Annotated in this window: 52 protein-coding genes and 3 pseudogenes (1 of these 55 only partly in view); 36 read left to right on the top strand and 19 right to left on the bottom strand. The window is 62.0% G+C overall.

Annotated features, from left to right (window positions below; translation table 11 throughout):
- Positions 1–736 carry the 5' portion of a class II aldolase/adducin family protein gene (locus tag KHO33_RS28040; protein ID WP_200566235.1) on the bottom strand. It extends 32 nt beyond the left edge of the window, so the window shows 736 of its 768 coding nt (coding positions 1–736); the start codon lies at positions 734–736; its stop codon lies off the left edge, out of view.
- 192 nt (positions 737–928) lie between these two features.
- Between KHO33_RS28040 and KHO33_RS28035 the strand changes: the two genes are divergently transcribed.
- Positions 929–1,633, top strand: a complete 705-nt coding sequence (locus KHO33_RS28035; RefSeq protein WP_200566234.1) for a Crp/Fnr family transcriptional regulator — start codon at positions 929–931, stop codon at positions 1,631–1,633.
- A 75-nt stretch (positions 1,634–1,708) separates the two neighbouring features.
- On the opposite strand, the gene KHO33_RS28030 is transcribed toward KHO33_RS28035, so the two are convergent.
- Positions 1,709–2,620: a LysR family transcriptional regulator gene (locus tag KHO33_RS28030; protein WP_200566233.1), complete on the bottom strand. Its 912-nt coding sequence runs from the start codon at positions 2,618–2,620 to the stop codon at positions 1,709–1,711.
- Between the two features lie 102 nt (positions 2,621–2,722).
- Here KHO33_RS28030 and KHO33_RS28025 point away from each other — a divergent pair, with 102 nt between their 5' ends.
- From KHO33_RS28025 to KHO33_RS28015, 4 genes are all read left to right on the top strand, one after another.
- Entirely contained in the window at positions 2,723–3,775 is a 1,053-nt protein-coding gene (locus tag KHO33_RS28025) for an agmatine deiminase family protein (RefSeq protein ID WP_200566231.1), read from the top strand.
- A gap of 99 nt (positions 3,776–3,874) precedes the next feature.
- The gene (locus KHO33_RS42210; protein WP_234480668.1) at positions 3,875–4,069 is read left to right on the top strand and encodes an extracellular solute-binding protein; all 195 of its coding nucleotides are present in this window, start codon (positions 3,875–3,877) and stop codon (positions 4,067–4,069) included.
- 5 nt (positions 4,070–4,074) lie between these two features.
- Entirely contained in the window at positions 4,075–4,218 is a 144-nt protein-coding gene (locus KHO33_RS42205) for a hypothetical protein (RefSeq protein WP_234480667.1), read from the top strand.
- Between the two features lie 48 nt (positions 4,219–4,266).
- The gene (locus KHO33_RS28015; protein ID WP_200566322.1) at positions 4,267–5,376 is read left to right on the top strand and encodes an agmatine deiminase family protein; all 1,110 of its coding nucleotides are present in this window, start codon (positions 4,267–4,269) and stop codon (positions 5,374–5,376) included.
- Positions 5,377–5,409: 33 nt separating this feature from the next.
- Here the strand turns inward: KHO33_RS28015 and KHO33_RS28010 are convergent.
- A pseudogene (locus tag KHO33_RS28010) lies at positions 5,410–5,760 on the bottom strand (FMN-dependent NADH-azoreductase); the annotation flags it as partial.
- Positions 5,761–5,773: 13 nt separating this feature from the next.
- Here KHO33_RS28010 and KHO33_RS28005 point away from each other — a divergent pair.
- From KHO33_RS28005 to KHO33_RS27980, 6 genes are all read left to right on the top strand, one after another.
- Complete coding sequence (locus KHO33_RS28005) at positions 5,774–6,511, top strand: porin (protein WP_200566230.1); 738 nt, start codon at positions 5,774–5,776, stop codon at positions 6,509–6,511.
- A gap of 192 nt (positions 6,512–6,703) precedes the next feature.
- On the top strand, positions 6,704–7,603 hold the full coding sequence (locus KHO33_RS28000) for a LysR family transcriptional regulator (protein ID WP_054035287.1): 900 nt from the start codon (positions 6,704–6,706) through the stop codon (positions 7,601–7,603).
- Between the two features lie 123 nt (positions 7,604–7,726).
- The gene (locus tag KHO33_RS27995) at positions 7,727–8,401 is read left to right on the top strand and encodes a histidine phosphatase family protein (protein WP_200566229.1); all 675 of its coding nucleotides are present in this window, start codon (positions 7,727–7,729) and stop codon (positions 8,399–8,401) included.
- 22 nt (positions 8,402–8,423) lie between these two features.
- On the top strand, positions 8,424–9,443 hold the full coding sequence (locus KHO33_RS27990) for a phosphotransferase (protein WP_200566228.1): 1,020 nt from the start codon (positions 8,424–8,426) through the stop codon (positions 9,441–9,443).
- A gap of 43 nt (positions 9,444–9,486) precedes the next feature.
- Entirely contained in the window at positions 9,487–10,251 is a 765-nt protein-coding gene (locus KHO33_RS27985) for an SDR family oxidoreductase (protein WP_200566222.1), read from the top strand.
- An 80-nt stretch (positions 10,252–10,331) separates the two neighbouring features.
- Positions 10,332–11,576 (top strand): acyl-CoA dehydrogenase family protein, encoded by a 1,245-nt coding sequence (locus KHO33_RS27980; protein WP_054035290.1) that lies wholly within the window; start codon positions 10,332–10,334, stop codon positions 11,574–11,576.
- A 173-nt stretch (positions 11,577–11,749) separates the two neighbouring features.
- On the opposite strand, the gene KHO33_RS27975 is transcribed toward KHO33_RS27980, so the two are convergent.
- Positions 11,750–12,523, bottom strand: coding sequence for a ParA family protein (locus KHO33_RS27975; RefSeq protein WP_054035291.1), 774 nt, complete (start codon positions 12,521–12,523; stop codon positions 11,750–11,752).
- Positions 12,524–12,787: 264 nt separating this feature from the next.
- Between KHO33_RS27975 and KHO33_RS27970 the strand changes: the two genes are divergently transcribed.
- The 6 genes from KHO33_RS27970 (at position 12,788) to KHO33_RS27945 (ending at position 19,409) form a co-directional block, all read left to right on the top strand.
- Positions 12,788–14,431 carry a fatty acid--CoA ligase gene (locus KHO33_RS27970; protein ID WP_200566220.1) on the top strand — a complete coding sequence of 548 codons (1,644 nt, stop codon included), beginning with the start codon at positions 12,788–12,790 and terminating at the stop codon, positions 14,429–14,431.
- A gap of 22 nt (positions 14,432–14,453) precedes the next feature.
- Entirely contained in the window at positions 14,454–14,924 is a 471-nt protein-coding gene (locus KHO33_RS27965) for a MaoC family dehydratase (RefSeq protein ID WP_200566218.1), read from the top strand.
- A gap of 46 nt (positions 14,925–14,970) precedes the next feature.
- A complete protein-coding gene (locus tag KHO33_RS27960; RefSeq protein WP_200566217.1) occupies positions 14,971–16,677 on the top strand; it encodes an alpha/beta fold hydrolase in 1,707 nt (568 codons plus the stop codon).
- Positions 16,678–16,779: 102 nt separating this feature from the next.
- A complete protein-coding gene (locus tag KHO33_RS27955; protein WP_093640219.1) occupies positions 16,780–17,202 on the top strand; it encodes a phasin family protein in 423 nt (140 codons plus the stop codon).
- An 87-nt stretch (positions 17,203–17,289) separates the two neighbouring features.
- On the top strand, positions 17,290–18,123 hold the full coding sequence (gene phaZ / locus KHO33_RS27950; protein ID WP_200566215.1) for a poly(3-hydroxyalkanoate) depolymerase: 834 nt from the start codon (positions 17,290–17,292) through the stop codon (positions 18,121–18,123).
- Positions 18,120–19,409, top strand: a complete 1,290-nt coding sequence (locus KHO33_RS27945) for a DUF445 domain-containing protein (protein WP_200566213.1) — start codon at positions 18,120–18,122, stop codon at positions 19,407–19,409. The genes phaZ and KHO33_RS27945 overlap by 4 nt, the downstream gene beginning before the upstream one ends.
- A gap of 8 nt (positions 19,410–19,417) precedes the next feature.
- On the opposite strand, the gene KHO33_RS27940 is transcribed toward KHO33_RS27945, so the two are convergent.
- The gene (locus tag KHO33_RS27940) at positions 19,418–22,147 is read right to left on the bottom strand and encodes a LuxR C-terminal-related transcriptional regulator (protein WP_200566320.1); all 2,730 of its coding nucleotides are present in this window, start codon (positions 22,145–22,147) and stop codon (positions 19,418–19,420) included.
- A 387-nt stretch (positions 22,148–22,534) separates the two neighbouring features.
- Between KHO33_RS27940 and KHO33_RS27935 the strand changes: the two genes are divergently transcribed.
- The 5 genes and pseudogenes from KHO33_RS27935 to KHO33_RS42200 form a co-directional block, all read left to right on the top strand.
- On the top strand, positions 22,535–23,284 hold the full coding sequence (locus tag KHO33_RS27935; protein WP_200566210.1) for an electron transfer flavoprotein subunit beta/FixA family protein: 750 nt from the start codon (positions 22,535–22,537) through the stop codon (positions 23,282–23,284).
- Between the two features lie 15 nt (positions 23,285–23,299).
- Positions 23,300–24,247, top strand: a complete 948-nt coding sequence (locus KHO33_RS27930) for an electron transfer flavoprotein subunit alpha/FixB family protein (RefSeq protein ID WP_200566208.1) — start codon at positions 23,300–23,302, stop codon at positions 24,245–24,247.
- Between the two features lie 14 nt (positions 24,248–24,261).
- Positions 24,262–26,052, top strand: coding sequence for an acyl-CoA dehydrogenase C-terminal domain-containing protein (locus KHO33_RS27925; protein ID WP_200566318.1), 1,791 nt, complete (start codon positions 24,262–24,264; stop codon positions 26,050–26,052).
- Positions 26,053–26,156: 104 nt separating this feature from the next.
- Positions 26,157–26,918, top strand: coding sequence for an OmpW/AlkL family protein (locus tag KHO33_RS27920; RefSeq protein ID WP_200566206.1), 762 nt, complete (start codon positions 26,157–26,159; stop codon positions 26,916–26,918).
- Between the two features lie 40 nt (positions 26,919–26,958).
- Positions 26,959–27,066, top strand: a pseudogene (locus tag KHO33_RS42200) (LuxR family transcriptional regulator); the annotation flags it as partial.
- 156 nt (positions 27,067–27,222) lie between these two features.
- Here the strand turns inward: KHO33_RS42200 and KHO33_RS42985 are convergent.
- Positions 27,223–27,435, bottom strand: a pseudogene (locus tag KHO33_RS42985) (hypothetical protein); the annotation flags it as partial.
- Between the two features lie 608 nt (positions 27,436–28,043).
- Between KHO33_RS42985 and KHO33_RS27910 the strand changes: the two are divergent.
- Both KHO33_RS27910 and KHO33_RS27905 read left to right on the top strand, forming a co-directional pair.
- Positions 28,044–31,271, top strand: a complete 3,228-nt coding sequence (locus KHO33_RS27910; RefSeq protein ID WP_200566204.1) for an autotransporter — start codon at positions 28,044–28,046, stop codon at positions 31,269–31,271.
- A 512-nt stretch (positions 31,272–31,783) separates the two neighbouring features.
- Positions 31,784–32,248 carry a lytic transglycosylase domain-containing protein gene (locus KHO33_RS27905; RefSeq protein WP_200566203.1) on the top strand — a complete coding sequence of 155 codons (465 nt, stop codon included), beginning with the start codon at positions 31,784–31,786 and terminating at the stop codon, positions 32,246–32,248.
- 82 nt (positions 32,249–32,330) lie between these two features.
- Here the strand turns inward: KHO33_RS27905 and KHO33_RS27900 are convergent, their stop codons facing one another.
- Positions 32,331–32,645 (bottom strand): hypothetical protein, encoded by a 315-nt coding sequence (locus tag KHO33_RS27900; protein WP_200566201.1) that lies wholly within the window; start codon positions 32,643–32,645, stop codon positions 32,331–32,333.
- Positions 32,646–34,156: 1,511 nt separating this feature from the next.
- Here KHO33_RS27900 and KHO33_RS27895 point away from each other — a divergent pair.
- A complete protein-coding gene (locus tag KHO33_RS27895) occupies positions 34,157–36,244 on the top strand; it encodes a winged helix-turn-helix domain-containing protein (RefSeq protein ID WP_200566199.1) in 2,088 nt (695 codons plus the stop codon).
- Positions 36,245–37,521: 1,277 nt separating this feature from the next.
- Here KHO33_RS27895 and KHO33_RS27890 read toward each other — a convergent pair.
- The gene (locus KHO33_RS27890) at positions 37,522–38,136 is read right to left on the bottom strand and encodes a GNAT family N-acetyltransferase (RefSeq protein WP_200566189.1); all 615 of its coding nucleotides are present in this window, start codon (positions 38,134–38,136) and stop codon (positions 37,522–37,524) included.
- Between the two features lie 337 nt (positions 38,137–38,473).
- Between KHO33_RS27890 and KHO33_RS27885 the strand changes: the two genes are divergently transcribed.
- Positions 38,474–38,863, top strand: a complete 390-nt coding sequence (locus KHO33_RS27885) for a hypothetical protein (protein WP_211629237.1) — start codon at positions 38,474–38,476, stop codon at positions 38,861–38,863.
- A gap of 80 nt (positions 38,864–38,943) precedes the next feature.
- On the opposite strand, the gene KHO33_RS27880 is transcribed toward KHO33_RS27885, so the two are convergent.
- The 11 genes from KHO33_RS27880 to sctU form a co-directional block, all read right to left on the bottom strand.
- On the bottom strand, positions 38,944–39,411 hold the full coding sequence (locus KHO33_RS27880) for a CesT family type III secretion system chaperone (protein ID WP_200566185.1): 468 nt from the start codon (positions 39,409–39,411) through the stop codon (positions 38,944–38,946).
- A gap of 140 nt (positions 39,412–39,551) precedes the next feature.
- Positions 39,552–39,743: a hypothetical protein gene (locus KHO33_RS27875; protein ID WP_200566179.1), complete on the bottom strand. Its 192-nt coding sequence runs from the start codon at positions 39,741–39,743 to the stop codon at positions 39,552–39,554.
- Positions 39,744–39,850: 107 nt separating this feature from the next.
- Positions 39,851–40,051 carry a type III secretion protein gene (locus tag KHO33_RS27870; RefSeq protein ID WP_234480665.1) on the bottom strand — a complete coding sequence of 67 codons (201 nt, stop codon included), beginning with the start codon at positions 40,049–40,051 and terminating at the stop codon, positions 39,851–39,853.
- 61 nt (positions 40,052–40,112) lie between these two features.
- Positions 40,113–41,333: a secretion protein gene (locus KHO33_RS27865; protein WP_200566175.1), complete on the bottom strand. Its 1,221-nt coding sequence runs from the start codon at positions 41,331–41,333 to the stop codon at positions 40,113–40,115.
- Between the two features lie 152 nt (positions 41,334–41,485).
- Positions 41,486–42,298, bottom strand: coding sequence for a hypothetical protein (locus KHO33_RS27860; protein WP_200566174.1), 813 nt, complete (start codon positions 42,296–42,298; stop codon positions 41,486–41,488).
- Positions 42,295–42,558: a type III secretion system export apparatus subunit SctS gene (gene sctS / locus KHO33_RS27855; protein WP_200566172.1), complete on the bottom strand. Its 264-nt coding sequence runs from the start codon at positions 42,556–42,558 to the stop codon at positions 42,295–42,297. Before sctS ends, KHO33_RS27860 begins: the two co-directional genes overlap by 4 nt.
- 30 nt (positions 42,559–42,588) lie before the next feature.
- Complete coding sequence (sctR, locus tag KHO33_RS27850) at positions 42,589–43,239, bottom strand: type III secretion system export apparatus subunit SctR (protein ID WP_200566163.1); 651 nt, start codon at positions 43,237–43,239, stop codon at positions 42,589–42,591.
- Entirely contained in the window at positions 43,223–44,497 is a 1,275-nt protein-coding gene (gene sctQ / locus KHO33_RS27845; protein WP_200566155.1) for a type III secretion system cytoplasmic ring protein SctQ, read from the bottom strand. Before sctQ ends, sctR begins: the two co-directional genes overlap by 17 nt.
- A gap of 57 nt (positions 44,498–44,554) precedes the next feature.
- Positions 44,555–45,196 carry a type III secretion system protein SctP gene (sctP, locus tag KHO33_RS27840; protein ID WP_200566148.1) on the bottom strand — a complete coding sequence of 214 codons (642 nt, stop codon included), beginning with the start codon at positions 45,194–45,196 and terminating at the stop codon, positions 44,555–44,557.
- Between the two features lie 31 nt (positions 45,197–45,227).
- Entirely contained in the window at positions 45,228–47,312 is a 2,085-nt protein-coding gene (gene sctV / locus KHO33_RS27835; protein WP_200566141.1) for a type III secretion system export apparatus subunit SctV, read from the bottom strand.
- Positions 47,313–47,322: 10 nt separating this feature from the next.
- On the bottom strand, positions 47,323–48,426 hold the full coding sequence (sctU, locus tag KHO33_RS27830; protein ID WP_200566133.1) for a type III secretion system export apparatus subunit SctU: 1,104 nt from the start codon (positions 48,424–48,426) through the stop codon (positions 47,323–47,325).
- A 374-nt stretch (positions 48,427–48,800) separates the two neighbouring features.
- Here sctU and KHO33_RS27825 point away from each other — a divergent pair, with 374 nt between their 5' ends.
- From KHO33_RS27825 to KHO33_RS27780, 10 genes are all read left to right on the top strand, one after another.
- Complete coding sequence (locus tag KHO33_RS27825) at positions 48,801–49,385, top strand: HrpB1 family type III secretion system apparatus protein (RefSeq protein WP_200566125.1); 585 nt, start codon at positions 48,801–48,803, stop codon at positions 49,383–49,385.
- Between the two features lie 33 nt (positions 49,386–49,418).
- The gene (locus KHO33_RS27820; protein ID WP_200566123.1) at positions 49,419–49,802 is read left to right on the top strand and encodes a type III secretion protein HrpB2; all 384 of its coding nucleotides are present in this window, start codon (positions 49,419–49,421) and stop codon (positions 49,800–49,802) included.
- Positions 49,803–49,820: 18 nt separating this feature from the next.
- On the top strand, positions 49,821–50,621 hold the full coding sequence (sctJ, locus tag KHO33_RS27815; protein ID WP_200566316.1) for a type III secretion system inner membrane ring lipoprotein SctJ: 801 nt from the start codon (positions 49,821–49,823) through the stop codon (positions 50,619–50,621).
- Positions 50,621–51,334, top strand: coding sequence for a type III secretion protein HrpB4 (locus KHO33_RS27810; RefSeq protein ID WP_200566121.1), 714 nt, complete (start codon positions 50,621–50,623; stop codon positions 51,332–51,334). Before sctJ ends, KHO33_RS27810 begins: the two co-directional genes overlap by 1 nt.
- Positions 51,319–52,068, top strand: a complete 750-nt coding sequence (gene sctL / locus KHO33_RS27805; RefSeq protein ID WP_200566119.1) for a type III secretion system stator protein SctL — start codon at positions 51,319–51,321, stop codon at positions 52,066–52,068. Before KHO33_RS27810 ends, sctL begins: the two co-directional genes overlap by 16 nt.
- A gap of 75 nt (positions 52,069–52,143) precedes the next feature.
- A complete protein-coding gene (sctN, locus tag KHO33_RS27800) occupies positions 52,144–53,475 on the top strand; it encodes a type III secretion system ATPase SctN (protein ID WP_200566308.1) in 1,332 nt (443 codons plus the stop codon).
- A gap of 2 nt (positions 53,476–53,477) precedes the next feature.
- Entirely contained in the window at positions 53,478–53,990 is a 513-nt protein-coding gene (locus tag KHO33_RS27795) for a type III secretion protein SctO (protein WP_200566111.1), read from the top strand.
- Positions 53,991–54,009: 19 nt separating this feature from the next.
- Positions 54,010–54,825 carry a type III secretion system export apparatus subunit SctT gene (gene sctT, locus KHO33_RS27790; protein ID WP_200566110.1) on the top strand — a complete coding sequence of 272 codons (816 nt, stop codon included), beginning with the start codon at positions 54,010–54,012 and terminating at the stop codon, positions 54,823–54,825.
- 177 nt (positions 54,826–55,002) lie between these two features.
- Positions 55,003–56,958, top strand: a complete 1,956-nt coding sequence (locus KHO33_RS27785) for a hypothetical protein (RefSeq protein ID WP_200566109.1) — start codon at positions 55,003–55,005, stop codon at positions 56,956–56,958.
- 34 nt (positions 56,959–56,992) lie between these two features.
- On the top strand, positions 56,993–57,292 hold the full coding sequence (locus KHO33_RS27780) for a hypothetical protein (protein WP_200566108.1): 300 nt from the start codon (positions 56,993–56,995) through the stop codon (positions 57,290–57,292).
- The last annotated feature ends 379 nt before the right edge of the window (positions 57,293–57,671 follow it).

The raw sequence follows: 57,671 nt of genomic DNA, 5'->3' as shown, positions 1-57,671 counted from the left end.
GCCGACGCAGCAGCCCAGGCCACACCAGCGCCCCGGGCGTGAGGCCTCGCGTCGCCATCCGGATCTGCTCCTTGATGCCGGCGAGAATTTGCTGCGGGATGGGCGTGAGCTTGCCGCCACCTGACTGGGCGCGCACCTGAATCATGCAGGCTGCTTCAAAGAAGTACATGGCGACGAAGGCGTCCGCCGGCGCCGCGCCAACCGTCAGCAGGCCGTGGTTGCGCAGCATCAGGTAGGTGTTGCTTCCGAGGTCTTGAACGAGACGGGGCTTCTCGGCTTCATTGAGCGCGATGCCCTCGTAGTCGTGATAGCCGAGCGACGCCAGCACACCAAGTGATTGCTGCGAGAGCGGCAGCAATCCCGCCTCCTGCGCCGACACGGCAACGCCGTTGACCGAGTGAGTGTGCATCACGCAATGGGCATCCTCGCGTGCCGCATGCACGGCGCTGTGGATCGTGAAGCCGGCCGGGTTGACGTCGTACGGCGATTCGACGACCTTGCGGCCGTCGAGGTCGATCTTGACCAGCGAAGACGCGGTGATCTCGTCGAACATCATCCCGTACGGGTTGATCAGAAAATGGTGTTCGGGGCCTGGCACGCGCGCCGAGATGTGGGTAAACACCAGATCGTCCCAACCAAACAGCGCCGTGAGACGGTACGCGGCCGCGAGATTGACTCGCGCTTCCCATTCGGCAGGTGAAACGTCGTTCTTCAGACTGATAGCAGATGAGGCCACGTCGACACTCCTTTATTCGATGGTTCAATCAATGGAACAACCTGGAATAGCGCCCTGCGAGTTCGCTCATTTTGCGCCTGCGACGCAGCAGGTGCTGCAGAGGCCAAAGTCATTGCGTCGTCAGATGCGAATCCACATGATGTTCGCGAACCCGCCTAAAATCTGTCGGATACCCGACAGGTCGACGCGCCCATGGAATCCAGCCTGCACCGCTACCGGTCACAACTCGAAACGACCCCATGGTTCCGGGGTCTGCCTGTCGAGTTGCGGGACTATCTGATCAGCCATGCCAGCCTGCTCACGCTGGAAAAGGGCCAATCCCTGTATCGGCGTGGCGAACAGTCTTATGGCCTGTACGCCGTGCTGGGCGGCGCACTCGCTATCGGCACAGTTGGGCTGGATGGGAAAGAGGCGTTGCTTGCGGTGCTCGGACCGACTGCATGGGTGGGGGAGATCTCGATGTTCGATGGGCTGCCGCGGCCGAACGACGCCACGGCCGTCAGCAGGACGTTGTTGCTGCACGTGCCCGGACCCGCGCTGCAGGATCTGCTCGATTCTACGCCGCGTTATTGGCGCGATTTTGCGTTGTTGATGGCGCAAAGACTTCGGGTTTCGTTCGAGAACGCCGAAGCGATGACCCTGTTGCCCGCGGCGCAGCGCGTGGCGAACCGCTTGCTGATGATCGCCAGCGGTTATGGCGGTCTCAACGCCTCGCAGAACAGGATAAGGGTCTCGCAAGACAGCCTGGCTTCAATGGTGTCGCTGTCGCGGCAGACCACGAATCAACTGCTCAGGAACCTCGAAAGTCAACGCATAGTGAGCTTGAAATCCGGGGAAATCACGATTCTCGATTTCGACCGTTTGCGGGCAGCCAGTCTCGGCGATCTCAATCCGTAACTGTCACGCCAGTTCGTCGCGGCGTGGGTGAATCCGTCAAGATCATGAAAATAGATAGGAATAGAAAGTAAATAGCTATCTGGTTCCGTTGCGAAAGCCTGCATCGGCCTCTTTGCCCTGCGCCAGCAGCCATTCGAACATCTGCTCGACGACGGGTGAGCGCGACACTCCGGCCACTCGCGATATCCACCATGTCATGCCCGGCAAACGCGGGTAATCGGCCAGGATGGTCAACGCGCCCTGATCGATACTGCCTTGCGCTACCAGCCGGGACAGGCAGGCAATGCCACGCCCACGCAATACGGCATCCAGCACCAGACGCTGATCGTCGTAGATCGCGTTCATGCGATAGGCCGAGAGCTGCCCACGGAAAATCGGCGCGGTGCTCTCGCTGGTCAGATTCTCTTCCAGGCAGATGAGGCCCGTATGCAAATGATGTTTGGCGCGCGGCACGCGGTCTAATTTCGCCGCCAGCTCCGTTGCGCAAACGGTCACCCATTCGTCCTGCAGAAACGGCATTTCCAACAGGCCGGCCTGTTGCATCGGCCGCGCGCCGATCGTCATATCGACGTCGATCTCATCGACATAACGCGCGCTCTCGTCGGTGGAGAGCAGTGGGCATAGATCAGGAAGCACCTGTTGCAATTGATCGAGACGCGGTTGCAGCCAGCCGTGCAGCAGCGGCGCGGGACACACCAGCACGGCGAGCCCGGGGTCCAGATAGGTGGCGATCCGGCCGAGCCCGCTGCGCAGCGTTTCCATCGAGCGCTGCACGCTTCGCTGCAGCACCTCGCCCGCGACCGTCAATTCGACGCCACGGCCGATTCTGCGAAACAGCGGTTGCCCCAGTTGCTCCTCGAGTTGCTGGATCTGGTGGCTGATCGCCGATTGCGAGAGGTGGAGTTCGTCGGCCGCGCGGGAGAAATTGCCCAGTCTGGCGGCTGCTTCGAAGCCCATCAGCAACTTCAGGGAAGGGACACGTTGCATGGAGATATGAGAAAAGTTGATTGATCAAGCCAATAAACATCATTTTTCATCAAGTTTAACCCGTATCACAATGGCTCACCACCTAACGACGGAGATAGAGGAATGAGTCGCTTTGACGCTCGCCAATACGGCTACCGGATGCCCGCTGAATGGGAAACGATGGACACCACCTGGTTGGGATGGCCGATTCTGGAAGGCCGCGAAGATCTATGGGGGAGTCACTATCTGCGGGTCTGCCGGGAGTTTGCACTGGTCGCGCAGACGATCGCCCGCTATCAGCGTTGCGTGGTGACCGCTCATCACAGCCAGGCGGACGCCGCGCGCGAGTTGCTCGGCAACGGGGTCGAAGTGCTCGGCGTTGCCGCGGAAGACAACTGGCTGCGCGACTGCGGGCCGATTTTTCTGCTGGGCGAGCGTGGCCAATTGGGCGCTGCTGCGTTCCGCTTCAATTGCTGGGGCGAGAAATACCAGCCTTACGACGGTTGCCAGCAGGTGGGGCAAGACATCGCCCGCGCGGCCGGGGCCCAGATCTTCAACTCCCACATGGTGCTGGAAGGCGGCGCTTTCTACGTGGACGGGCAGGGCACGCTGGTCACCACGGAAAGCTGCCTGCTGCATCCGAACCGCAATCCGCACATGAACCGCGCTGAAATCGAAGCCGAACTCAGGCGCATGCTTGGGGTGGAGAAGATCATCTGGTTGCCTGGTAATCCGGATGAAGTGGAAACCAATGGGCATGTGGACGGCATTGCATCATTCATCGCGCCGGGCAGGATGCTGTGCCAGACCGCGAGTCCAGTGCAGGGCGAGTACTTTCATGTGATGCGTGAGAATCGGCGCGCACTGGAATTAGCCACCGACGCTGCCGGCCGGCGCTTCGAACTTCTCGACCTGCCGTCGCCGATTATCAGCGAACGCTTTGGCTCCGAGCGCTACTGCGATTGCTACGCGAACTACATTCTGGTCAACGGTGCGGTGATCTCGACCGCGTTTGGCGTAGAGCAGGACCAGGCCGCACGCGAGGTCTTCGCTCAGGCGTTCCCGGAGCGGCGCGTGGAGTTGCTGCCGATTCCCACTTTGTCGATTGGCGGCGGCAGCATTCATTGCTCGACGCAGCAGCAGCCCGCTGTTGCCACTCGCGTCACCGCTAACTGATCCAGAACGAATCCGCTTGAAGGAACCTTCACATGTCGTCGCGAAACATCACCGTAGCGTCGGTGCAAATGGCATCCGGCCTCGCAGAAAGCGCGGGAGTTGGACCGCAAGCGTGACATCGTCTACGACATCCCGAGCGTGGGCAGTCTGATGTGGTTCGACGGCATGGTAATTCCAAAAACCGCGAAGCACCCGGACAACGCGCATGCGTTTATCAACTACATCCTGCGGCCGGATGTCGTGGCGAAAATCTCCATGCCACGCGATACGCTAATGCCAATCTGGGCGCACTGAAGCTGATGGACCCCGCGCTGGTCAATAATCCGAACATCTATCCGAATGAGCAAAAGAAACGGACTCTGTTTACGCCGGTGGCCGAGGCGCCCGCTACCGCCCGTCTGGAGGGGCGAATCTGGCTCGGACTCAAGGCGAGCAAACCCTGAATGGCTCGCTATGCATCAGGCTTTACCGATATGGTCGAGGTGTTTTCCATGACGACAAGACGTCATTTTCTGAAACGGGGACTGCTGGCCTCCGGCGGCGCGCTGTTTTCGGGCGCGTGGGGCGGCGGCTTCAGCACGACGGCGCTCGCGCAGAGCGACAACTGGCAGATGCCGGACGAAGGCGGCGCCCACGCCGCGACCTGGATGGCATTCGGCCCCAGCGAGGAAATCTGGGGCGGCAAACTGCTGCCCGTGGTCAGGGAGAATCTGGCTGGGATTGCGAAGGCCATTGCGGCGCACGAGCCGGTGAAAATGCTGGTGCGCGAAGAGGACCACGACATCGCCGCTCGCCTGTGCGGTGCCGGGGTCGAGCTCGTGCCTCAACCCGTTGACGACTTGTGGATGCGCGATACCGGACCCGTGTTTGTCAAAGGATCCTCGGGCCGGCTCGGCGCCGTGGGCTTTAACTTCAACGGCTGGGGTAACAAGCAGGAACACGAACAGGACGCGGAAGTCGCGGCCTTCATCGCGCATCGAGCCGGGGCGGCATTGCTTGAAACGCGTCTGGTGCTGGAAGGCGGCGGCATTGAAGTGGACGGCGAAGGCACGGCCATCATCACGCAGAGCTGTGTGCTGAACGCCAATCGCAATCCGGGTCTCAGCAAGGCGCAGTGCGAAGCGGAATTATCGCGCCTGCTCGGGCTGCGGAAAATCATCTGGCTGCCGGGCATTGCAGGCAAGGATATTACCGACGGCCATACCGACTTCTATGCACGCTTTACGAGCCCGGGTGTCGTGGTTGCCGGACTCGATCCGGATCCGGCGTCCTACGATCACGCGGTGACGAAGCGTCATCTGGAGATCCTGCGCAAGTCTACCGACGCGAAGGGCCGTCCATTGAAGGTGGTGGTGTTGCAAGGCCCGACGACCGTGCGCCGGAAGTATGAAAACGACCAGTTCGCGGCTGGATACATCAACTTCTATGTATGCAACCACGCGGTGATCGCCCCCGAGTTCGGCGACAGCAAAGCAGACCGCTATACGCGCGATGTTCTCGTGGATCTGTTTCCCGGCCGGGACGTGATTCAACTGAATATCGACGGCGTTGCCGCAGGCGGCGGTGGGATTCACTGCACGACCCAGCAGCAACCTGACTGATCTGATATGCAATCCGTTGATGGCGGTGCTATCTCACGCGGCGAGTGCGGCGGTCTCTTTCTTCGCCGAGGCGATGGCCCCACTGCGTGCGTCCTCACCCATCGCCACGCCTTCTGCGCGAATGAAGGTGATATCCGTGATGCCCAGAAAGCCGAACGCCGCTTTCAGATAGGTTTCCTGATGATCGAAGAACGCGGCGGGCGAGCCTGCGCTGTAAACGCCGCCGCGCGACGAGGCGATGACCAGCTTCTTGCCGCCGCACAGTCCGACCGGGCCGTGCTCGCCGTAGCTGAACGTCTTGCCAGCAACCGAGATGCGGTCGATCCAGGCCTTCAGTTGAGAGGGCACGCCCAGGTTGTACATCGGCGAGCCGATGATGGAGATGAAGAGATTGTCCTTGGCCGCCGCGCTTTTTTGTGTCACGCCTGCGGTGGTATATGCGCAAAGTTCAGTGACACTGTACGGTCTGCTGGATGAAGGCTTGACCTACGCAAGCAATCAGAACGGACATTCAGCGTGGTTGGTTCAGAGCGGAGGTGGATCACTGTCCAGATGGGGGCTGCGTGGGGCTGAAGATCTGGGTGGCGGTTACAAAGCGGTCTTCACATTGGAAAACGGCTTCGACGTGTCTAGCGGAAACCTGTCGAACAATGGGCGTCTGTTCGGCCGCCAGGCGTACGTTGGAATCTCAAGCCCGTATGGGACGTTCACGCTTGGGCGTCAATACGAGGAAGTCGCCGAAATGCTTTCCCCCGTCGCTGCCGGTTTGAACTGGGCGGTCTACTTCGCCCACGCCGGTGACGTCGACAACGTTGGCGGAAGCATACGCATTAACAACTCGGTCAAATATGCCAGCCCGAAAATTGCAGGCTTCACATTGGGTGCGCTCTATAGTTTTGGTGGGCAGCCCGGACAATTCTCCACGAATAGCGTGACGTCGGTGGGACTGAGTTACAACGGAATCAGCTTCCCGCTGTATGTTGCGGCTGCCTATACGATCATCAAGAATCCGTTCGCTGCCGCATTCGATAGCATCGCACCGCGAAACATAATTTATGCCCCGTATGTGCAGAGTGCGGAAAGCGAGTCCATCGCAGGGGTAGGTGACCTCCCGCTGGGTGATATCGACCAGTAAGGAGTCGATGCAAGATAAGTGAATAAGTGAATCCTCCCGCGGTTTGGCCCCTGTTTGGCTGTCTCGCACTGGCAGGAGTAGACTCGCCGGGGTTGCTCCGTGATACCACGCCGATCGTCGCCTTGCGCCGACTAGTGCGCGTGAACAGGAGGAATCGAAAACACAGTTCGAGTGGCGTCGGGGAATTTGAAAATGCGTCTGTCAAAGGTTGATCTGAATCTCTTCGTTGTCTTCGAAGCCGTCTACAGAACACGCAACCTGACGCGCGCAGCGGAACTGCTGTTCATCACTCAGCCTGCTGTCAGCAATGCGTTGGCGCGGATGCGCAAAACATTCGACGACCAGCTCTTTGTGAGTACGTCGGCCGGCATGATGCCGACGCCCGTTTCGGAAAACATCATCGGCCAGGTTCGTGAGGCGCTGCAACTGCTCGACTCGAGTACTCATGTCGGTGGACGCTTCGACCCCGCCTCGTCCGAGCGTACGTTCCGGCTCAGCATGACCGACCTCACGGAAGCGCTCCTTCTGCCCGCGTTAGAGGAGGTGCTGCAGCGCCTCGCGCCCGGCATCCGTATCGAGAGCTACTTCACGACGCGTAAAGAGGTTCCGGAAGCGCTGGCCAGCGGTGCGGTCAATCTCGCGATCGACGCGCCGCTGATTGACGATCCCTCCCTCGAGCAGGAGCCGCTCGGCCGCGACCGGTATGCCTGCATGCTGCGTCGCGACCATCCGTTTACAAAGAAGAAGCTGACGATCGACGATTACCTCAGCTTCGGTCATATCCACGTATCCAGCCGCCCTCAGGGATCGGGTCTCGTCGATGCGGAATTGACCAAGCTAGGCGTCAGGCGATCGATTCAGACGCGGGTCCAACACTACCTGGTTGCCCCGCTGATTGCGATGCGAACCGATCTCGTCCTGACGGCCCCCCTCGTGCTCCTCAAGCGCTATGACGCGCGAATCCTGGAGGTGCCGTTCGATCTTCCGGATCTTCAGTCGCATGGCTACTGGCATCGGAGCGTGACTGGGGATCCGGCTCATCGTTGGCTGCGGGAACAGGTTGGCCGTCTCATGCTGGAGATGAACCAGTAGCTCGCGCCTACGGGACACACATGCCTCGGTGTCACCAAAAATTATAGCCGACTATCACAACAATCAATTTCCTGAATGATTCGGCGCTGGGTATTCTGCTAGCCATGTTGAAGCGAGGCTGGCATGGCAGAACTCTATCTTGTACGGCATGGTCAGGCGTCTTTCGGCGCTGACAACTATGACGAGCTATCACCCTCCGGTCGTACCCAATCAGGTTGGCTCGGCGAGTACTTCGCGCAGGCGAACTTGCGGTTCGATCGCGTTGTCATCGGCACGATGCAGCGCCATCGGCAAACCGCCGACGCCATTCTCGCGGCCATGGGCGGGCCGCCAATCGAGCTCGCGCAAGACGCGGGTCTGAACGAATACGATTTCGAAGCGTTGTTCGCGGCCGTCGGTGATGAGGGCTTGCCGTCAGCTCTGTCCGCCACCAGTTCAAAGAAGGACTTCTTCAAAGGGCTCCGGCACGTGCTGCAACTCTGGGCCGATGACCGCTTGCCGGGCGCTGTTCCAGAGACATGGCAGCAATTCCAGACGCGTGTCCAGCGTGCGCGTAGCGCTATCCAGCGGGCCGGCGGCAGGCGCGTTCTGGTGGTGAGTTCGGGTGGCCCGATCGCGGTCACTGCCCAGCAGGTTCTGCAGGCGCCCGCTGCGAGCGCGATTGCACTGAACCTGCAGATTCGAAACAGCAGCGTTTGCCAGTATGTCTTTAACGACGACGCGATGTCGCTCGTCAGCTTCAATTCAGTGCCTCATCTCGAACATGCCGAGAGGCGTGAATTTGTCACCTACGGCTGACCTCAATCCGGATTCCTGCTAGATGAACTACCCCAGTCTCCAATTCGACATCGAAGATCTCACGCGTTATCTAACGGCGCACGTACCCGGCTTCCAGGGGCCGATGTCCGTCGAGAAATTTCCCGGCGGCCAATCCAATCCGACGTTTCTTTTGAAGGCACAAAGCGGAAGCTACGTGCTGAGGCGTCAACCTCCCGGCGACCTGCTCAAGGCGGCGCATGCGGTTGATCGTGAGTTTCGCGTGATATCGGCGCTTGGCCGGACACCGGTTCCTGTCGCCCGTGCTTATCACCTCTGCGAGGACCGCGATGTTATCGGTAGCCTGTTTTACGTCATGAGCTACGAAGACGGGCAAATTTTCTGGAATCCGGCGCTGCCCGAATTACCTGTCGAGGAACGTGGCGCCAGCTACGACGCACTGCTTGGCACCATGGCCGCTCTCCACGACGTGGATATCGACGAAGCCGGATTGTCCGACTACGGCCGCCCGGGCAACTATTTCGAGCGTCAGATCGACGTCTGGACCAGGCAATATCGCGCTGCGCAGACCGATACATTGGAGGCAATGGAGTCGCTGATCGAATGGCTGCCTGTCCACTGTCCGGCAGAAACAGGAAAGCCTTCGCTCGTGCACGGCGATTTCCGTATCGACAACATCATCTTCATGCGCGATGCGCCGCAAGTCCGTGCCGTTCTCGATTGGGAGCTATCCACGCTCGGCAATCCTCTGGCCGACATTGCGTACTTCTGCATGTGTTTGCGGCTTCCGCCCGGCAGCCATATCACCGGACTCGCAGGCTTGGACCGAGGCGCGTTGGGCGTGCCGGACGAGGCGTCGATTGTCGAGCGATATTGCGCGCTCCGGGGAATTTCGTCGATTGAGAACTGGAACTTCTACCTGGCGTTCAGCTTCTTCCGACTCGCCGCTATCGCACAGGGCGTGAAGAAGCGTGCCTTGGGCGGCAACGCATCGAATGAAAAAGCGCGGCAGGTGGGGGAGATGGCCGGAGCGCTTGCGAAGATGGGCATTGACCTGATCTGAAGACAGGCAGGAAACACGGAACGTAGAAATAGGGAGACTGATTGTGGCTACGAATTTGTTTGACCTGAAAGGAAAGATTGCTCTGGTGACGGGCGCGAGCCGGGGCATCGGTGAGGAGATCGCGAAACTGCTCGCCGAGCAGGGCGCCCACGTGATTGTGTCGAGCCGCAAGCTGGAAGATTGTGAATCCGTTGCAAGCGAGATCAAAGAAGCGGGCGGGAGCGCCGAAGCGTACCCGTGCCACGTGGGGCGTCTCGAGGACATCCACGCGATCTTCCAGCATATTCGGGCACGGCATGGCCGTCTGGACATTCTCGTCAACAACGCGGCGACCAATCCGTATTTTGGCCACATTCTCGATACCGATCTGTCGTCCTTCGAAAAGACGGTGGAAGTCAATCTGCGCGGTTACTTCTTCATGTCCGTCGAGGCGGGCAAGTTGATGCGGGAGAACGGCGGCGGCGCGATCGTCAACACGGCTTCGGTCAATGCACTGCAGCCTGGCGACAGACAGGGCATCTATTCGATCACCAAGGCCGCCGTTGTCAACATGACGCGGGCCTTCGCGAAGGAGTGCGGGCCGTTGGGGATTCGCGTGAACGCGCTGCTCCCCGGACTGACCAAAACCCGCTTTGCAGGGGCGCTGTTCGCAGATCAGGCCACGTACGAAAGCTGGGTGTCGCAGATTCCGCTGCGACGTCATGCGGAACCTCGCGAGATGGCGGGTACCGTGCTGTATCTGGTGTCAGACGCTGCGAGCTATACCAACGGAGAGTGTGTCGTCGTCGACGGTGGACTGACGATCTAGTCACGTGGTCGAGGCACGGTATTGATCGCGCGGTTGACTGACGCCTCGACGACACTAATCAGATTATGGAAGAGTAAAAAATGGACTTTGCATACAGCCCGAAAGTCGAAGCGCTGCGCACCCAGGTGCGAGCGTTCATGGACACGCATATCGTTCCGCGCATCCGGCAATGGCACGATGAAGTGAGCGCCGGTCAATATCCGGTTTCCTTTATGGAGACCTTGAAGGATAAGGCGCGTGAAGAGGGTCTCTGGAACCTGTTCCTGCCGCATCTGCGCGATGACGAGCCGGGTACCCGCCTGACCAATCTCGAGTACGCGCCCCTGGCTGAAATCATGGGCCGGGTGTCGTGGGCGTCGGAGGTGTTCAACTGCAATGCGCCGGACACGGGCAATATGGAATTGCTCCATATGTTTGCCACGCCCGCTCAGCGCGAGAAGTGGCTCAAGCCCCTTCTCGACGGCAAGATCCGTTCGGCGTTTGCGATGACTGAGCCGGCGGTGGCCTCTTCGGACGCAACCAATATCACCACGTCGATTCGTCTCGACGGTGACGACTATGTGATCGACGGCCGGAAGTGGTTCATCACGAATGCAGCCCATCCGAATTGCCAGATCTTCATCGTGATGGGCAAAACGGATCCGGACGCACCGAGCCACAGTCAGCAGAGCATGATTCTCGTGCCTCGCGACACACCTGGCGTCAAGGTGATCCGCAATATCCCGGTGGTCAATCACGTGGCGCCGGAAGGCCACTGCGAGATCGAGTTCAAAGGCGTGCGCGTGCCGCGATCGAATCTCCTCGGTGAAGAGGGCAGCGGCTTTGCACTGGCGCAGGCGCGTCTCGGGCCGGGACGGATTCACCACTGCATGCGCTCGATCGGCGCCGCGGAACTGGCGCTCGAGTTGATGGTGGAGCGGGCCCAGGCGCGCACGGCATTCGGCAAGACGCTGTTCGAACACGGGACGGTCGCCGAGTGGATCGCGAAGTCCAGAATCGAAATCGATCAGGCGAGGCTGTTCGTTCTCAAGGCCGCGTGGATGATCGATAACGTGGGTGCGAAGGACGCGCGCAAGGAGATCTCGATGATCAAGGCGCTCGTGCCGACTGTTCACACCGCCGTTTGCGAGCGGGCGATGCAGGTGTTCGGCGCGATGGGCCTGAGCCCTGACACGCCGTTGGCCGATAGCTGGACGTGGGGCCGTGCATTGCGCTTCGCCGATGGCCCGGACGAGGTTCACCTGCAGAGCATTGCACGGATGGAGCTCAAGTCGCAGCCCTATGCGCCGGGCAAGGTTAATCCTTACCTGATGGCGTCGGTGTAAGACATCGCGAGCGTTTCAAAGCATGACTGGCGGGGCGCGCCTTAGGTTTTCAGCGCGTCCTGCCAAGACGGCTAGCTCAAACATTGAAAAGAGCCGCACACCTCATACCGCCTGCGCGCTTATCCCTTCCTCCGCCTTCAGTCAGTCGAGCCGCGCCTCACGGTCTTCGTCTATCAGGCCTCCCCAACCAGCTCGCGATGCAATGCCATGAACTCCAGAGCAAGCTTATGCCGGGGATCGAGGTGAACCATCGGTTTGGCGTGCTGATGCGATTCGCGAATCCTCACGGAAGAAGACAGTCGGGACTCGAGCACCGGCAAGCCCTCGCTCACCAGTTCCTCAACCAGCTGGACGGGCAGGCTCGCGCGAGGCTGAAACTGGTTGATCACAATCCCTTCGACTTCCAGATCGGAATTATGGTCCTGCTGAATTTCCTTAACGTTGTCGAGCAGCGTATAGAGCGCGCGACGGGAAAAGTCGTCACAGTCGAACGGGATCAGGCAGCGTTCGACCGCAATCAGTGCGGAGCGGGTGTAGAAATTCAGGGCTGGCGGCGTGTCGATATAAATCGCGTCGTACGCATCATCCAGTTCATTCAGGGCATCGCGTAGCTTGTAGATTTTGTAGCGGGATTCGAGCTTGCCGTGCAAAGCGTCGAGCTCCGGGTGAGAGGGCATCACGTCGAGGTTCTCGAACGGCGTGGGATGGATGAAGGTCGAGACCGGTGTCGGCTTGAAGCTGAAACTCAGGGCCGTTTCGAAGAAGTCCGCCACGCTCGGCTTGAGCCCGCTCGCCTGCTCGCCGAGAAGGTATTGACTGGAGTTGCCCTGAGGATCGAGATCGATGACCAGGGTGCGCAGACCCTCGCTGGCGCTGATCGCCGCCAGGTTGCATACGATGGTCGATTTACCCACGCCACCCTTCTGATTGAAGACGACACGCCGCATCTGGTTTGCCCCTTTTTGCGAGAACTAGCGAAAACTTGCGAAAGGCACAGCTTACCCTGGCGGAACCCCCTTAGCCCGGCCTCAACGGCCGGCCCCGCGCCGCGGCCCTTGCTCCGCGGCCGCTTCCTGACTGTTCCCCTGTTCGGGGGATGGCTCCCCCTTGGCAAACACCCGATGATGGCTTCACTCGGGATGCCACCGTGCGCGACAAGCACCGACTGACTTGTGTCAGCCCGATCCATTTCTCGACTTGAGGAGACGTAGATGCAGGACGCCGTGCAGGGATCGACGCCATCCCCTTATGCCTATCCGCTGCTGATCAAGCAACTGCTGCACACGCCGTTCGTTCAGGCGCCGGATCAGGAAATCGTGTACCGCGGCCAGCTGCGGATGACCTATACCACGCTGAGAGAACGCATTGCGCGGCTCGCCAATGGCCTTCACGAGCTCGGCGTGCGGCACGGCAGCACCGTGGCCGTCATGGACTGGGACAGCCACCGCTATTTGGAATCGTATTTTGCGGTGCCGATGATGGGCGCCGTGCTTCAGACGGCCAACGTGAGGTTGTCGGAGGCGGAGATCGCCTACACGATCAACCACGCCGGCGCAGAGGTGCTGTTCGTCCACACCGATTTCCTGCCCGTGGTCGAAGCGATCAAGGATCAGCTCGAAACGGTCCGCACCTTCGTGTGGATCGACGAGCCGGGCAGTGAGGCGAGCGCGCACACCATTGCTTTCGCCACGGAATACGAGGCGATGCTCGCCGCGAGCGCGACGAGCTACGATTTCCCAGACTTCGACGAGAACACCCGGGCCACCACGTTCTACACGACGGGAACCACCGGTCTGCCCAAGGGCGTGTACTTCTCGCACCGACAACTGGTTCTGCACACCATCACCCTGATGGGGGCGCTGTCGAGCCCGGTATCGGGACAGCGCTTTCATCGCGGCGACGTCTATATGCCGCTCACGCCGATGTTCCATGTGCACGCATGGGGCATGCCCTACATCGCGACGGTGATGGGCGTGAAGCAGGTCTATCCGGGCCGCTATGTACCCGACCGTCTCGTGCAACTGATCCGCGAAGAAGGCGTCACGTTTTCGCACTGCGTCAGCACGATCCTGCACATGCTGCTCTCCTGCGATGACGCGAAGCACGCGGACTTCAGCAAATGGAAGGTGATCATCGGCGGCGGCGCATTGCCGCACGGTCTCGCGCGCGCCGCGCTCGACCGCGGCATCGACGTCTTTACCGGCTATGGCATGTCCGAGACCGGTCCCGTGTTGAGCCTCGCGCAACTTCCGCCTAACAGCGGGCCGCTCGATCTTGAAGAAGAGGTGCGCCTGCGTTGCAAGACCGGTTTCCCCGTTCCGCTCGTCGACCTGCGCATCGTCAACGAGGACATGGAAGACATCGTGCACGACGGCCGGGCCTACGGCGAGATCGTCGTGCGTGCGCCGTGGCTGACGCAGGGCTATCTGAACAATCCGGATGCGTCCGTGCAACTCTGGACAGGCGGATACCTGCATACGCAGGACATTGCGAACATCGACGCGACCGGCAACATCCAGATCACGGACCGTATCAAGGACGTCATCAAATCGGGCGGCGAGTGGATATCTTCGCTCGAAATCGAAAGCCTGATTTCGCTGCACCCGGATGTCTCGGAAGTCGCGGTGATCGGGATCAAGGACGAGAAATGGGGCGAACGGCCGGTTGCGCTTGTGGTTCTGAAGGCGGGCGCTGCAGTTACCGAAGACGACGTAAAAGCGCACGTCATGGGCTTCACCAAAACCGGACGGATCTCGAAGTACGCGGTGCCGCAGATCGTCAAATTCGTCGACGCGCTGCAGAAGACGAGCGTCGGCAAGATGAACAAGAAGTGGTTGCGCGAGCAATTCGCCTGACCCATCGCGAGGAGCAAACACGATGAGCATCAAAGGATATAGCGTCGTCACGATCGACGACTTCGTTGGCCGCGAACTGGGCGTGTCGGACTGGGTTGTCGTCGATCAGACACGTATCGACGCCTTCGCGGCCTGCACGGGCGACAGGCAGTGGATTCACGTGGACCCCGAGCGCGCGAAACGCGAAAGCCCATTCGGCGGCACGATTGCGCACGGCTATCTGACGCTGTCGCTACTGGCGTCGCTCGCAATCGAGATCGGACTCATTCCTGAGGACGCATCGGCTGGACTGAACTACGGGCTGGACAAGGTGCGCTTCATGACACCGGTGAAAGCGGGCGCGCGGGTGCGAAACCGCGTGACGCTGATTTCGGTGGAACGGAAGGGCGGCGGCCGGATCATCGTAAAGACGATGAACGAACTGCAGATCGAGGGCGAGGAGAAGCCGGCGCTCATCGCCGAGACATTGGCGATGCTGGTCTCGCAAGCGTAAGCAGCGCTGTTGACGAAACGGATAGAGATGTTTGAGGAGCAGCAAGATGGCGGCAAATGACGAAAGCAAGGCACGCAGTGAGCAGACGAACGACCTTGCGGCGTCTGCCGCGGAAGGCATGCTCGGACCGAATCCGTTCGTGGGATTGCGGCCGCAAGACATTATGGCAACCGCGCAGCAGATCGGCACCCAGGCGCTGCGGCAACCCACCTTGCTCATGGAGCAGGAGGCGGCGCTCGTCCGCGACCTGATCGCCGTGCTTGGCGGCAGCGCGGAGAGTACGCCGCCGCAGGGCGACAAGCGCTTCACCGACCCGGCGTGGCAGACCAATTCGCTTTACCGCATGACGCTGCAAGCCTACGTGGCGTGGCGCAGCGCGTTGACAGGCTTTGTCGACCGCTCCACGCTCGACGCGAAGAGCAAGGAACGCGCGCAGTTCGTGCTGTCGCTCTTCACCGACGCGCTGTCGCCGACGAATACGTTGCTCGGCAATCCGGCTGCGCTGAAGAAAATCATCGATTCGGGCGGCGCCAGCCTGCTTGGCGGCATGCGCAATCTCGTGACGGACATGCTGCAGAACCAGGGGATGCCCGCGCAAGTCGACCGGTCGGCGTTCAAGGTGGGCGAAAATCTCGGCACGTCGCAGGGCGCGGTGGTCTTTCGCAATGAGGTGCTCGAGCTGATCCAGTACGCGCCGGCCACCGACCATGTGTATGCCCGCCCGCAATTGATTGTGCCGCCGCAGATCAACAAGTTCTACGTGTTCGACCTCTCCGAAGGCAAGAGCATCGTCGACTACCTGGTGAAGAGCGAATTCCAGGTCTTCATGGTGAGCTGGCGCAATCCCACCGCCGCGCAGAGTCACTGGGACCTCGATACCTATGTGACGGCGCTGCTCGAAGCAATCACGGCCGTGCGCGACATTACCGGCAGTGGCGACGTCAACCTGCACGGCGCCTGCTCGGGTGCGATGACGATTTCGGCGCTCCTCGGCCACCTCGCAAGCCGCGGCGACAAGAGTGTCAATGCCGCCACGCTGATGGTCGCGGTGCTGGACAACACGGCTGATTCGCAGCTCGGTCTCTTTGCAACGCCGGAAGCTATCGCGGCCGCGAAGCAGAACAGCACATCGAAGGGTGTGCTCGCCGGCGAAGAAATGGGCCGCGTGTTCGCGTGGATGCGACCCAACGATCTCGTCTGGAATTACTGGGTCAATAACTATCTGCTCGGCAAAGCGCCGCCCGCTTTTGACATTCTGTATTGGAACAACGACGCGACCCGGCTGCCCGCGGCGATGCATGGGCAACTGCTCGATATCTTCACGGGCAATCTGTTCAGCAAGCCTCGCGCGTTGACGGTTCTGGGTACGCCGATCGATCTGTCCGAAGTGACGTGCGACAAGTACGTCGTCGCCGGCATGACGGATCACATCACGCCGTGGAAGGGCGTGTACAACACGGCGCGCACGTTCGGCGGCAAGACGCGCTTCGTGCTGAGTTCGAGCGGTCATATCCAGAGCCTGATCAATCCGCCGGGCAATCCGAAAGCGAAGTTCTTCCTCAATACCGATTTGCCCGCTACTGCCGACGCATGGCTTGCCAATGCCCAGGCTGAAAAGGAATCGTGGTGGGCCGACTGGCGCACATGGCTCGCCGATCATTCCGGCGAGCGGCGTGCCGCCCCGGCGACAGTAGGCAACAAGCAGCACCCCGCGGGCGTGAAGGCGCCGGGAACGTATGTCATGGAAGCATAGGGGAAGCCTAAGGCACCAAAGCACCAAGGCACACGACCGGCGCACTCGCTGACAGCACCGTAGTCAACTTTTTCTTAACGTAGTTTCAATGGAGTATTGATGATGGATTCAACCAATTTCAACAGCATTTTCGCCGAGTATAAAAAGGTCGTTGGCCAGTTCAAGCTGCCCGGCATCGACGTGGGCGCACTCCTCGAGTCGCGCCGCAAGGACGTCGAGGCGATCGTCGAAGCCAACACGACCGCGCTGGCAGGTGTGCAGTCGCTCGCTCAGAAGCAGTCGGAGATTCTCCGCACGACGCTGACCGAAGTGCAGTCGCTTGTCAGCCGCGTGGCCCAGTCGGGCGGCCAGCCGGCGGCCAACACGGGTGAAGTGGTGCAGCAGGCCTTGAACAAGGCGCTGGTGGACATGCAGGAACTCGCTGACACCGCATACCGTGCGCAGGCTGACAGCGTCGCCGTGGTCACCAAGCGCGTCGCCGAGCACGTCGAGGAACTGAAAACGCTCCTTCAGCCGAAGAAGTAATGCCGAAGAAGTCATACGACACTGCCCATGCGGCATGCCGACGCGTCGAATGAAGCGTCCTTTCAGAAGATGATCCGGAAACAAAAAATGCACACGAACCCCGAGTCTCTTTGCAGCATGGAAATCCAGATGATCGATCTGGACGGTCAGACACTGCGTGTCGCAACCTGGCGCGGCAGCGATGCTTCGCCGCCGCTCCTTATCTTCAACGGCATCGGCGCCAACCTCGAACTGGTGGAGCCGTTTGTCACGGCGCTCGAAGACGTGAGCGTCATCATCTTCGACGTTCCCGGCGTCGGCGGTTCGCCCGCGCCGGTCGTGCCGTATCGCTTTTCGACCTTGTCCGTGTTGACGGACAAGCTGCTGACGCGGCTAGGCTATGAGGGTGCCGTCGACGTGCTCGGCGTTTCGTGGGGCGGCGCGCTGGCGCAGCAGTTCGCGCATCTGTACCCGGAGCGTTGCCGCAGGCTGATTCTCGCGGCAACCTCACCCGGCGTCATCATGGTGCCGGGCAAACTGTCGGTATTGTCGAAGCTGATCGGGCCGCGCCGCTATACCGATCCCACCTACCTGCAACAGGTGGGCGCGGATATCTACGGAGGTGCTTACCGGCGCGATCCGTCCTTGCTGAAGGCGCACAGCCGGCATATTCAGCCGCCGCGCGGCCGCGGCTACCTCTATCAGCTACTGGCGGCGACCGGCTGGAGCAGTCTGCTGTGGCTCGGTGCGTTGCGCCAGACGACGCTGGTCATGCACGGCAACGACGACCCGATCGTGCCGCTCACCAACGCGAAGATTCTCGCCGCCCGTATCCCCGATGCGGCGCTCTATGTGATCGATGACGGTCACCTGTTTCTCATCTCGCGCGCGACTGAAGTCGCGCCGGTGGTGCGCAGGTTTCTCCGGCAGGGGGCGAGTTGAGTTTCTCTGCGCGCGGTAGCGATGGCGAGCGGGCGGCCATTGCGAATGCGCACGAAGACCGCAACGCAAGCGGCTTGACGCGCATGCGGCGAACGGCGACCTGTCTGCTCGTCTGCATGATTGCGTTACTGCTCGTGTGCGTTGCCTGGCAGGCTGACCATGCATGGCTTGCGTGGCCGCGCGCGTTTGCGGAGGCGGGCACCGTTGGCGCGATCGCGGACTGGTACGCTGTTGTCGCGTTGTTCCGTCGTCCTTTGGGTCTGTCGATTCCGCATACGGCCATCATTCCGCAAAACCAGCAACGCATCGCTGAAAGCCTCGGCAAGTTCGTCGAGGAAAATTTTCTGACGCCGGAACTCATCGTCGACAGGCTTAGCGGCCACGATGCCGCGCAGGCGCTCGCCCGTTGGCTGGAGCAGCCGGCCAACAGCCGCGGGGTGGCCGATATCGTTGCGGACGCCGTGGCCGGATTGCTTGACGGCATTGACGATGCGGATGCGGAGTGGTTTTTCGACCGTTTGGTGATACCGCAGTTGCGTACGCTCGATGTATCGCGCGTGGCTGGCGACGTCATCAAAGTATTGACTGAAAGCGAGCGGCATCAGCCGTGGCTGGTTCGCGGACTCGAAGTGCTGGAGAAATGGCTCACGGCGAACGTCGGCATGATCAAGGCTAAATTCAGCGAGGCCTCGAGATATACGCCCGCGCAGCTTGACACGTATATCGTCAGCAAATTTGCCGAAGGCATCGTTGCGCTCCTGCGTGAAGTGGCAGCGAATCCGGATCATGAGCTGCGCCACCAATTCGATGAGGCCCTGGAGGGCCTGAGCGTGCAATTGCAAACATCGGCCGTGCATCGACGTTTCGGCAAGTCGCTGATGCGTGACTGCATCCGTTATTTCAGGCATGCAGACCACCATCGCGTGCTGCTGGAGCGTTTGCGCATGCGTGTGATCACCGATCTCAGTGGAGAGCAATCGGCCGTGCGCGAGGCCATGGCGAGCATGCTGGCTTCGCTCGGCAAGCGGATCAGCCGTGAACCCGCGGTTCAGCACAAACTGAATGCCTGGTGGCTCGCGCTCGCGCGCGAACTCGTCGTGCGCTATGGGCGCCAGCTCTCCGCGCTGATCACCGAGGTCGTCAAAGGCTGGAATGCAGATGAAGTGAGCCGGAAGATCGAGGCGGAAATCGGCCGTGACCTTCAGTACGTGCGGATCAACGGCACGTTCGTGGGCGGCATGGTCGGCGTGCTGATTCACGCCGCCACGCTCGTCGTCATGCGTTAAGACGTGCGCTAGCCGGTCGCGACCAGACCCAGTGCCTGCGCGCGCGAAACCGCGTGTGCGCGCTTGTCGACATCCAGTTTCACGAAGACGTTCTTGACATGAGTCTTGACGGTTTCAGGCGCAATCCCCAAGGTGCGCGCGATCTCCTTGTTCGACTGCCCTTGCGCAATCAGCTCGACGATGCTGCGCTCCCGCGCGCTCAACGGCTCGCGCTCCATGTCGCGCCTGGGCGTGACGGGCTCGTACAGCGCTCGCCAGCCGTCCAGCAGGCGATCGATGTAAGCGACGATCTCTTTCGTCTGCGGGGTGGAACGCGTGTCGTCGCGAACCGCCTGCAGAAGCGGTCCGATTTCGGGCCCCTGATCGAGAATCGAGCGGTAGATGCCGCTATTGGCGCTCAGCACCTCGCGAAAGATTTCGACGGCGCGGGGCTGGTTGTTCGCACGCAACCAGACGAGCGCGATCACGGTGCGTAGGCGCAGCGCGAGATAGTCGCCGTGCCGGCTTTCGACGCTTTGCAAAGCGGAGGTCAACGCCCCGAGGGCTTCCTCGGTCCGGTTCTGGGCCATCGCCACCCAGGCGACGGCGATCGCGCGGTAGGTTTCGATCTCCGGCGAGGCAGCATGCTCCGCGCGGCAATGGGCGTCTGCCAGTTGATCCAGTTGCACGACAGAGGCCGACGCTTCCGTCACCCTGCCTTCAGCGAGATAGAGCCGCCCGCGCTCGACGAGAACGCCGGCAATCAGGCGGTCCCAGCGGCGTGCGTAACCGAGAGCCTGCGCCTGATCGAGCAGCGCATAGGCCCGCTCGGCGTCGGCGCGCGCGATAGCGATCCGGACCAGCACGCGGTAGGCGATCAAGGTGCTATCGAGCAGGACCGCCAGGTCGATCACCGGCATGAGATCGACCAGTAAGGCTTCGGCCTCGTCGAGCCGTCCCTGCTCGTACCAGATCTGCGCAATCATGGGCGCGCACAACGCGGCCGAGATGGATTTCGGACCGGCATGGCGCTCGGCGAGCTGGATCGACTCGGTGAAATAGCGCTCGGCGAGCGTGAAGTGCATCTGCTGCATCTCCGCATGGCCGAGCAGGCAGAGCCGGTAGACCGAGGCGAACACGTTGCGCTGGTCTTCCTCGAGCGAATAGGGGATCCACGGTGTCGCGTACAGCGCTCGCAGATTGCCTGCTTTCCAGTGCGCGAAACGCACGACGTTGGAGACGACGTTGGTGGTCCAACTGTCTGTCGACGACCGTTCAAGGCAGGCCTGTGCGATCGCCAGCGCGCGCGGCGCGTCGTCCTGCAGCGCGGCCACCACCGAGCGGATCGCCTGGCACTCCCAGCGGATGTTGCCGGCGGCGTCGCTCGAACCCGGTCCCGTGTCGCGCTCGATCTCATCGAGTATCGCGAGCGCTTCGTCAAAACGCATCGCTAGCGCCATCCCCCACGCGATTGCGAGCGTGATCGTGACCTGCCCGCGCATCAGATGCGCCGGGAACTGCCGTTGCCAGCCGAGCAGCGTGAGCAGGTCGCCCTTCGTGACGAGCGCCATCGCGCAGTGAGCCATCAGGGAGACCGCGTCTTCCGTATCGCCCGCGGCGATCGCGTGCTTGACTGCGTCTGTCCAGCGCGACTCTTTGGCGTACCACTGGCACGCGCGACGATGCAGGTTCACCACCTGATCGGGATGCTGGGTTTCGAGCCGCCGATGCAGGTACTCGCCCATGAGGTGGTGATAGCGGAACCAGCGTCCGTCGATATCGAGCGGTTCGAGCAGCAACTGGCGTGCGGAGATCGCATCCAGCATGCCTTGTGCCGCCGCCATGCCGGTTACCGCTTCGCACAGCGGTGCGGTCAGACGGTCGAGTATCGACGTGCGCTGCATGAACTCGACCATCTCGGCCGGCAAACGCTTGAGCATTTCTTCAAGGTAAGCGGCGAACGGCCGGGAGGCGCCGGACGGCGCGCTCACGTCCCAATCCGCTTTGCCTTCGTCACGCGATAGCACCGAGGCGGAAATGCGCAGCGCCGCCGCCCAGCCTTCCGTGCTCGCGAACAGCGACTTGACGCGGGCAGCGCGCAACTCGCCGGGGCATTCGTGTTCGACAAAGCTGCGCGTTTCGTCGAAGTTGAAACGCAGGGTCGACGCGTCGATTTCCAGCAGGTCGTTGCCCGCTCTCAGGTTGGCGAGCGGCAGCGGGGGATCGGTGCGCGTGCAGACCACGACATGCACGTTCGACGGTGCATTCACGATGAAGTACGACATGGCGTCGTGAATGGCCGGCAGGCTGATCAGGTGATAGTCGTCGACGAACAGATAGACCTCGTCGTCGACGTCGACGAGTTCGTTGATCAGCGTCGACACGACTGAATGCGCCGGCACGAGTGACGCCTCGGTAGTCAGGCTGACCGCAGACACGCCGACGCTTGTGCAGGCGTTGCGCAATGCCTGCGCCAGGTGATGGAAGAAGCGCGCGGGTTCGTCGTCCTCAGTGTCGAGCGAGAGCCACGCGACATAGGCGCCGCTTGCATTCAACCCGTTGAGCCACGTGAGCGCGAGCGATGTCTTGCCAAAACCGGCCGGCGCCTTGATGACCGTGAGCCGTTTGTATTCCGCCTTCCCGGCAAGGGAGACGAGGCGCGGCCGATCTATCAATCCGGCGGGCAGGCGCGGCGGAAACACCTTGGTTGCGAGAAAGAGAGGCGGCCTGATCGGGGACGGCGCTTCTATCACGTGCATTAGTTGCTCCGGGCGTTCGGGTTGACCCTGGCTGCCATTCCCGTCCATGCAAATGCGCTCCCCTGTACGGGGGATTTTGCGCGCCGCCGCACTCGGACACTATGGATTCCAGCGAGGAGATCGAACTTCCAGAGCCGGACCACAGTGCTGCACGCAGGCTGGTCGCGGGGAAATAACCCCTCGGCGGGCGCGGCCTGAACAGGTGTTTTGTTCAGGAAATGATACGCCCAACCACCTTGAGAAAGGGGGCATGTCTGCAGCATCAAATCGTTTTGCAGCGCACAAACCTGGGCCGGCAGCGCGTATCCCGGACGAACGACACGAAACCTTAAGCGATCGGTTCGCATGGCCGGCGTGGCGAAGTCCTTTATCGAAATGGAGTAGGCAATGAAAGTACTTGTTCCTGTCAAACGCGTCGTCGACGCGAATGTGAGGGTCCGCGTTAAGGCCGACGGCAGCGCTGTCGACATCGCCAACGTGAAGCTCTCGATGAACCCATTCGACGAAATCAGTGTGGAAGAGGCCGTGCGCCTCAAGGAAGCGGGCGTGGTGAGCGAGGTGATCGCGGTTTCGTGTGGCGTACAGGCGAGCCAGGAAACGCTGCGCACCGCGCTGGCGACGGGGGCCGACCGCGCCATCCTCGTCGACACGGACGTGGAGTTGCAGCCGCTCGCGGTCGCGAAGTTGCTGAAGGCGCTAGTGGATAAAGAGCAGCCGCAACTCGTGCTGCTCGGCAAGCAGGCGATCGACGACGACTCGAACCAGGTCGGCCAGATGCTCGCGGCGCTGCTCGGCTGGCCGCAGGCGACCTTCGCCTCGAAGGTCGCGATCGAAGCGGGCAAGGCCACGGTCACGCGCGAGATCGACGGCGGCCTCGAAACGATCGAAGTCGATCTGCCGGCGGTCATTACCGCCGATCTCCGCTTGAACACGCCGCGCTACGCCACGCTGCCCAACATCATGAAGGCGAAGAAGAGGCCGCTCGATGTGGTGACGCCGGACGCGCTCGGTGTCGACGTCAAGCCGCGGCTCACCACGCTCGGGCTCGCGGAGCCCGCCAAACGCGAGGCAGGCATCCGCGTCGCCGATGCAGCCGAACTGATCGACAAGCTGCACAACGTCGCCCACGTCATCTAATACAAGGGGAGAAAAATGCCCATACTCGTTATTGCTGAGCACGACAATCAGACGCTCAAGACAGCGACCCTGAACGCCGTCACCGCCGCCGCCCGACTCGGCGACGACATTCATGTTCTCGTGGCCGGCTCGCAAAGCGCGGCAGTCGCCGAACAGGCGGCCCGCATTGCCGGCGTCACGCGAGTTCGTTCTGCCGACGCGACGCACTACGGCCATGCGCTGGCCGAGAATCTGGCGGCGCTCGTCGTGAAGATCGCGCCTGACTATAGCCACGTGATCGCACCTGCTACCACGACCGCGAAGAACGTGATGCCGCGCGTCGCTGCGTTGCTCGACGTCGCGCAGATCTCCGAGATCAGTGCCGTCGAATCCGCCGATACGTTCGTACGCCCCATCTACGCGGGCAACGTGCTGGCAAAGGTGCGAAGCGCCGATCCGATCAAGGTGATTACCGTTCGCACGACGGCCTTCGCGGCCGCGCCCGCCGAAGGGGGCACGGCCGCGATCGACGCGTTGGAGCCCGCCGCCGAGGTGCCAGGTTCGCGCTTCGTGAGCCACCAGCTCACCCGCTCGGAACGCCCGGAATTGACGTCCGCGCAACGCGTGATCTCCGGCGGCCGCGGCATGGGTTCCGGCGAAAACTTCGCGTTGATCGATGACATTGCCAACAAGCTCAACGCGGCGGTCGGGGCATCGCGCGCCGCGGTCGATGCCGGTTTTGCGCCCAACGATTATCAGGTGGGTCAGACCGGCAAGGTCATCGCCCCGCAGTTGTATATCGCGGTCGGCATCTCCGGCGCGATCCAGCATCTGGCCGGCATGAAGGACTCGAAGGTGATCGTCGCGATCAATAAGGACGAGGAGGCGCCGATTTTTCAGGTCGCCGATTACTGGATCGTGGGCGACCTCTTCAAGGTGTTGCCGGAGTTGTCCCGCGAACTGGACAAATTACAACAGGCTTAATGCGGGAGCACATGATGAGCACTTATATTGCGCCGCTGCGCGACATGCGTTTCGTGATGACGGAACTGGCGGAACTCGGCGAGTTGTCTTCGCTGCCGGGCTACGAGGAGGCGACCCCGGAACTCGCCGAGGCCGTACTCGAGGAGGCCGCAAGGCTTGCGACTGAAGTGCTTGCGCCGCTCAACAAGTCGGGCGACGAACAGGGCGCGCGGCTCGCGCCTGATGGCGTGGTAGCCGCCGACGGTTTCTCGGCTGCCTACGGGCAGTTCGTTGCAGGAGGTTGGAGCGGCCTGAGCGGCGACCCCGAGTTCGGTGGCCAGGGCCTGCCCGAACTCCTGCAGGCGGCAACCGTGGAGATGTGGAACTCCTCCAACATGGCGTTCGCGCTGTGTCCTTTGTTGACCGCCGGCGCCACCGAGGCGTTGCGGCAACATGGTTCTGATGAGTTGAAAGCACGCTATCTGCCAAAGATGGTCAGCGGCGAGTGGACCGGCACGATGAACCTGACCGAGCCGCAAGCCGGTTCGGACCTCGCCGCCGTGCGCACCAAGGCCGTACCTGACGGCGATCACTATCGCCTCTCCGGCCAGAAGATCTTCATCACGTGGGGCGATCACGACATGACGGATAACGTGATTCACCTCGTGCTGGCGCGCACGCCCGACGCGCCCGAAGGCGTGCGCGGCATCTCGCTGTTCCTCGTGCCGAAGTTTCTCCTCAACGCCGATGGATCGCCGGGCGCGCGCAACGACGTGCACTGCGTGTCTCTCGAACACAAACTCGGCATTCACGCGAGTCCGACCTGCGTGATGAGCTTCGGCGATCAGGGCGGGGCGATCGGTTATCTGGTGGGGCAGGAGAACAAAGGCCTCGCGCATATGTTCACGATGATGAACGAGGCGCGCCAGAAGGTGGGTATCCAGGGGCTCGCGATCGCGGAACGCGCTTATCAGCAGGCCCGTGAATACGCGAAGGAACGCGTCCAAGGACGGCTCGCATCGAGCAAATCGGGTGGCGCTGTGGCCATCATCCATCACCCGGATGTGCGGCGCATGTTGATGACGATGAAGTCCCAGATCGAAGCGATGCGTGCCTTCGCATATGTGATGGCCGCCGACATGGACCGCGCGCACCGCGACCCGGACGCCGTTGAACGCGCACGTCGCCAGGTGCGTGTCGATCTTCTGATCCCCGTGTTGAAGGCATGGTGCACGGAGCTGGGCGTCGAGATCGCGTCGACGGGCGTGCAGGTGCATGGCGGCATGGGTTACATCGAAGAGACGGGCGCGTGCCAATTCCTGCGCGACGCACGGATCGCGCCGATCTACGAAGGCACCACAGGCATTCAGGCGGCTGACCTTGCCGGTCGCAAGCTCGCATCAGATCAGGGCGCGGGGATGGCCGACCTGGTTGCGGAGATACGTGAGGCCGCGCTGGAGCTCACGCGCAGCACGGATACGGAAGTGGCGTCCGTAGGCACGGCGCTCGCGGCCGGTGTGCAGGCGCTTGAAGACGCCACCGCCTGGATGCTGCAAGCCCTCGCGACCCAGCCCGATGCGGCACTTGCCAGTTCCGTCGACTACCTGATGCTTACCGGCTACGTGTGCGGCGGCTGGCAGATGGGGCGCGCAGCGCTGGTTGCGTCAGCGAAAAGCGCAGCGAATGAGGACCCTGACTTTCATCGCACCAAGCTCGCCACTGCGCGCTTCTACGCCGACAAGATCCTGCCCAAAGCGAATGCGCTTCTGGAAGCGATCCGCAGCGGGGCGTCGGGTGGGTCGAGCCTCCCAATCGAGCAGTTCTGAGCGGCGCTACAAGAGGCGCTACAAGAGGCGCTGCGAGAGGTGCTGCAAGAACCGGTGCCGATGCAAAACTATTGATAGGTAATACGAAATAAAGTGGAGGGGATATGTTCAAAAAACTCGCATGCCTTGCGTTAATACCAGGCGCGATATGTACCAGCAGCGCGATGGCGCAGAGCGCCGGCAGTCTCATAACCAGCGCGGGTGGTGTCTGGCTCGACTTTGCCCCGTCGTCCGCCACCTCGTTGCAGAGCAGTTCGGCTTTGGGCACCTTCACGTCAACGGGCACGGGTGGTCAGATACATAACACGTTCACCCTGGAGCTCTCGAACACGTATTTCGTCACGGACAATATCGCCGTTGACCTGGCGGCGGGCATACCACCCAAGCTCCAGCTCTTTGCACAGGGCAACGCCGCACCATTCGGTGCAAGCGGGCCAAAGCTCAATCTGGGGAATCTGCAGCCGCTCGCTACCACCCGGTCGTGGTCGCCCATTCTGTTCCTGAAGTATTTCTTCTTCGACGCGCAGGCGAAGCTGCGTCCGTTCGTCGGTGTCGGCGTGAACTACACCTGGTTCTCGCATACCAATCTCAACTCGACATTCGGCGGCGCGTTGCAGCAGATTGCAGGGCCGGGCGGACAGGTGACGGCATCGCTCAGTCCGTCATGGAATCCCGCGTTCGTCGCGGGCGCGTCTTACAACATCAGCAAGAACTGGTACGCGACCGCGTCGGTGACCTATCTGTCTCTCAAGACAAATGCGACGGGCAATGCCGTGGCTGCCAATGGTCAGACGGTGTTGTCCAACAAGACGCACATCACGGCGGATCCGGTGATTGTCTTTCTTGGGCTGGGATACCGGTTTTAGCGGCGTGATGTTCTGGTTATGGCTGCCCTGCGCGGCTCCCGAGACGAGCGTGCACAACGTCGATTTCCAAACGCGCAAACTTTGCAGGCGATTTGGCGTGGCGGACCGGATCGAGCTGTCTTATCTGACGTCGGAGACGGAGCTGATTGGGTGCTTTGCCGCGGTGAGGGATTGCGCGAGGTACGTATGCGTGTGCGGACGGGCGCGCTTTGCCAGCGCCGGATTCGCCCACCGCAATTGTGCCGTCGGCTGCGAGTGTGTCGTGGTCCCAGACGAGGGGCCCGTTGTGGCGACACGCGAAAGCCATGCGCGGGTCGAGGTCGAAGTAGCGCTGATCGACATAGCGCTGCGCGCAGCCTGGCGGAGAGCACAGATCGAAGTAGCGCGCGCGGTGGGTGATGGCTCGAACGATGTACCGATGCTGGGCGAAGCGGATGTGGGCATTGCATTTCTTGCTAAAAACGGGGTGGCTGAAGCGGCTAGAAAACGAGGTGGCGTGATTTACGAGGTGAAGCACTCCGGACTGGACGCGCTACCCTATTTGTTTCTTTCGAGGGTAGGTTCGTAGATTGCACGGCGATGCCGGGGCAAGGAGCTTGCTTGGAGCAGACTGGCCGATCAGTCGAGGTTCGACTGGGCTTGCCGATCGCGATCTTGGGGCTGAGCGCACAGCCATGTCGTTGCGATCCATTTGTGGCCGGCCGATACCGGCGTGGAGCCGTGCAGAAAGCGTCGGTCTGGGTTGCTAGCTAAAGGGGCGTATCTTTCGGCGCTCTTCGGAAGGGCAAGGATCGTAGTTATGGGGGTGACAAGACCGGAAGGCGACGAGAACAGCGCTAGCCGCACTTCGTTCCTCAGTCCACCGCTTCGCACAGCGAGACGGCTGATGAAGCAGCCTGTCACATTCGGCCCGCATAGTGCGACCCGGTTCCACTACGCCATGCCGTCATGCCCGATTTCAACTGGCGCAAAGTCTCGTCGCGGAGAAGTGTCGGAGAAGAGCCGCCTGATGTGCAATCGGTCGGTGTATCCGGGGGCACAACGCCCGGATCATCGAACGCGAGTTCGCAGCCTTGCGCGCCGGGCGCGCCGCAGCCGGTGATCCCTCATGGAGCGCTTGGAAAAATGAAGGGGACGCTATCGCGCGCGAGGCACGCGCTGGGCGCGCACAGGGTCGACTTCAGCACGGCGTTTTATCAGCACACCAAGCACGGTCACAGGTCGGGGTCGACGCGTTTTGTTGAAAGCGGCAAGCGCAGCGAGGCGGGCGCCCCCATCACGGAGACGGCCGGGAACACGCCGCCGATCGACACGGCTCAGCTCGTATCGCAGGTTATCGGACGCCAGAGTGCCTGGAAGGTATCGGATGGGTACCCGGAAGCATTGTTCGTGGGCACGCCGCTCGATACGATCACGAGTCCGGAAGCGCTGCGCGCCTATGTGCAGCAGCTATTCGAGGACCGGTCCCATTACGGCGCGCAAGCGAGCGTGTTGGCTCGCAGAGCATACGAGGTGGCCGCCGGCAGCAACCTGCCGCCCAGGACCGAAGCTGCAGCAGCCATGCGCGGCGCGCTTCTCGCGTTGGCTCTGCGGCAGGCGGGCGTAACGCAAGTCGCCGGAGCGCAGAGAGCGCTTGAGCGGATTGCCTCGCTCGATTTCGACGCACCTCACACTCGCGTGTCTTCGAATGAAGCCGACCGCGAGGCGTGGTTGACCGCGCGCTTGCTCGCGCGTTCGACAGAAGGCTTCGGGATACTCGATGCATTGCGCACATCGACATGGGCGCCATTCAAGGACGATGCGCACCGGACGGCATTCAGGACGCTGCTCGAGAGCGCTGACGTGCTTGATCCGTTGCCACGGCAGTTGCCCGCGGCTGGCGTGCATGATGGTGCGCCTGGCGCGGTTTTGTTGCGAGCCAAGCTCGGCGGCGGCCCGCTTACGTTTAATGAACGTGGGCCGCACGCGTTGGCCAGGCGCGCCTTCGACGCCGCTTCTACCCGACTGGAACGGGGGCGCGATGCGCTGACACCGGACCAAAAGGGAGCGCTCTTTGCATGGCAGCAGTCGTTCACTGAAGACGGACGCAACACCGATTTGTCGAAGGTTCGCGAGCGTCTGAACAAGTTCGTGCTGAAGACCGTTCCGCGCGTTGGCGAAAGCCGATGGAAAACGCTGCTGCCGCGACTATTCCGTGGCCGGGAAGGATCGCCGCTGTCTGCATTGCGACTCGGAACGCAAGGTGCGACGAGAAAGACGGCGAAGCAGGAGCAGGAGCTTTATCGGCAGGGGCTGCGCGACAGCCTCTCGACGTTGACGCTGAACCCCGAGCTGCAGAGCGCAGCGGTGCTCACGCATGCGCGACCAAAACATTCGCTGGTCGAGCTGGCCGCGTTGCATACCTGGCTGGAGCTCGGCGGCTTTGCGCACGGACGTATGGACGAAGAGGCTATCGTCGCCGTTGCACGGCGTGCGCAACAGATGTGTGAGGAACTGGACAAAATGAAAGGGGCCCCCCCCGCCGTCTTGGCCGACTTGCGACGAGCCACGGCGCGCTGGGCCACGATGACGCCGCAGCAACTGGCCAAGGCCAAGCCGTTCAGGTCGGTCGCCAAGCGGGCCTATACGCCAGAGCGGCTCGCTCTCTGGGGCAAGGTCGCCCGCGTGCCCGACGACTCGCCGTTCTGGGCGTCGCTCGATCAGTTGCGCTCGCTGGCTCGGCCGAGCGGCCCGACGCTTCCGGCCAGGTCCTTCGTGCGCGCGGCTGCCGAAGAGTTGTTTGGAGAATTCGGCGGCCCGATCGGTGCGACGCTCGAAACCGAGCGCCTCGATGAGGTGCGCGCGATGCTCAAAGAGCTGGTAGAAAATTTGCCGTCCAGCGCGCGTTTGCGACTGGCGGACGGCGGTAGTCAGCGCTTCAGCACGAGCGGTCTGAATGCGATGACGCACGCTCACGTTTTTCCCATTTCACCTCGGCTCACTTTGCGCGCATCGCGCGCACGCGAAACCGTAGTCGAGTTCAACCATGGCACGCATGGTTTCGAAATGTTCGTCGGCAGGGCAAAGACGTCGCAAAGGCAAGCGGGCGCCGGCGTGCTTGTCGGCTATGACGTCGAAATGGCGTTGACCAATCTGCGCGTTGGGCTTGCCACTAACGTTACGCTTCACTCTCAGGAGTTGACGGAGGCCTCGGGCGTCACGGTGCGCGTCCCTCATCGCCTCAAATCCGATGGCAGCGGATTCGACGACAAGGCGACGCGAGCGATTTTTTGGGCTGTCGTAGAGCATTTCCTGGACGAAGCCGTGCAGCCGCACGACGACGGGGCTAACGGCTCGTTCAATCGGCTTGCGGAGCTTGGCCTCGATCATCCCGACGTGTCGATCAGTTGGACCGACACTCGCGCTAGCACCTCGAAGCGCGGCGTAACGGTTGATGCGACTGCGAGCGCCAAGCTCTTCAGCTTCGGCCCGCGATCCGCCCGCGATCCGAAATCCGGCAAAACTGCGAAGCTCTTTGGCGTCAGCGCGGGACCCTCCATTGGCATGGGGTGGGAAAAGTCGCGGCAGGAGGGCGGCACCACCGAGCGAAGCGGTCGTTATCGGATCGAGCAGCGTTATGTCGGGGCAGGAAACCTCGTGCAGTGGCGCGGCGGCATTGCGCCGGGGTTCTCGCATCCGCTCGATGCGAACGGGCGCAGCAGCGTGGGACTGCTTTCTCTGGACGCCCTGGTTGCGACGGTCGGACTTGCCGACAATGGCGGCACCGCCAAACTGACGTTGTCGATCGAAAACGACAAGCTGAACTATCGAGCATGCACGCTCGAGCGCGAAGAGCTCAGCGGCAGGCGCTACGCGGACACGATCGACGGTGCGCGTGCTCATCTGGTGCGCACGTTGGTAGCAAATCATGGATCCGATGCGCGCGGCGCTGCGAGCCCATCCGAAGCATTGGCCGATCCGGTGCCGCTTGCCCGCGCGCGCGTGCAGGAATACGTGGCGACAGTGCGCCATAATCGCCAGTTCAATCACGCGTACAAATACGGCCTGAGATTGCTTCGTGACCCGGCCGCTTCAATCGATATGCTGACGGCGCTCGCGCAGCAAAGCGGCAATGATCCGGACGTGGATGCATTTGTCGAAGCGCGGCACGGCAAGATTTTTGGCAATCCGAGGGCGTGGGTGCCGCGCAAGCTGTCAATCAGAGAGCGCAACAGCGCGACGCGCAGCCCCGGGCTGAACATCGGCGTTTCGCTCAATACCCGAACGAGCGCGACCGGAGATCACGATTTCGCGAACTTGAGTGTGCCGTTCCCTGTACTGGAGGCGATCGACGAACAGGGGCATTGGACATAGTCCGACGCACTTTCGTAGGCCATGGGCCGCAGACTGCGCCGGTGTCGATAACGCTCAGCGAGCGGGCAGGGGGAGTGTCTTGCCGGACAACGAGACGCTTTCCACTGCGCCAGCGTCCGTACTGGACCCGGATCGGGCCGCTTCGTCAAGATGGCCAATCTTACGGGGTGTTTATGCGCTTCGAAGCCGCTTCGTCGCGCGCGCACCCAACGCTTCGCTATCACATGGAAGTCAGCGAGCAATGCCTCAAGACTACGAAGGATGGCGAGGTCATGCATCGCCTTCGTTTCTGTCGTTCGCGCTTCGCTCATGAAGGCTTGAAGCTCAAGCGATAGACGCACAATGCGTCATCAAAACAATGACGGCCTCATGTGCCTATTCAGACTTCAATGAGCGTCTCATCTCTACGTTCAGCGCGCAACGCCTCTCGCTGCAGAGGCTCAGCCGCCCCCACGCATCGTGCGCCTTCTATCTCGCGCGCCGGCTTCGCCTGCCTAATCGGGATCTGGGGCATGGGCGCCGCATCGCTCGCGTATGGCAACTGCTTTGACGATGCCGCTGCGTATCAGCATGTCAATCCGCTGATACTGCGTGCGATCGCATGGCAGGAGTCGCGTAATCGTCCTGACGCCAGGCATGTCAATGCGAACGGTTCGATCGATTACGGAGTGATGCAGATCAACACCATTCATTTGGCTACGCTGGCGCAATACGGCGTCGACAGAGAGGCTTTGATGTCGCCCTGCAAGAACATCTATATCGCGGCTTGGCAACTGCGCCGGCAAGTCAACAAATACGGCAACACCTGGGCGGCGGTCGGTGCCTACCATTCAGCGACGCCCGCGCTGCGCGACGAATACGCGCGCCAGATCGCCGCGATCCCGCGGCGGTGGGGGATGCTGCAGCAAGAGCGAGCCGGGGCGGTGCGCGAGGCGCGCGCACCTGCACGGACGACGAGCGAGATTGCCTCTGAGTAGCCGCGCTGTTTCGCGCGGCTTTAGGGCCGAGCGGCTTTAGACGAAAATTGGCCGGGGCCACAACCGGGCTCCGGCTAGCGGCTTAAACAGTCTTTGGCGCAGGGAAGTCGGCATCTTTGTTGTCACGCAAGAATGCGGCTTGCGCCCCGGCTGTCAGCGAACCGAATACTTCGCGCAACGCAGCATGAAGCGCATTTGCACCGCGGATGGACAAGTTTTTCTTTTCGGCGTAGAGCGCCCGGAAAGCGACAAGCTTTTCATCGACACGACCACCCGGCGTTCGAGCGTCGTCCGACAGCAAGGGAATCGCTTGCGCTAGATTCGCAAATCCTGGCGCGCGTTCCCGCACGACAGGATAATTCTGTAGCCCCTGAAGCATCTTGTTGAAGACGTTCATTCTCTCTTCCGGCGCGAACCTTTGTAGGGCTTGCGCAGCGGTCTGCGCGCCCGATGTATCGTTGGGGAACGCACGTTGAGCGGTAGGCGCAGGTTGTTGGGCGGGGCCGTTGTATTGCTGCGGCGGCACAGGGGGCGATGACACATGGCCCGCTTGCTGCGCCTGTGCCCGCGGCGCAGGCGCGCCGTAGGCTACCGGCGGCGGTCCGAAGGTGCCGGTTGGGGGTTGCGCTGCCGGATGCTGCGCAGGCGCGTTATAGCTGGGATGCGCCGGACCGAACGTCCCCAAAGGCTGTCCGGGCATGGGCGGTTGCGGCGAAGCAGGCCTACCGTTTTGCGGCGGCCACGATTGTGGCTGGCTAAGGGGCCATTGTTGGGGGGCGCCCGCATTGCCAGGATAGGCTTGCGGATAACCGCCGGGCTGTTGAGGCGCTGGGGCGTAGCCCGGCCGGGGCATGCTGCCGGGTCGCTGCATCGGGTACATTTGCGGCCCCGATTGCTGCCCTTGCCAAGCAAGTTGCTGTCGCTCGCGTCTTTCTCGCGCGCGTTGCCGAACTGCTCTCACGGCCGCACCAACGCCGGCGCCAATCATGAACGATCGCAGGATGATCGGGATGCCGTATCCGAGAAGCGTACCCGGTCCGAGGCCGCCACCGCCGCTCGGTAGAGCAGCAAACAACTGCAGCGTCGGCAACGCTGCGGAGATTGCTCCTCCGATCAGCGCCGGTCGCACGTAGCTGCGCGCACGACTGGGCTGCGTCGTCGGCTGGTAGGGCTGCGCGTAAGGTTGCGCCGCGCCCGGTCCGCCGTTGGGATACGGTTGGGAGTAGCTAACCGGCGCTTGCCCGAGAGGTTGGCCGGGCACCACGTTTTCCCGCTGGGAAGGATTCGCTGAACGCTGCTTCGAGTTGTTCAAAAAATGCAAGAGTTGCCGAAGCTTGCCCGGTTGCGCCTGTCTCACGCCTACGGTCGGCGCGTGTTGTGGTCGCAGCGGCACGGCCGGCCCGAATTGCCCCGATGTCTGGGTGGTGGGTTGGCCGGCCGCCGGCTGCGCAGCTCGCCCCGGCGATTGCCCTGCATGCTCGGGCGGCACGCCCTGCGGCGCCCCACGGGAAACTCTAAAGTCGGACATAGCGATCCTTCGGTGCGACATGAGCGCAACGGTTGATTCTGAATCTCGAATGCTGAACGACATCGCCCCGTCATATGGCGACGCTCGTTCAATGCACGCGACGATACAGTGCCGCCAGCGCGGCTCATGCCTCTGAGCACGAAGGCGTCGTTGGCACAGCGAAGCTCGCGCAATTGAGCCCATCGACGTCCTGTCGCACGCGGCTCCTCTACGTGGGGGCCGATCCAGTCGGACCTTGCCGTCGCTTTCGCCCCGGTACTTCTCCGGGGCGTAGACGAGCCCAATCGAAGCCTTTCGAAAGTTCGCAAAACTACGAATATCTACGCATTTCACGACGCAGTTCGCGCCGAGAATGTATACCTGTCCATCGGAGATTTCAGGTGACGTTGCTGCGACCTACACGACCCGTCATTGTTTTCGGCCGGTATCGTCTGACACAAGACCCGCTCCGGCTCACCGCGGATGGCGCGCCGGTTGCCGTCGGCGCTCGCGCGCTAGCGCTCTTGTCCGCGCTCGTCGAAGCCGATGGCCGACCGGTTTCGTTTGCCGCACTAGCGAACCGGATCTGGGGACGCCCGAACGTCGAAATCAATTCCGTGCAGGTACAGGTGTCGGCGTTGCGCCGTGCGCTGGGTGAAGATCGAGATTTGATTGCGACGATGGCAGGATTTGGCTATCGCTTCGTCGGCTCCGCCAAAAACCTGGAGTCGCAAAGCGGGGCGCCTGCCGCAAGCGAGCCGGCGCCCACCTATCCGCTCAGTGCTGCACTCGGGATTCCCAACCCTTCGACGGCATGCGTGCCGCTGCGTTGCACGCCGTTTATCGGCCGATATGCGGAGCTCTCCGAACTGCTCGGCCTGATGTCGACGGCCCGCGCCATTACGTTGGTCGGCGCACCCGGACTAGGGAAGACGCGTCTCGCACATGAGGTCGCGCGGCGCGTGGTCACGCATTTCCCCGACGGGATCGGGTCGGTTGCGCTATCGCCGCAGATGCCGCCAGACGGCCTCATTCGTACACTTGCGCTGGCGATGCGGATCGAGCTGGCACACGATTGGAGCACGCCGGAACAATTGGCCGCGGCGATCGGTGCGCGCCGCTTGCTGCTGATCATCGATTGCTGCGGACCGTTGAGGGCGTCGCTCGGCGGCTTGATTGAAAGGCTCGTGAGCGTTGCACCCGCGCTGCAGGTGATCGTCACCGCGACGGCGCCACTGTCGATCAGGCGGGAGCAAGTCGTGGCTGTCGGTCCGCTTGGCGCGCCCGATTATCGCGATATCAGGATTGAAGAAGCCCTGGCATTCGACGCGTGTCGACTGCTGCTCACCCGTCTCGCTGTCCTGCGCGATACGTATCAGCACAAGCTGGGCCAACGCTCGCTAGCCGATGCCACGCTGTTTGCTGCGTTCGATCTCGGTGGTCTCGCGCCAGATGCCGTCTCGATGGCCGCGCTGATCACCCGCCGGCTCAGCGGCGCACCGCTAGCGCTCGAACTTGCCGCATCGGCGATTGCTCGTCGCATGGACGATCGGGCGCCGCTCGAGGCCGCGTTGCTTGCGTTTGCAAACAAGCTGGAGGAGCGCATGGCGCGCCGCGCGGGAAGGGCCGACACTGCGCTGTCGCCCGAGGCCGCGATCGCGACGGTAGTCGAACTGCTCCACGACGAATTCGATAACGACACGCGGGCGCAACTACGGTGGCTCGGCATTTTCAGCGGCGAGTTCACCCGCGATGCGGCGATCGGCATGTTCGCGCAGATCGCGCCGCCGCTGGATGACAGCAATGCGGACACGGCGCAAACGCACGCGCGGTGCGAAGCGCGTCTGGACGATCTGCTTAGCGCAGGCCTGGTCGAGCGGATCGAGGGCAAGGGCGCTGCTGTGCTGCGGCTCCCGGGGCCGGTCCGTCTGTTCGCGAGCGATGCGCTAGCGCTGACAAACGAGCTGGGACGGGCAGCCGCTGCGCATGCTCGTTCACTCGCGGCACGGCTTTCGACGGACTTACGGCACGGTGTCTGTGCGGCTGGCGATGAGAGGGATCGCGTCGAGCTCGAACTCGACGAGCTTCGCGCTGCGCTCAAGTGGTCCGTATTCAACGACCGATTCGAAATCGCGATCGCGCTGATCGAGGCCTCGGCGCCGCTCTGGCGCGTGCTGTCGCCGGTGCCAGAGTACCTGCGCATGATTCGGATCGTGCTGACGCGTGTCAGTGCAAGCGCGTCGCTGCGCACGCGCGAGGAAATGAGGTTGTGGAAGGCGCTGGCGAACGAGTTGCTTCTGACACAGGCGCCGCGCCATGAGACCACGGCCGCGTGGCGCAAGGTATACGAGCTCGCCAGCGCGTGCGCCGACAATGCGTATCGACGGCATGCGCTCGCTGGTCTTATCGAGTGTTTGCCGGAGGCCTGGGAAATGAGTCGAACGGGGGGACACGCGCCCCCTACGAGGGGATCGCGCAACCTTCTCTGAAAGCCTGGCGCCACGTCGAGGCGTAGGGGGCGATAGTTGGGCCACGCCGCGCGTGCGGTCTCCCACGTCCGGGCAGCCGGGCTCGGCGAAGCTGGAGCAAGCCTGTTATGCGTTGGCCCGCCGACCTCCGCTGAGTCCCCGTCGCCACACCTCGGAGTTTGACGCTACGAGTCCGATGGGAGGCGTGAATAATAGGCCACATAGTCGGGCTCCGGATCATCAGGCTGGGGGGGCACCCAGGGGTCCCCCTCGTCTACGATGCTTGGATTCGGTGCGCTCGGCTTGGGGCGCTGCACTTGTCCTGCCGCTTGAGCGGTTGGTTGCGAGAAGCGCCCCGAGGGGCTAGGCGGCGCTGGCTTGGCATGACGAGGCCGCGATGGCGGTAGGTTGGGGCGAGGCTGCGCCGGCGGGGGTTGCGCAACCGGTCCGGCCTGAGGTGGCATCACTGGTTGCTGCTGTGAGACTTGATATGGGTCCGGCTGTTGCCATGCTTGATACGGATCCGGCTCTTGCCACGCCTGGTACGGATTGGGCTGTTGCCATGCTTGATATTGATTCGGCTGTTGCCACGCGTGGTGCGGCTGCGGCGAATCTTGGTACGAGTTCATGCCTCCATACGGGGCCATGCTGCCGTACGGGCCCATGCCGCCATACGGGCCCATGCCTCCATATGCGAGGTTGTAGTGGTGCGCGCGCCGTATATACGAGTAGGCGGCGACGCCGATCAAAACTGGGAAGAACCCGAAACTGCTCATCGCAGCAGCGCCCAGCACGCCAATGGCAAGGGCGGCGGCGCCATGGCTTATCGCCGTCAGCGCTCCGCCGGGGCCTCGCATTCCCGTAGCGCCGTAGCGTACTTCGGCGGGGTTGGGTTGGGTGTACGTGGAGTAAGCGGGACCGTAGTTCGCCTGCCGATGCTGCGAGCTCGAATCGGCCGGACTGACGGGCGCAGAAGTGTCTGCCCCGCGCGCTCTGAACGTCGCTCGGGGTGCGTCGCTCGCCGTCGCAGATCGACGGGAAGTCAGAAGTTCGGACAGCTTGTGGAGCCGGCCGCCGCGGGCACGGTCGGTCGCCTGTGGGCGGGCGTCGCTCGCGCGCGTAGGGCCGTTTGACGGCCCTACGGCCGCCCCGGTGGAAGCGCCCGCGGGGGCGGGAATCGGTCCGGGAATCAATCTAGGCGTTGTGGTGGACATCAATGTGGTCCTCTGAAATTACGCCGACCCGAGCGCTCGCCAACCGTTGAGAATGGGGGAGCGTCGGCATGCTCTTGCCCGGCTTCAGTCCAACTCGACACTGAAATGCTGATCCATCCAAGCATACGTGTCTGCCATATGGGGCGGCGCCAAAGGGCGAGTCATGGCGTACAGATAGCTGTCGCCGGCGGGCAGTCCGAGATTGGGGCGATGTTCATAGTTGGTCAGCTTCGCTTCGAGTGTGAACCCGAGGCGTTCCATGGCGGTGTACGCATTACCGTCGACTGCGCAGCATGCAAAGACCCGATAGATCTGTGGCTGGGCGATCAGCCATTCAAGGAATTTGCGCAAGGCGTCGAGTCCTGCGCGTCGCCGCCGGGCGCCGCCGCGACGGCTGATGATGACGCCGACTTCCGCACGGGGCGGCCGCGGCTGCAACTCGATTATCCCCGTGAGCCGGCCGGTCGCCTTGTCTTCGAGCACCCAACGCGGCAGCACGCCGCTTTGCCAATCCTTCTGAGCCATATCGATGAAAGCGAGCGTTTCGTCAAGCGTCGTGTGGCGAAGATAGGTGAGATGGCGCACCGTGTCGGGATCGCTAAACATTTCGTCGAAGAGCGCTTGAGCGTCGCGAGGCTCGGGCGGGCGCAAAAGGAGTTCGTCGGATTCGATCAATTCGGGCGCGTGAAACGCAGACATCGAGCACTCCATACGCGGTCGTTCGTGCGAGCTTGCATTCTGTGGCGTGCTCGGCGGCAACAGGGGCAGCGTTGCGAACCTGAGCGTGTCGGAGCGAAGGTGTTCGGGCGGCTAACCTCGACTTCGCATGCATGTCGGCGCGTGTCGATCCCTCGGACTATCGTCATAGTACGTCCGGCATATCGACGCCGGTCCCGCGATCTCCACAGACAGGTTTATTGCGATGAGCACGCCCACTACCAAACTCACCGTCGCACGCCCAACAGTCGCACCAACGCCTGTTGGGCCGACCGCCACACCCGATCAGGTTGATGTGGGGGCGGCGGAAGCACGCGAGTTGAGCGGCCCACTGAAGCTACTGGGAAGCAAGGGAGTGGCGTCAAAAAAATGGACGAATGGTTCCTTTCGCGTGAGCAAAGATGCCACAGGTGCGCCGCAAGGAGCGGCATCATCTGTTGCGGCAGTGACTGCTGCGCCGCCCTTTCCCACGGGCTATTCCCTGCCGCCCGGCGTAGCCGGTCCTTCGATGCCGAATCCGGCGCAGATGCCGCAGTCGCAAATTCGGCAACCCCGGATGCCGATGCCGCCCAATCAGCCGATGCGCTCGCCGATGTTCAATGACGGGCAATCGCCGTTGCACCATCTCTGGAATTCGTTGGTGAAAATCGGCGAGAGCATGGCCGGACTCATCCAGGCTATCGCAAGGGCGATGGCGAGCGTGCATTGAGGTCGGAGTCGGCACGCGCGTGATCAAGCGGCGTGCCGACCGTTATCGCTGGTGCTCAGATCGGATCGGCGTCAGCTGGATCAAGCCCGCAGCCAGATAAATTCGCCTGAGACGAGGCCTTCGAACATATCGTCGGTCGATTCAATGATGTTCTGCCGCCAATAGCGGCCATGCTCGGCGTAGTGCGCGAGCAGATCGGCGAGCACGCCCCCGTCAACGTCATGTGTCATCGGCACGCGCAGCACCAGTACGATGCCGCCCGTATCGGTGTCGAGCCCGAGTTGCGCCTGATCCTGCGCGTAAATCACCAAATTCGCTTCGAGCATCAACCGAAATACGGTTAGCGTGCGTCCCGCCGTCACGGCGCCGTAATGGAAATTCGCGTACATCGCGTCCAGGTCGTTGTCGAAGTAATCGAGCCGGACGTCGAAGCCTTCCACTTCGATCTGGCGAGTGCGCAATACATGGTCGACGTCGGGCAGACCCACCGTGTCGCAGAGATCGCGGATCAATTGCGCGTAGCGTTCTGAACCGTCTGAGCTGGTCAAGGCACTCGGGACAAGAAATGTGAATCGACGAAGGCGCTAGAAAGAAAACGGCCGGCAAGCGCCAGTGGCTCATGCCGGCCGACATCGGTACGACAGCGCGCACAAGAGATGCACGCGCAGGGCACAATTTGCCTGCTACGTCAGTGCGCCGCGCCTGAAACCTGGGAGACTTTGTTCCCAATGGACGTCGCCAATTTAGCAACGGCATCGGCCGCGCTCACCTGCAAGCTGTTGTTGGCCGAATCCGTTTGAAACTTCATGCTGGCCGCCGTCATGATGCCCTGATCGGCATCTGCCGTTGCCATTGCGCCGAGAGAAGTAAGACTACCCATATGCCCTCCTTGGTCAGAATTGAAAAGTTGCCTGATTACACATAGACACGGACGACTCCGTGCAAGAACAGCTCGATACCCGTGTCCCGTACTGCTAGCGAGTGGCGCTAAGACGCTGCTTGCTTATCCTGCAAGTGAGAAACGATCCGGCTGGCGGCCAGCATGCCCCGATACAGCTTGGCGAGATTGTCGCGATCGATCTCGGTTGCGCCCGTCGCCGCGCTGATGTTCTTTGCGCTCGCTTCGAGCGCCTCCCGAATCGCAGCCAAGCGCTGGCTCGCGGCAGGATCTGCCAGCGTGCCCTTCAAGTTTCTGAAGGCAGTCGCGCAAGATTCGAATGGCTCATACATGTCCATCATCTCCAGTGATTTACTTCGGCAACGGTAGGAAAGTCGATGCGACGGCAGCAGGGGCGGCGGCGCCGCCGACCGATTGCGCGACACCGCGTGCAGCGTTCGGTTGGCCGGCGGCGGCTTGCGCGACACCGCTGGCTGCGCCCGGCTGGGCGGTGGCTTGCGCGCCGGACGCGCCGTCCACTCCCGCGGCCGCGCCGAAGCTTGCGTCGGACGCGGGGGCATCGGCTATTTCGGGATCGACGTAGATATGCTTGACGCCATCGGGTGTTTCCGCGTAGCGCACGTCATCGGATGACATCAATTCCGAGAAAGAAGGGGGCGGCGGCGCAGAGTCGTTCGATTGTGTGAGCTGCATGCGCAACTCCTTCACGTTCGCACTCAGATCGTGGCGGATACGAGTGAGGGCGGCCTCGACGTTAGCCGGATCGGCCACTTTGCCGGTGATGTCGAACGCGCCCTGACCGGCGTACGCCACATGCACGCGCTGAGCGCCGAGCGCGTCTTCGATATCGCGCGCGTCGTTTTGAGCGATGTCGTACTGGCGCTTGATCGCCGTCGACGACAACTGCGTCAGCACCCTGCGCACCGTTGCGTCGTCCTCGGGCGTGGGCACCATGCCGCTGACGATGACGTTGTTGCCGTGCAGCCGGGCATGCAATTCGCCCATATGCGCTTGCGCAAGAGCCCGGTTCACACGCTGCGCGAGATCGCCCGAATCGCGCGGAAGCGCTGCACGGCTCACGACCGTCGTGATCAGCACGGAACCGATCACGACCACGGCGCCAAGCATCGCGCAGCCAAGCACTGCACCGACGAGCTTGCGCTGACGCGAGCGCTCGGCTTCGTGGCGAGCCTCGTGAGGCTTGACGAGCAAGGTCGACAATAGGTCGAGGTCGCTGGGCCAGACGGCGTCGTCCGCGCCGACGCAAAGCACCTTGTCGTCGAACCGCATCGGCACGAAATCGATCAGGAGCACCGTGCCGGGGTCCATCGTTTCGGCGCCGTCGTTCGCCAACGTCTGCTGCGCCTCAGGCTGCGCGAGCGCTTGTAATTCGGGGAGCAGACGCTGCGCACCGACGACGCCCGTGTCGTCGACCGTCAGCAGCACGTCAGCGCCGCTCCAGTCGGAGATGCGAATGTCGGCGTCGTTGTCGGAGCCTATCCGATGCGCGCCGGCACCGAGGTGCAATTCCACCCCTGCATGGACGCCAGTCAGAATGCGCAGTAATTTCATCGTGTGGCGATTGAGTTGATCGGATCGCGGCAGCGAACATGCATACCGAGCGGCCGTTGACGCTACTTTAGTCATTGCACGACGTCATGCTTCGACCTATGCGAAGCCGGCAATGGACGCGCGAATGTACGCCGATTCGATGTTTTTCCGGCTCACTGAGCGCGCTGACCGCGCGCGAGCGTTGCGTCGCGTTGCAATGTCAACTTGCTGCGCGACTCCTTCTCTCTTGTCGTAGTGAGAGGCCGTTCGCTCATGAGCAGAAACAATGGCAGCAGCAAATTGAACGGGTTTTTTTTGCCGCGCGAGTCTTTGCTTGCATCGATGAGCCGTTGACGTAGCGCGCCCATCGCTTCGGGGGTGCGAAGCGATTGACATGCCTGCATGGCATCGAGGCGGTCGAGTTGCAGTTCGGCAACGCCGACGACGCGCGTTGTGCTCGGATCGTCTCGCAGCGCGAGTAGTGCCTCGCAAAAGGCGGTGCGCACTGCTTCGGCGTGCACGGGGTCGGTCATTCGTGCGGCGGACAGAGGCAGCGCGCCGCCCGCGTATGGGCGCACAGGCGAGGTCGCGACGCTGCGCACCTCGGGCACCCTTGCGCGGGCGTCGTCGCGTCCGCCTTGGCCGCTATGCGAATTGTCGCCATCGCCGCTGGAACCCCCGCCGTCATTGCCTTGACCGCGTATGGCGCCATGTTCTTCCTCATGCGAACGTACATGGCCGGGCTCGTCTTCGTGTACCTCGCCTCGGCTTCTTCTCGACTGGGGTAGTCTTGCGCGGCGCTTGCGCGCCTGCGGCGAGGTCGAAGCGGTGTTGAGCGGCTGATTCTGCGCATTGGTGAAGCGTGTGCCGCGATAGAGCACCGCCTGCCGTCGCGCCTCATCATGTATATCGGCAGTGCGCTGCGCCTCGTGGGCCGCGCCGAGATTCGCGGCCGCTGACGGCAACGTCGCTCGGGTGTTTTTCATTGCGGTATCGCCGCCTGCATGACTTCATTGGCGAAATGCAAGATGGCCGCCGCGGAAATCGGCGCAGCGATCGCGATCGCGATCATCACCGCCACGAGTTTGACGCCGTGCGACAACGTCTGGTCCTGCATCGACGTAATCGCCTGCAGGAACGAAACCGCGAGCCCGGCGACCGATGCGACGATCACGATCGGCAGCGACACGTACAAGCAGAGCAACATGCCTTGCGTGGTGAAGCGAATGAGCGTATCGATTTCCATGCTGTTATCTTCTGCGTTTGATTCCGCATGCTAACGGTAGGTGGTCACGAGACCATGGATCAACGTCGACCAACCGTCCATCACGACGAACAGCAGCAACTTGAACGGAATCGCGACGTTGGTCGGCTGCACCTGGTTAAGCCCCATTGCCAACAGAACGTTGGCGATGATCAGGTCGATCACGATGAACGCGATATAAAGCAAGAAGCCGATCTTGAATGCGTCTGTCAGTTCGCTCAGGGTGAAGGCGGGCGCCAGCACGATCATGTCGTTTTCGTGCAACGCGCGCGCGGCCTCCTTCGGCCACACGACGCTGGCGGAGCGGATAAAGAAACGCTTCTCGCGCTCATGCGCGTGCTTCTCGAGAAAGAGGCGGAACGGTTCACGCGCAGCGCTGAACACTTGAATCAAGGCCTGCGTCGGTTGACCGTCGATTTGTTGCCCTTGCAACGATTGAGCGGCCTGCATGCCGATGGGCGCCATGATGTACAGCGAGACCAGGATAGCGATCCCATTGAGCACCATATTGGGCGGCACCTGTTGCACGCCCAGTGCATTGCGTAGCAAACCGAGCACGACCACGATTTTCGCGTACGACGTCACGACCATTGCCACGAACGGGATCAGGCTGATCGCCAGGACGACGAGCAGCAGCCCGGTGACGTTACTGAACTGGACCATCGCCATGCGCCATTTTCAGGATTCGGATACCAAGGTGTTCGCCGACGGTGACGAGCTCGCCGTAGCCGATCGTTTGGCCATGCGTGACGAGCTTCAACTGCGCTTCGGCGACGGGAGTGGAGAGTTCGAGCACGTAGCCGGGACGCAGCGCATAGAGCTGCGATAGCGGTAAGGCGACGGTATCGACTTCGAACTGAACGGGCAGATCCAGCTCGCCGATATCGATCGGACTCTCCTGTTGATCGGAGGCGAGCGAATCGCCGGGGTAGGCTGGGTCAAATTTATCGGTCATTGTCGGCTCTTTCACAATGAGAAGCGTGTGCTTGTCGATCGTCACGGGTGCGTGCAGACGGGTCAGGCCGGGCGTGCCCCATGCGGCGATGGCGCTGGCCGCGGCGTGCTCGGCCGCGCCGGCGACAAGGGGCGAGAGGGTGCTCGCGAGCGAGCGCAAAAGCACGTCGCCTGGGGCGAGCGCGCGTAGCGTTTCGATCGACAGACGTCGCGCACCCAGCACGATCCGCCCGGGGACGCGGCAGTCCGCGAGCGTTGTCTGCCCGGAGGGCAAGGCATCGGTGGTTTGCAACGCCGCCTGCACGGCGCGGGTGGCTTGCGAGGCGTGCAAGCCTTCCAGCAGCGGCAGCAGCGCGGGGTCGATGGCGACGAAGGCGGCATGAGCGCGCCCGTCGAGCGTGAAGGACAGATCGATTCTCGCAAGATCGACCCGTGCCGCGACTTCGTGGGCGTTGCGCGTCAGCCGCAGCACGTGCAGATCGTTGAGGCCCAAGGTCGACAGGCGCACGAGTAGCGGTTCGAGTATCACGCCGGCCACTGCGACGCGTAATGCTCGTTCGGCATCGGCGGGCGAGGTTGTGCCGCCGCGCGCGGGCCACGCTGCGATGTCGAGGGCGGGATAGGCGGCCAGGTCGAACGTGACGAAAATGCGCCCGGCCGGATGAGCGAGCTCGAGCATGCCTGGCTCGTCGAAGGCGTCAAGCGATGCGGCGCCTGCGTCATCCACGGACGCTTGCCACGCATCGATGTTCGGCAGACGTTGCGCAATCGAAGCGACCCGGGTATTGCAAATGAGCCTTGCCGTGCGAGCAACGAGGGGTGAAATGGCCCGCAACGGCAATCTCCCGGTGCGCGTTGCGCCCTCGGGTACAAGGACTCTTCGAGTCTCGCCGGGATCGATCAAGGGTGTGGCGTGCCTATCGACGTGTTCGACATTCGTAGGCATTTCAGCGATCGGATAATCCATGCGATTGTGATCGAAAGGGCAGCGCTCATGCACTGCGTGGGGATCCGGCGATCTCACTCACCACACCATCAACTCGATGTCGCGTGGTGCGTTCCACGCTTTCAGGAGCGAGTCTATTTCGCGCTCGAGCATGGTGCTGTGATGCAAGAGTAAGGTCTTTGTCTCTATGCTGGATGTATCGAAACGAAGCGAAAGCTGGAACGGCGAAAGCGAGAGATATAAAGTCGTGTCGGGCAGGATCGTCTTGTCGAGCGGCATCTGGACGTCCCAATTGCCGGCGCTGCCGATAGCGGGGTCGGCGCAGAACGCGGCGACTTCGCTTGCGAGGGACGTCGCCAACTCCAGGAAATGAGCCTGCGTGCGAAACAGCGCGTCGACAACAGGCACCGATGCGCCGGAAACCTGTTGGACCAGTGCCTCGCGCTGACTGGCTGCGGCTTGATCGTCGGCATCGATCGGCTCATCGGCACGACTGTCTCGGCTCGAGTCATCGCGCCAATGAAAGAGTTGCGAGGGTTCGTCAACGACAGCGCTTCCCGCCGCTTCCCGCCCGGAATCCGATGGGCTGACGGGCGCGCGGCCAGGGCGTGCGCGCCGTGCAAGCGCTGCGTAGTCGAACCGGCGTGCGCGCGCATCCTCAGCCTTTTGCTGCGCCCCGAGTTCGCCGGGGATGATGCGTCGCACGCGAGATTCAATCATGGATGTCCTAACGATGAGGGGGCAGGCGGGGTTAGATAGTCACGCGGCCAAGCGGCTGCAGATCCACATGCTCGCCGAGCTCCTGGTAGGAATAGACGGACAGCCAGCCAAGTCTTGCTTCGATCATCCGCCTTACGTATCGACGAATATCCATCGACGTGACAAGCGCCACACCGTCACGCGGCGCTTCACCGACAAACGACTGGATCTGGTCGATCAGGTAGCCTGCTTCCTCGGGCGGCAACGCAAGGTAATTGCCGGTCGGCGTCTGCTTGATGCACTGGCGAATGTGCTGTTCGACGGGCAGATCTAGCATGACCGCGGGCAACTGTCGCGTGCCGCCGGTGGCACGGTGGGCGAGGAACCGAGCGATGTCGCCGCGCACATACTCGGTCAACATCAACATGTCCTTTTCCTTGGCGCCCCAGACGATCAAGCTCTCCAAAATGTTCCGGATGTTGCGGATCGGAATCTGCTCTTCGAGCAGGCGGCGCAACACATCAGCGATGCGCTGCGGAGGCAGCACCTTCTGCACTTCGGTCACAAGCCCCGGGTATTCGGCATTCTGTTGATCGAGAATCCACTGCACTTCCTGGATGCCTAAAAAGAGCGACGCGTGCCGGCGCAGCATCGCAATTGAGGCATGAGCGATTACCTGTTCAGGGCGCCATGCCGGCATTTTGACCGGCAGTTGCTTCTCGTCGATCCACCATGTCGGACCGGGGCCGCCGTCGAGGCCGCCCCGTTGTTCGCAGCGATCAGTCAACGCCGCGATTTCCGCGTGAAACGTCCCATCGACGCTGAACGAATTGGTGTCCGGCAACATCACTTTCCCAGGCGGCATTTCGATCGCGCAATAGGGCACGTCATGCATCAGCAGTTCGCACGTCGACGGCGGCAAGGCATCGTTGGTCCAGATCGTGATGCCCGGGAACGGCAGCCCAAGATATTCCTGCAAGCGTGCGCGCTCGGTGCCGAACGATTTGTCGAGTGCAGCAGGCGATAGGCGGCCCACGAGATCCGGGGAGATGCGCACGCCGACGGGACACGCAAACTGTGGCGCGCGCGTCAGGATGGCAGGGACGTCGACCTTCGAGCCGGCTCGCTGCATGGCGGTGACAGCCTCGCTCGCATGCGTCGCCGCTTCGGGCTCGCGTTTGCCGAGGCGGTAGCCGCAAAACGCCAACGTGGCGGCCAGCAGCAAGAACAATCCGCTCGGGAAGCCGGGCACTGCAGCGAACCCCAGCAGCAGCAAGCTCGAAAAGTAAAGCGCGCGCGCACTGGTGGTTAGTTGCTTGCCGATCTCGTCGCCGAGCGATAGTGGCTTGGATTCGCCCTCGTCTCCCACGCGTGTGATCATCACACCGGCCGCCACGGAAAGCAGCAGTGAGGGAATCTGCGACACCATCGCATCGCCGACTGACAAGATGGAAAACCGATTGGCTGAGTCGCCCGCGGACATGTCGTGATACGCGACGCCGACCGCGATACCGGCCACGATGTTGATGGCCGTAATGATGAGGCCTGCGATCGCATCGCCTTTGACGAACTTCATCGCCCCGTCCATGCCGCCGTGCAGCTGGCTCTCGATCGCGAGCTTGGCGCGCTTGCGGCGCGCTTCCTCGGGCGTGAGCAAGTTGGAGCGCAAATCCGCGTCGATACTCATCTGCTTACCAGGCAATGCATCGAGCGTGAAGCGCGCACCGACCTCCGCCACCCGCTCCGAGCCTTTCGCGATCACAATGAATTGCACGGTGGTAATGATGACGAAAACGACAAGTCCCACCACGAGATTGCCGCCCACTACGAGTTCGCCGAAGCTCTCGATGATGTGGCCTGCGTCCGCATGCAGCAAGATCGACTTAGTCGAAGCAATGTTGAGCGATAGCCGATAGAGGGTGGTGAACAGCAACAGGGACGGAAACACCGATAGCGATATCACGTTCGGCACGTACATCGTGATCATCAACAATGTCACGCTGATCGTGATATTGAGCGCGAGCAAGATGTCGATCAGCGCCGGCGGCAGCGGCAAGATCATCAGCGAGATGATCGCCACCACGAGTAGCGCGATGCCGACTTCGCCGAACGCAGGTATTTTCAGTGTCTTGATCATCTGGACTCTCTCAAGGCGCCGCTTGGTTCACGCCGCGCCGGGATGCGTTTTTCGCTGCGCGCATGCGCTCCTGCGCGCCAATCGATTCGACCCAGCGCAAGATGGCCGCGACCGTGTCGAACAACTCCTCGGGAATCGGCTCATCGATCCCAACCTTGTAGAGCGCTCGCGCGACTGGCGGATTGCCGATGATCGGAACGCTTGCTTCCTGCGCGAAGTGCCGCAATTGCGCAGCCGTCTCATCCATGCCTTTCGCGGTGACGAGCGGTAGCGGATGCTCGTCGGGGGCATAGCGAATCGCAACGGCGTAATGCGTGGGATTGACGATCAACGCATTGGCGAAGCCCACGCGAAGGCGAGGGGGATCTTCCGTTGCAAATTGGCGCGCGAGCTTTCTGCGTTCGCCTTTGATCAACGGGTCGCCTTCCTGCTCCTTGTGTTCTCGTTTGACTTCGTCCTTCGACATGCGCTGCTTTCGCATGAACATCAGCTGCTGGATCTTCAGATCGATGGCGCCAATCACCGTGAACGCCACTGCCGCGACACAGCACAGCTTGATGAGCATGTCCCAGAACATCTTCGACAGCTGCGGCAACGGTTGATACAGCGATCCGACGACGAGCGGCAACATCCCTTTGATCGTCACCCACATGGTGAAGCCGATGACGACCGACTTGACGAGCATTTTCGCCAGCTCGATCAGCGTGCGCGATGAGAAAATCTGCTTGATGCCGGAAACGGGGCTGGCATTGGCAGGATCGGGCACCACCGGCTTCATGCTGATCTGAAATCCAATCTGCGGAATCAGTGCGGCGACCGCAGCCGCGGCCGCGGCCAGGACGCACGGCACGATGACGATCAACGCCTGCGAGCCGAGGCTGATCGTCTTGGCGAACAAATGCTCGAGCGAGTGCTCCCCCGACACGAATTGGAGCGCCGTGGCGACGATCGAGCGCAACGCGCCCGCGAACGCGCCCGACGCCAGCATCAGCGTGGCGAGCGCGGCAGCCATCGTGACGGCGTCGGTCAGATCGGTGCTTTTTGCTACCTCCCCGTCTTCGCGTGCGTCGCGCAGCCGTTTCTCTGTGGGATCTTCAGTTTTTTCTTCACTCATCGACTATCCCTGCTGACTGCGTCAGGTCGTGCGGCGTGCATCGCGAACCGCCTCGCGCAATGCGGATTCATGATGGACGGTAACGGGAATGGATGCCGCCGGCCCTAGGCGATGCGAACCAGGCGATGGCATGGCGAAGAGCGTCGCGCAGTTCCGGAATCGGGAAGTGCGCCGTTTCAACTACTAGGTTCCGTGGCGACGCACGCGCGATCGATTCGCCAAACTTCGCCGTGCCATCGCCTGTTTCGTGGTCGGGACCTCGGAGAAGAGGGCGGCTGAGTATTGTTAGCCTGTCGTCGACAATCGGAACGTGAACGGCTGTGCATAGCGCCGCCTGCATTCCGCAGACCTCTACCTTGCAGGAGCTTCGCGCCATGAGCGTCACATCGCCCGATTATCTGGACTGCAGTCAGGACATTGTCAGCGGTTTAATCGAGACCGTGTCGGTGGCGCTTACCAGCAAATTCCCCGCCGTGGAAGGCGACCCGTTCGATGTCGAAATGGTGCTGGACGCCGTGCGCGTGCTGCGCCCGAAACTTGCGGAGCTAGAGGCGTTTACCGCGTTGTTGCACATGCTGCACGGTCGATGGGACGACGCAATCCGTGTTTTCTCATGGGTCATCGCGAACGCGCCGCAATTCTCTTACGCCAAAGCGCTGCTGGCATTCTGTCTGGCCGTCAAGGGAGATCCGAGCTGGCGGCTCAGCGCGACGGAGGCGATCGAGCAGGATCCGAGTCGCGACACGCTTCAACTCGTTCGTGTGCTCGAAGCGCGCGAAGACCTGCGGGCGGCCGTTCGCGTGTACCGCAACGGGGGAAAGTTCGAGCTGCCGGCGTCGATGGCGACGTTGAACGACAAGCCGCCGGCGGCAGCGGCCGAGCCGAACGGTTCGACGAGCGACACGTCTGGATCGGCTCGCGCGGCTGCGGCGCCGCAACCGAACTATCTGCGCATTTGATCTCGATCCTATTGCATACCCCGGAGGTTGGACATGAGCGTCGTCATTACCCCAGAACAGGTGAAGGCTGCATTGCAGACAACTACGCAGCCGGCGGCCGACCCGTCCATGCAGCAGCTAGGCGACAAGTTCAAGTCATTGATGCAGAACCCTCGCATGGAAGCGCCCCACGAAAAGGGCGGCGATATGAACGTGGTGGCGAAGCTGGCGGCATCGCAGGATGCGGAGCTGCAGCAATCGGTCAACGACGCGCTTTCGTTGACCCAAAACGCAGCGGGCATGTCGATGCAAGAGATGACGGCGGCCGGCACCAAGGTCGTGCTGGAAATCGCCGGCACGCAACTCGATATGCAAGCGAAGATGGGCGTCATGAATTCGTCGAGATCGTCGCTCGACACCTTGATGAAGAATCAATAAGCCATGCCGGACACGAGGATGGGCACGGTGACGAGCGTCGCACGCACCGGCATGCTGTGCATGACGTTCGTTCTGCTTGCTGCGTTGGCGGGATGCAACAAGGAACTGTACGGCAACCTGTCCGAACAAGACGCCAACGAGATGGTCGTCGCGCTGTTGGAGCAGGGGGTCGACGCATCGAAAACCACATCGGACAACGGCAAGACCTGGGCGCTCGAAGTGGACAAGGACCAGGTTCTGCGCGCGATGCAAGTGCTGCGTGCTCGCGGGCTGCCGCACAACAAGTACGACGATCTCGGCATGCTGTTCAAGAAAGACGGTCTAGTGTCCACACCGACTGAGGAGCGCGTCAGATTCATCTACGGCCTTGAGCAGGAGCTTTCGGCGACTTTATCGAAAATCGACGGCGTGGTTGTCGCACGCGTGCAAATCGTTCTGCCGAACAACGATCCGCTCGCGCAGCAGGTCAAGCCTTCGTCGGCCTCGGTGTTCATCAAATACCGTCCCGAATCCGATGTGAACGCTTTGCTGCCGCAAATCAAAACGCTCGTGATGCACAGCGTCGAAGGGCTCACCTACGACGCCGTGAGCGTGACTGCCGTCCCGGCCGATCCATTGGAAGTGTCGAAGGTGCCGCAGACGTCGTGGCCGTTGCATGTGGTTGCGGTGGCCGCATTGGTCTTCCTCGTCGGCGCGGCGGGGTTGTTCTTGTGGACGAAACGAGGTATCCCGGCGGCGGCTAAAAAAGACGCGCTTCGCGCCAAGCTTAAAGCGCTGCTTGCACGGTTCCAGCACGGCAAATCTTCATCGGCGACCTGATGGGCGCGCCCACTACGTTTCCGTTCGCGCGGATGGCGGCTGCCTTTGCCGCGTACGAACGCAATGTCCGCGACGCTGCGCGTTGGGCGCATCCGTCGTGGTTGGCCGCGGCGCTCGGCGTCGCTGCCGAGGCGCTCGAACCGTTGCGCACCGCACTCGCGAGCGCGGGCCGAGCACAGATCGATGCGCTCTCGCGCTCGCTCGCATGCGTAGCGGGCGTGCAGCCTCCGTCGCTCGATGCTTTGCGCTCGCCGAACTTGGCCGTGCTCGATGCCCTGCCGCCGGAGTGGGGGCTTCGCGTTTTGCGTATGCGTGCGCTGATGATGCGTCGCGCCGACGTGCGGCGCTTGATCGATAAGCGCAGCCGCCAGCAGCTTTCGGAATGGATCGGCATACCGATCGACCGGCTCACGGAAGGCGCGCACGACACCACGAGCGTGCCGGAGATCGCCCGGTTGACGGTGCGCTCGCCGGTGCCTGCGTTGGATACGCTCGACGCGCAAGCGCTTGCATGCGAGGGGTGCGCGCTGCTCATGCGCGATGCGCTCGCCGGCGCTGCGCCGTTTTCGCTGCTGTGCCTTGCATTGCCGCGCGACATGCGCTCGCCGCCATGGCTGCATGAAAGTGCCCGCGAGTTCGACGTGCTCGGCACTGTGCGACTGTTCGCACAGTTGCCAGAATTGATTCCGGAGTGGGCATGGTTATTTGGCTGAGATCAGATCGAGCATTGCCGGATGCGCGGGTCGGGGCGTATTCGGACGTGATTCCGCGCGACGCATTCGGCGCGCTCGTCGAGATCGACGAAGGCTACACACAACTCACGGCGGACCGCGACGCCATCCTGGCGCAGGCGCGTGAGGAGGCGCAGGCCATCGTCGATGCGGCGCACGGCGAGGCAGAGGCGATCATTGAGCAGGCTCGCCGCGAATATGAGTCCGCGGCCCAGCGCGGCTATCAAGCGGGAGAGAAGCAGGCGTTGGCCGATTGGATGGATCGGCTAGCCGATGCCGGCGACGAGCAGCGACAGATTCAGAGGAAGCTGCGCGAGCGTCTTGCGGAGATCGTCACGCTCGCCGTCGAACAGATCGTGCGGGTGCAGCAATCGGAAATGCTGTTCGAGCGGGCATTGACGACGATCGACCGCATCGTCGAAGGCGCAACTTACTTGCGCGTCGCCGTGAGCCCGGTCGATCACGACAAAGCATGCGTCGCATTCGAGCGGCTTTCGGCGCGCTGGCGCGAACTCGGGCGTCCATTCCCGCTTTCGGTCGTGGCGGACAAACGGCTCGAGGCGGGTAGCTGCATTTGCGAATCGGATTTCGGTTCGATCGATGCGAGCTTGGCCACCCAATTGCGGGCGATGCGCTCGGCAGTGGCGCGTGCGCTCAAGCATTCGCTGTGTGAACTGCACAACATTGCCGACGCTGCCGATGCAGCGGCGGACTGACCCCGACCGGACAGCCCGATGGATACGCCACAAATTGATTTCGCCGCATTTGCCGCGGAGCCGAGCCGGCGGCGCATGCCCGCCGTGGAGGACTTAGCCGACGCGATCGAACGCGAACTGCTCTCGGCGAGCAACGTCGCGCGCAGTGGCAAAGTGTTGGAAGTCATCGGCACACTCGTGAAAGTCGGCGGACTCGACGTAAGCCTGGGCGAGCTATGTGAGCTACGGTCGGCGAATGGTGCGCTGCTGCAGCATGCGGAGGTGATCGGCTTTACGCGCGATGTCGCGCTGCTGTCGCCTTTCGCGCGGCTCGCCGACGTGTCGCGCTCGACTCAGGTCATCGGGCTCGGGCGTCCGTTGTCGGTCCCGGTCGGCGATGCGTTACTCGGCAGGGTAATCGACGCGCTCGGGCGTCCCATTGATGGCATGGGGCCGATCGAAGCCGACGATGAAAGACCGGTCTTCGCCAACTCGCCGGACCCCATGAGCCGCCAGTTGATTGATGCGCCGTTGCCGACCGGCGTGCGCGTCGTCGACGGCATGATGACATTGGCGGAAGGTCAGCGCATGGGCATTTTCGCTCCGGCAGGCGTTGGCAAGAGCACATTGTTGGGGATGTTCGCGCGCGGCACGCCGTGCGATGTGACTGTGATCGGGCTGATCGGCGAGCGCGGTAGAGAAGTGCGCGAGTTTGTGGAAATGATTCTTGGGCCTGAAGGCATGGAGCGTTCGGTCGTCGTGTGCGCGACGTCGGACCGATCGTCCATCGAGCGCGCCAAGGCCGCCTATGTCGCAACCGCAATCGCCGAGCACTTTCGCGACCAGGGCAAGCGCGTGCTGCTCATGATGGATTCGCTGACTCGCTTCGCCCGCGCTCAGCGCGAAATCGGACTTGCGGCCGGCGAGCCGCCGGCGCGACGCGGCTTTCCTCCTTCGATCTTCGCTGAGCTGCCGCGTTTGCTCGAACGTGCCGGCATGGGCTCGAACGGTTCGATCACTGCGCTCTACACGGTTTTGGCCGAAGACGAATCCGGCAGCGATCCCATAGCGGAAGAAGTGCGAGGGATCCTCGACGGCCATATGATCCTGTCGCGCGAGATCGCGGCGAAGAATCAGTACCCCGCCATCGACGTGTTGGCAAGTCTGTCCCGTGTGATGCCGCAAGTGACGTCGACTGACCATATGCGCGCCGCCGCACGGGTGCGCGAGCTGCTTGCCAAGCATCGAGAAGTCGAGATGCTGTTGCAGATCGGCGAATACAAGCCGGGGGGAGATCCGGCTGCCGATGAAGCGGTGAACAAGATCGACGCCATTCGCGCCTTCTTCTCTCAAGGCACAGGCGAGTTTGCGGCCCCGCAGGATACCCAGGCGCAGTTATTCACTTTGGCCGGCAGCCGGAGCCGTTGAAAATGCTCTCTGCCGATCGACGCGCCGCCGCGCTCAAACGGACTGTCGAGCGCCGCACGCGGCTCGAGGAGACGTTGCGAGCGAAGCTGGCGGCCCAGCGTGAGGAACACGCTCGGCTCGAAGCGCAGCGCGACGCCAGGCGCGAAGCCGTGCGTCAGGAAAGGGATCTCCTGCAGACATACCACGACCGCATCGCGCGCATGATGTGTGGCGACGAGGCGTTTTCGCTCGCGGACATGAACGCCAGTATGCGGTACACGGAGATTGTCGAACAGCGGCTGCGCGGGTGCGAAAGGGAGTTGGCCGACTCGGAAGAGATCGTGCGCGCACACGAGGATGAACTCGCCGCCACGATACGTGCGATTGCCGGCAATCGCGGGCGTATCGACATTTGCAAAGAGCGCATCGAGGATATCGGGCGCACGTGCTTCAACGCCGCAAATGACATCGCAGATGAAGAGGCCGAAGAAGCGGTGCTTGCACGAATGCGCTTGGCTGGACGATCCGCCGTATGACGCAAGACATGAGCCACACATGAATGACGGCCTGACGACGCTCTCGCAGCTTGGCATCACGCTGACACAAGCCTTCACGGTGCTGGGGCTATGTTCGTTGCGGCTCTACGTGATGCTGTTCATCTTTCCGCCCACATCGGACAGCATTCTGCAGGGCGTCGTGCGCAACGGGATCGTGCTGCTGTTCAGTTCGTTCATTGCCTATGGACAGCCTGAATCGATGATGACGACGTTATCAGACGTGGCGCTGGTGGAAATCGCTGTCAGAGAGGTCGTGATCGGACTCGTGTTGGGTTTTTCTGCCTCGACGGTGTTCTGGGTGGCGGAGGCCGCCGGCATTTATGTCGACGATCTGACCGGGTACAACAATGCGCAGATGATGAATCCCTTGCACCAGGACCATTCGACACCGACTGGCACCTTGCTGGCGCAGGTGGCAGGCGTCGCGTTCTGGGCGCTGGGCGGGATGACGTTTCTGCTCGGCGTGCTGTACGAGTCTTATCAGTGGTGGCCGCTCACGTCGAGCACGCCGGTGGCTGCGAGCGTTCTCGAGAGTTTCGTATTGCGACAGACCGACACCTTGATGGAGACTACGGCGAAACTCGCCGCACCCATGTTGTTCATTCTGGTGCTGGTTGATTTCGCATTTGGATTTATTTCAAAGTCCGCGGAGAAACTCGATTTGATCAGCTTGGCGCAACCTGTCAAAGGGGCTTTGACGGTCCTGATACTCGCGCTCTTTATCGGCATCTTTATTAACCAGGTGAAAGATCAGCTGATATTGACGGGTCTTGGCGCGCAATTGAAATCCATGTCGAGTTCGGCCAGGAAGTGACACGCTGACCAAGCCAGACCGTTCCTTCGGTGCATTAGGCACCGCTTCGCGCACCTACCGATCGTCGAACGTTAGCGCATGGCATCGTTCAGGTTATGACATTGCGATAGCGTCGAAGCGGCTCTACATTGGGCCTTCGGCAAATAGAAAGCGTCTTGTTTGGGAGACGGGTGCTGTATGCGTACCTCAGGAAATGATCGCCCGCATTCCACGGGAAACTTGCGTCCGGTGCATGGGACGGGGGCGGGCGGCTCTGCCGGCGCCGAAAATAATGCTGCTTCCGGCGATGCCACGGAGTTGCAGGAGTCGACGGAGTTAGGGGCCCTGCGAGGCGTATCGGGAAGTGCTGTCGGTCGGCGTTTCTCGTCCGGCGCGGCGCGCAAGAGTGTTTCCGCGCAGGACCGCGGCGGTGATGCTGCAGCCGGCAGCGCGTCCGCCGGCGGGGCGGGCGACCACCTGCTCGACATACTCGGCGAAGAGCTGACCAAGCTCGGATACGAGGTCTCGAGTCACGACCACGTCAAGCGGCTTCTGACGCTTGAATCGCCGTTGTCGGACAGCGCTGTCGGGACGCTGCGCAGCCGGGTGCTCGAAGATCCGGAACTGCGCGGCGAGGCGGGCGCAAGGCTGCGCCACTATTCCGCCGAGGCGCTCGCCAAGGGCGTGAGCAACCCTGAGGACAGGCTGTTGCGGCTTGAACTGCTGATGTTGGCGGCGCCCGAGGCCACTCGTGCACCCTTGATGCGTGCGATACGGGCGGACCTGCAGGACCGATCGGAGTACATCAGGGTGCGCCTGTCCGAGCGAGAAGTTTTCATTCCCCAGGTGACGATCGGGGGCGGACCGCAAGGACAGACGGTTGCCCATTGCGCACACGAGTTCGGGCTCGCAGACGGCAATTTGGTGGTCGACGCATCCAGTTGCGGCGACGGCAACTTTGGCTCGGTGCGCATGCATCTGCTGAACAGTGAAACGCGCGGCGGCTATGCAGGCAGCGATCACGGCGCGTTCGACAATCCGATGCGCTCGCAAAATCCGTTGCACGGTAGTCCCGTGCAAGTGGAGGATCTGAATTCCGATCTCTATCCGACAGCCGCCGATATTGGCGATGCGGCGGCGATCGGCTTGTATGCCGCATCGAGAAAGGGCTCGCCGGTCCTCGTCAACACGGTCGTCACCGATGTCGAGGAGGTCGAAAACGCGCGGGGACGGTATCGCGTTACGATGCGGGATAACGCGTCGGGCCGGACGGTGCATGTGCTGACCGATCATGTCATCGATGCGACCGGATTGGGGCGGCCCAGCGTACCATTGAGGGATCCCGCATCCAAAGCGTACATCGATGAGCAAACGGCGCGGCTCACGGCGATGAGAGAAAGGGCGCTGCTGGATCAAGCGGTGATGCACAGCGAAGACATGCTGCGCGCCACGGTCGATGCGCCGGATGAGCACATTTTGGACATCGTGCGCGCGGCGCCGGGTGACATCGCGATCGTCGGCTGGGGCGACTCGTCCAAAACCCCGTTGCTGCGCATCCGGGATGTGGCCGAGAAAGCGGGCCTGTCGATGCGGGAGTTGCTTGGCGACCGAAAGATCGTGTGGATTGGCCCGAAAAGTCGCGAGGACATCGATAACGGGTTGTGGGGGCCCTACGCGGGTCTCAAACCGTATTTCGATGAAGGGCTCGTGCATGTGCAACCAGGCCGGCTCGAAACGATTACGGCGGTGGATGGAACGAACCAATCTTCGCTTGCGGTTCGCGAGAAGGACGGCAGCTTACATAGACTCCAAAGCGGGCGCGTGATTCTCGCGATGGGCATGAAATCGGGTAGCGCAAGTTTTCTGAGCAAGCTTGCGTCCAAATTGACGCCGGAGATGAAAGTGCCGGTGCATGGCGACGACCCGGCGTTCGATGAGAGCGCGTTGTGTACGCGTTTGCACGTTGATGGGAAAGAGCACGACATCTTCTTTGTTGGGATGTCTTCTGGACTGCAGCGCCCCAGCCATACCTCGTATCTGGAGTTTTTCGGCTGGAAGACGCGGCAGTTCATTGCACAGCATCTGGTCCCGAAGCTCAAAGAGCACGATTTGACAAAATTGGAAAAACTTGTTCCTACCGAAGCGACCGCTTAGACGAACAGCACGGCGGGCTGAACCATGAAGGCCGATGATGACGAATACCTATTACTTGAGAGACGGCACGCCGACGGATGTGGAAACGTGGCGAGGTTTGCAGGGCGATGCGAGCTATGTTCAAGTCGAGAAGACCACGCTGCCGAACGGCCGCTGGATTTCGACGATCTGGTTGGGCGTTCAGCATGAAAGCGTATCTGATCCCGGCGGCCTCGAACTGTTCGAGTCGGTTGTGTTCGACGTAGACACGCAACAACCTCTCGTGAGCGTGGGGCATGCGACCGAAGAGCAGGCGCATGCAGCGCATCAGCGTTTGGTTAAAGAGTGGGCGTGAGTGCGAGCGGTGGCGAAATAGTGTGTGATGCCGCGTAGTCGTGGGCGCGCGGGAGATGAAAGAAGTCTCGCTGCAAACGCTGTCCGATATGCTCAATGTCCCGGTCGCGCTGGTTCGGTTCCAGGGTGGCGGGTCGAGCGAGCTCGGTACGCTTGCGGAGCCAGCCGGGGCGACCGCCACGATCATGCCGGAGCATGCCCTATATCGCGACGAAATGCGTTTTACGCCGCAATCGGCTCCTGCGCGCGAACCCATTCAGGCGCGCACAACGAACACTGTTCGGCCCCAATCAGGCATTGGAAGCAGTCCCAAAGATGCCGGGCGATGGGCCCGTTTCGTAGTCTGAACGGCTTGCAAGGGCACGTTTTACGCCATTTCT

The sequence above is a fragment of the Paraburkholderia nemoris genome (genome assembly GCF_905221015.1).
In the GTDB taxonomy this organism is placed as follows: domain Bacteria; phylum Pseudomonadota; class Gammaproteobacteria; order Burkholderiales; family Burkholderiaceae; genus Paraburkholderia; species Paraburkholderia nemoris.
The sequence above is the reverse complement of the archived record's forward strand: the minus strand, read 5'-3'. Positions and strand labels throughout refer to the sequence as shown.

Bases quoted from the DNA above. Each gene is read 5' to 3' on its own strand.
- KHO33_RS27890 (WP_200566189.1), bottom strand. From the start codon at position 38,136: ATGTCTGCGTTTCACGCGCCCGAATTGATCGAATCCGACGAACTCCTT.
- KHO33_RS28015 (WP_200566322.1), top strand. From the start codon at position 4,267: ATGACGACAAGACGTCATTTTCTGAAACGGGGACTGCTGGCCTCCGGC.
- KHO33_RS27780 (WP_200566108.1), top strand. From the start codon at position 56,993: ATGATGACGAATACCTATTACTTGAGAGACGGCACGCCGACGGATGTG.
- KHO33_RS27785 (WP_200566109.1), top strand. From the start codon at position 55,003: ATGCGTACCTCAGGAAATGATCGCCCGCATTCCACGGGAAACTTGCGT.
- KHO33_RS27980 (WP_054035290.1), top strand. From the start codon at position 10,332: ATGGACTTTGCATACAGCCCGAAAGTCGAAGCGCTGCGCACCCAGGTG.
- KHO33_RS27920 (WP_200566206.1), top strand. From the start codon at position 26,157: ATGTTCAAAAAACTCGCATGCCTTGCGTTAATACCAGGCGCGATATGT.
- KHO33_RS27955 (WP_093640219.1), top strand. From the start codon at position 16,780: ATGGATTCAACCAATTTCAACAGCATTTTCGCCGAGTATAAAAAGGTC.
- KHO33_RS27795 (WP_200566111.1), top strand. From the start codon at position 53,478: ATGCTCTCTGCCGATCGACGCGCCGCCGCGCTCAAACGGACTGTCGAG.
- KHO33_RS27905 (WP_200566203.1), top strand. From the start codon at position 31,784: ATGGGCGCCGCATCGCTCGCGTATGGCAACTGCTTTGACGATGCCGCT.
- sctU (WP_200566133.1), bottom strand. From the start codon at position 48,426: ATGAGTGAAGAAAAAACTGAAGATCCCACAGAGAAACGGCTGCGCGAC.
- KHO33_RS27975 (WP_054035291.1), bottom strand. From the start codon at position 12,523: ATGCGGCGTGTCGTCTTCAATCAGAAGGGTGGCGTGGGTAAATCGACC.
- KHO33_RS27875 (WP_200566179.1), bottom strand. From the start codon at position 39,743: ATGGGTAGTCTTACTTCTCTCGGCGCAATGGCAACGGCAGATGCCGAT.
- sctR (WP_200566163.1), bottom strand. From the start codon at position 43,239: ATGGTCCAGTTCAGTAACGTCACCGGGCTGCTGCTCGTCGTCCTGGCG.
- KHO33_RS27900 (WP_200566201.1), bottom strand. From the start codon at position 32,645: ATGAACGTCTTCAACAAGATGCTTCAGGGGCTACAGAATTATCCTGTC.
- KHO33_RS27930 (WP_200566208.1), top strand. From the start codon at position 23,300: ATGCCCATACTCGTTATTGCTGAGCACGACAATCAGACGCTCAAGACA.
- sctP (WP_200566148.1), bottom strand. From the start codon at position 45,196: ATGATTGAATCTCGCGTGCGACGCATCATCCCCGGCGAACTCGGGGCG.
- KHO33_RS27825 (WP_200566125.1), top strand. From the start codon at position 48,801: ATGAGCGTCACATCGCCCGATTATCTGGACTGCAGTCAGGACATTGTC.
- sctT (WP_200566110.1), top strand. From the start codon at position 54,010: ATGAATGACGGCCTGACGACGCTCTCGCAGCTTGGCATCACGCTGACA.
- sctL (WP_200566119.1), top strand. From the start codon at position 51,319: ATGGTTATTTGGCTGAGATCAGATCGAGCATTGCCGGATGCGCGGGTC.
- KHO33_RS27910 (WP_200566204.1), top strand. From the start codon at position 28,044: ATGAAGGGGACGCTATCGCGCGCGAGGCACGCGCTGGGCGCGCACAGG.
- KHO33_RS42205 (WP_234480667.1), top strand. From the start codon at position 4,075: ATGGACCCCGCGCTGGTCAATAATCCGAACATCTATCCGAATGAGCAA.
- KHO33_RS27965 (WP_200566218.1), top strand. From the start codon at position 14,454: ATGAGCATCAAAGGATATAGCGTCGTCACGATCGACGACTTCGTTGGC.
- KHO33_RS27865 (WP_200566175.1), bottom strand. From the start codon at position 41,333: ATGAAATTACTGCGCATTCTGACTGGCGTCCATGCAGGGGTGGAATTG.
- sctV (WP_200566141.1), bottom strand. From the start codon at position 47,312: ATGATCAAGACACTGAAAATACCTGCGTTCGGCGAAGTCGGCATCGCG.
- KHO33_RS28035 (WP_200566234.1), top strand. From the start codon at position 929: ATGGAATCCAGCCTGCACCGCTACCGGTCACAACTCGAAACGACCCCA.
- sctQ (WP_200566155.1), bottom strand. From the start codon at position 44,497: ATGGATTATCCGATCGCTGAAATGCCTACGAATGTCGAACACGTCGAT.
- sctJ (WP_200566316.1), top strand. From the start codon at position 49,821: ATGGGCACGGTGACGAGCGTCGCACGCACCGGCATGCTGTGCATGACG.
- sctN (WP_200566308.1), top strand. From the start codon at position 52,144: ATGCCCGCCGTGGAGGACTTAGCCGACGCGATCGAACGCGAACTGCTC.
- KHO33_RS27970 (WP_200566220.1), top strand. From the start codon at position 12,788: ATGCAGGACGCCGTGCAGGGATCGACGCCATCCCCTTATGCCTATCCG.
- KHO33_RS27925 (WP_200566318.1), top strand. From the start codon at position 24,262: ATGAGCACTTATATTGCGCCGCTGCGCGACATGCGTTTCGTGATGACG.
- phaZ (WP_200566215.1), top strand. From the start codon at position 17,290: ATGCACACGAACCCCGAGTCTCTTTGCAGCATGGAAATCCAGATGATC.
- KHO33_RS27960 (WP_200566217.1), top strand. From the start codon at position 14,971: ATGGCGGCAAATGACGAAAGCAAGGCACGCAGTGAGCAGACGAACGAC.
- KHO33_RS28025 (WP_200566231.1), top strand. From the start codon at position 2,723: ATGAGTCGCTTTGACGCTCGCCAATACGGCTACCGGATGCCCGCTGAA.
- KHO33_RS28030 (WP_200566233.1), bottom strand. From the start codon at position 2,620: ATGCAACGTGTCCCTTCCCTGAAGTTGCTGATGGGCTTCGAAGCAGCC.
- KHO33_RS27995 (WP_200566229.1), top strand. From the start codon at position 7,727: ATGGCAGAACTCTATCTTGTACGGCATGGTCAGGCGTCTTTCGGCGCT.
- KHO33_RS27990 (WP_200566228.1), top strand. From the start codon at position 8,424: ATGAACTACCCCAGTCTCCAATTCGACATCGAAGATCTCACGCGTTAT.
- KHO33_RS27810 (WP_200566121.1), top strand. From the start codon at position 50,621: ATGGGCGCGCCCACTACGTTTCCGTTCGCGCGGATGGCGGCTGCCTTT.
- KHO33_RS27935 (WP_200566210.1), top strand. From the start codon at position 22,535: ATGAAAGTACTTGTTCCTGTCAAACGCGTCGTCGACGCGAATGTGAGG.
- KHO33_RS27940 (WP_200566320.1), bottom strand. From the start codon at position 22,147: ATGCACGTGATAGAAGCGCCGTCCCCGATCAGGCCGCCTCTCTTTCTC.
- KHO33_RS28000 (WP_054035287.1), top strand. From the start codon at position 6,704: ATGCGTCTGTCAAAGGTTGATCTGAATCTCTTCGTTGTCTTCGAAGCC.
- sctS (WP_200566172.1), bottom strand. From the start codon at position 42,558: ATGGAAATCGATACGCTCATTCGCTTCACCACGCAAGGCATGTTGCTC.
- KHO33_RS27860 (WP_200566174.1), bottom strand. From the start codon at position 42,298: ATGAAAAACACCCGAGCGACGTTGCCGTCAGCGGCCGCGAATCTCGGC.
- KHO33_RS27820 (WP_200566123.1), top strand. From the start codon at position 49,419: ATGAGCGTCGTCATTACCCCAGAACAGGTGAAGGCTGCATTGCAGACA.